The 54,828-nt window shown below is 71.6% G+C and carries 52 protein-coding genes (2 of these 52 cut by a window edge); 22 read left to right on the forward strand and 30 right to left on the reverse strand.

The annotated features are described in order from the left end of the window. The 7 genes from J5Y09_RS24775 to J5Y09_RS13435 all read left to right on the forward strand — a co-directional run. A protein-coding gene (locus J5Y09_RS24775; RefSeq protein WP_209352308.1) for an L-lactate permease crosses the window boundary here: on the forward strand, nt 1–621 show its 3' portion. 780 nt of this gene lie to the left of the window's left edge; only the last 621 of its 1,401 coding nucleotides appear in the window; its start codon lies beyond the left edge, outside the window; its stop codon occupies nt 619–621. 67 nt (nt 622–688) lie between these two features. Continuing rightward, nucleotides 689–1,666 (forward strand): Bug family tripartite tricarboxylate transporter substrate binding protein, encoded by a 978-nt coding sequence (locus J5Y09_RS13410; RefSeq protein ID WP_209352309.1) that lies wholly within the window; start codon nt 689–691, stop codon nt 1,664–1,666. A gap of 110 nt (nt 1,667–1,776) precedes the next feature. Then, nucleotides 1,777–2,418 (forward strand): YjbE family putative metal transport protein, encoded by a 642-nt coding sequence (locus tag J5Y09_RS13415; RefSeq protein WP_209352310.1) that lies wholly within the window; start codon nt 1,777–1,779, stop codon nt 2,416–2,418. A gap of 167 nt (nt 2,419–2,585) precedes the next feature. Then, nucleotides 2,586–3,560 (forward strand): DctP family TRAP transporter solute-binding subunit, encoded by a 975-nt coding sequence (locus tag J5Y09_RS13420; RefSeq protein WP_209352311.1) that lies wholly within the window; start codon nt 2,586–2,588, stop codon nt 3,558–3,560. A gap of 64 nt (nt 3,561–3,624) precedes the next feature. Next, entirely contained in the window at nt 3,625–4,221 is a 597-nt protein-coding gene (locus tag J5Y09_RS13425; RefSeq protein WP_245217105.1) for a TRAP transporter small permease, read from the forward strand. Next, nucleotides 4,218–5,495, forward strand: coding sequence for a TRAP transporter large permease (locus J5Y09_RS13430; protein ID WP_209352312.1), 1,278 nt, complete (start codon nt 4,218–4,220; stop codon nt 5,493–5,495). The genes J5Y09_RS13425 and J5Y09_RS13430 overlap by 4 nt, the downstream gene beginning before the upstream one ends. Continuing rightward, a complete protein-coding gene (locus J5Y09_RS13435; RefSeq protein ID WP_408904057.1) occupies nt 5,492–6,139 on the forward strand; it encodes a DNA-3-methyladenine glycosylase family protein in 648 nt (215 codons plus the stop codon). Before J5Y09_RS13430 ends, J5Y09_RS13435 begins: the two co-directional genes overlap by 4 nt. Before the next feature lie 39 nt (nt 6,140–6,178). Here J5Y09_RS13435 and J5Y09_RS13440 read toward each other — a convergent pair whose 3' ends face one another. Continuing rightward, nucleotides 6,179–7,357 (reverse strand): FAD-binding domain-containing protein, encoded by a 1,179-nt coding sequence (locus J5Y09_RS13440; RefSeq protein WP_209352313.1) that lies wholly within the window; start codon nt 7,355–7,357, stop codon nt 6,179–6,181. Nucleotides 7,358–7,436: 79 nt separating this feature from the next. On the opposite strand from J5Y09_RS13440, the gene J5Y09_RS13445 reads away from it, so the two are divergent. Then, a complete protein-coding gene (locus J5Y09_RS13445; protein ID WP_209352314.1) occupies nt 7,437–8,318 on the forward strand; it encodes a metallophosphoesterase in 882 nt (293 codons plus the stop codon). On the opposite strand, the gene J5Y09_RS13450 is transcribed toward J5Y09_RS13445, so the two are convergent. From J5Y09_RS13450 to J5Y09_RS13475, 6 genes are all read right to left on the reverse strand, one after another. Continuing rightward, on the reverse strand, nt 8,315–9,079 hold the full coding sequence (locus J5Y09_RS13450) for an alpha/beta fold hydrolase (protein ID WP_209352315.1): 765 nt from the start codon (nt 9,077–9,079) through the stop codon (nt 8,315–8,317). The genes J5Y09_RS13445 and J5Y09_RS13450 overlap by 4 nt on opposite strands. Continuing rightward, a complete protein-coding gene (locus J5Y09_RS13455; RefSeq protein ID WP_209352316.1) occupies nt 9,076–9,933 on the reverse strand; it encodes a DMT family transporter in 858 nt (285 codons plus the stop codon). Before J5Y09_RS13455 ends, J5Y09_RS13450 begins: the two co-directional genes overlap by 4 nt. A 95-nt stretch (nt 9,934–10,028) precedes the next feature. After that, on the reverse strand, nt 10,029–11,369 hold the full coding sequence (locus J5Y09_RS13460) for an NAD(P)H-dependent oxidoreductase (protein WP_209352317.1): 1,341 nt from the start codon (nt 11,367–11,369) through the stop codon (nt 10,029–10,031). A 10-nt stretch (nt 11,370–11,379) separates the two neighbouring features. Further along, nucleotides 11,380–11,565 (reverse strand): hypothetical protein, encoded by a 186-nt coding sequence (locus J5Y09_RS13465; protein WP_209352318.1) that lies wholly within the window; start codon nt 11,563–11,565, stop codon nt 11,380–11,382. Between the two features lie 4 nt (nt 11,566–11,569). Next, nucleotides 11,570–12,310: an SDR family NAD(P)-dependent oxidoreductase gene (locus tag J5Y09_RS13470; protein WP_209352319.1), complete on the reverse strand. Its 741-nt coding sequence runs from the start codon at nt 12,308–12,310 to the stop codon at nt 11,570–11,572. 23 nt (nt 12,311–12,333) lie between these two features. Then, nucleotides 12,334–13,341, reverse strand: a complete 1,008-nt coding sequence (locus J5Y09_RS13475) for an NAD(P)H-quinone oxidoreductase (protein WP_209352320.1) — start codon at nt 13,339–13,341, stop codon at nt 12,334–12,336. Between the two features lie 123 nt (nt 13,342–13,464). Here J5Y09_RS13475 and J5Y09_RS13480 point away from each other — a divergent pair, with 123 nt between their 5' ends. The 4 genes from J5Y09_RS13480 (at nt 13,465) to J5Y09_RS13495 (ending at nt 18,499) form a co-directional block, all read left to right on the forward strand. Further along, on the forward strand, nt 13,465–14,694 hold the full coding sequence (locus tag J5Y09_RS13480) for an ABC transporter substrate-binding protein (protein ID WP_209352321.1): 1,230 nt from the start codon (nt 13,465–13,467) through the stop codon (nt 14,692–14,694). 109 nt (nt 14,695–14,803) lie between these two features. Beyond that, the gene (locus tag J5Y09_RS13485) at nt 14,804–15,562 is read left to right on the forward strand and encodes an SDR family NAD(P)-dependent oxidoreductase (protein ID WP_245217118.1); all 759 of its coding nucleotides are present in this window, start codon (nt 14,804–14,806) and stop codon (nt 15,560–15,562) included. A 1-nt stretch (nt 15,563) separates the two neighbouring features. Continuing rightward, a complete protein-coding gene (locus J5Y09_RS13490) occupies nt 15,564–17,696 on the forward strand; it encodes an alpha-ketoacid dehydrogenase subunit alpha/beta (RefSeq protein WP_209352323.1) in 2,133 nt (710 codons plus the stop codon). Next, entirely contained in the window at nt 17,696–18,499 is an 804-nt protein-coding gene (locus tag J5Y09_RS13495; RefSeq protein ID WP_209352324.1) for a shikimate dehydrogenase family protein, read from the forward strand. Before J5Y09_RS13490 ends, J5Y09_RS13495 begins: the two co-directional genes overlap by 1 nt. Nucleotides 18,500–18,505: 6 nt before the next feature. Here the strand turns inward: J5Y09_RS13495 and J5Y09_RS13500 are convergent, their stop codons facing one another. The 6 genes from J5Y09_RS13500 to J5Y09_RS13525 form a co-directional block, all read right to left on the reverse strand. Beyond that, on the reverse strand, nt 18,506–19,480 hold the full coding sequence (locus J5Y09_RS13500; protein WP_209352325.1) for a tripartite tricarboxylate transporter substrate binding protein: 975 nt from the start codon (nt 19,478–19,480) through the stop codon (nt 18,506–18,508). A gap of 72 nt (nt 19,481–19,552) precedes the next feature. Further along, complete coding sequence (locus tag J5Y09_RS13505; protein WP_209352326.1) at nt 19,553–20,620, reverse strand: ABC transporter ATP-binding protein; 1,068 nt, start codon at nt 20,618–20,620, stop codon at nt 19,553–19,555. 4 nt (nt 20,621–20,624) lie between these two features. Next, nucleotides 20,625–21,512 (reverse strand): sn-glycerol-3-phosphate ABC transporter permease UgpE, encoded by an 888-nt coding sequence (ugpE, locus tag J5Y09_RS13510; RefSeq protein ID WP_209352327.1) that lies wholly within the window; start codon nt 21,510–21,512, stop codon nt 20,625–20,627. Continuing rightward, nucleotides 21,512–22,393, reverse strand: coding sequence for a sn-glycerol-3-phosphate ABC transporter permease UgpA (ugpA, locus tag J5Y09_RS13515; RefSeq protein WP_209352328.1), 882 nt, complete (start codon nt 22,391–22,393; stop codon nt 21,512–21,514). The genes ugpE and ugpA overlap by 1 nt, the downstream gene beginning before the upstream one ends. Nucleotides 22,394–22,450: 57 nt before the next feature. Next, the gene (ugpB, locus tag J5Y09_RS13520) at nt 22,451–23,788 is read right to left on the reverse strand and encodes a sn-glycerol-3-phosphate ABC transporter substrate-binding protein UgpB (protein WP_209352329.1); all 1,338 of its coding nucleotides are present in this window, start codon (nt 23,786–23,788) and stop codon (nt 22,451–22,453) included. 74 nt (nt 23,789–23,862) lie between these two features. Next, complete coding sequence (locus J5Y09_RS13525) at nt 23,863–25,044, reverse strand: diaminopropionate ammonia-lyase (protein ID WP_245217106.1); 1,182 nt, start codon at nt 25,042–25,044, stop codon at nt 23,863–23,865. A 65-nt stretch (nt 25,045–25,109) separates the two neighbouring features. Here J5Y09_RS13525 and denD point away from each other — a divergent pair, with 65 nt between their 5' ends. After that, nucleotides 25,110–26,093 (forward strand): D-erythronate dehydrogenase, encoded by a 984-nt coding sequence (gene denD / locus J5Y09_RS13530; protein WP_209352330.1) that lies wholly within the window; start codon nt 25,110–25,112, stop codon nt 26,091–26,093. A 2-nt stretch (nt 26,094–26,095) separates the two neighbouring features. Beyond that, nucleotides 26,096–26,485, forward strand: a complete 390-nt coding sequence (locus tag J5Y09_RS13535) for a RidA family protein (RefSeq protein WP_209352331.1) — start codon at nt 26,096–26,098, stop codon at nt 26,483–26,485. On the opposite strand, the gene J5Y09_RS13540 is transcribed toward J5Y09_RS13535, so the two are convergent. After that, nucleotides 26,482–26,934 (reverse strand): acyl-CoA thioesterase, encoded by a 453-nt coding sequence (locus tag J5Y09_RS13540; RefSeq protein ID WP_209352332.1) that lies wholly within the window; start codon nt 26,932–26,934, stop codon nt 26,482–26,484. The two genes, J5Y09_RS13535 and J5Y09_RS13540, sit on opposite strands and share 4 nt — an antisense overlap. A 123-nt stretch (nt 26,935–27,057) precedes the next feature. On the opposite strand from J5Y09_RS13540, the gene J5Y09_RS13545 reads away from it, so the two are divergent. After that, nucleotides 27,058–28,026, forward strand: a complete 969-nt coding sequence (locus J5Y09_RS13545; RefSeq protein WP_209352333.1) for a tripartite tricarboxylate transporter substrate binding protein — start codon at nt 27,058–27,060, stop codon at nt 28,024–28,026. Between the two features lie 66 nt (nt 28,027–28,092). Further along, nucleotides 28,093–29,061 (forward strand): Bug family tripartite tricarboxylate transporter substrate binding protein, encoded by a 969-nt coding sequence (locus J5Y09_RS13550; protein ID WP_209352334.1) that lies wholly within the window; start codon nt 28,093–28,095, stop codon nt 29,059–29,061. A 101-nt stretch (nt 29,062–29,162) separates the two neighbouring features. Here J5Y09_RS13550 and J5Y09_RS13555 read toward each other — a convergent pair whose 3' ends face one another. From J5Y09_RS13555 to rutA, 7 genes are all read right to left on the reverse strand, one after another. Then, complete coding sequence (locus J5Y09_RS13555; RefSeq protein WP_209352335.1) at nt 29,163–30,341, reverse strand: M20 family metallopeptidase; 1,179 nt, start codon at nt 30,339–30,341, stop codon at nt 29,163–29,165. 61 nt (nt 30,342–30,402) lie between these two features. After that, nucleotides 30,403–31,374, reverse strand: coding sequence for a tripartite tricarboxylate transporter substrate binding protein (locus J5Y09_RS13560; protein ID WP_209352336.1), 972 nt, complete (start codon nt 31,372–31,374; stop codon nt 30,403–30,405). 75 nt (nt 31,375–31,449) lie between these two features. Then, nucleotides 31,450–31,872 (reverse strand): hypothetical protein, encoded by a 423-nt coding sequence (locus J5Y09_RS13565; RefSeq protein WP_209352337.1) that lies wholly within the window; start codon nt 31,870–31,872, stop codon nt 31,450–31,452. Further along, complete coding sequence (locus J5Y09_RS13570; protein ID WP_209352338.1) at nt 31,873–32,748, reverse strand: fumarylacetoacetate hydrolase family protein; 876 nt, start codon at nt 32,746–32,748, stop codon at nt 31,873–31,875. It abuts the gene before it with no gap. Nucleotides 32,749–32,761: 13 nt separating this feature from the next. Further along, a complete protein-coding gene (locus tag J5Y09_RS13575; RefSeq protein WP_209352339.1) occupies nt 32,762–33,070 on the reverse strand; it encodes an alkylphosphonate utilization protein in 309 nt (102 codons plus the stop codon). A gap of 11 nt (nt 33,071–33,081) precedes the next feature. After that, nucleotides 33,082–34,491 (reverse strand): amidase, encoded by a 1,410-nt coding sequence (locus tag J5Y09_RS13580; RefSeq protein WP_209352340.1) that lies wholly within the window; start codon nt 34,489–34,491, stop codon nt 33,082–33,084. A gap of 74 nt (nt 34,492–34,565) precedes the next feature. Continuing rightward, on the reverse strand, nt 34,566–35,651 hold the full coding sequence (gene rutA, locus J5Y09_RS13585; protein ID WP_209352341.1) for a pyrimidine utilization protein A: 1,086 nt from the start codon (nt 35,649–35,651) through the stop codon (nt 34,566–34,568). 74 nt (nt 35,652–35,725) lie between these two features. Between rutA and J5Y09_RS13590 the strand changes: the two genes are divergently transcribed. Then, nucleotides 35,726–36,637: a polysaccharide deacetylase family protein gene (locus tag J5Y09_RS13590; protein ID WP_209352342.1), complete on the forward strand. Its 912-nt coding sequence runs from the start codon at nt 35,726–35,728 to the stop codon at nt 36,635–36,637. 425 nt (nt 36,638–37,062) lie between these two features. On the opposite strand, the gene J5Y09_RS13595 is transcribed toward J5Y09_RS13590, so the two are convergent. The 4 genes from J5Y09_RS13595 to J5Y09_RS13610 form a co-directional block, all read right to left on the reverse strand. Beyond that, nucleotides 37,063–38,055 (reverse strand): Bug family tripartite tricarboxylate transporter substrate binding protein, encoded by a 993-nt coding sequence (locus J5Y09_RS13595; protein WP_209352343.1) that lies wholly within the window; start codon nt 38,053–38,055, stop codon nt 37,063–37,065. Between the two features lie 309 nt (nt 38,056–38,364). Then, nucleotides 38,365–38,781 (reverse strand): PilZ domain-containing protein, encoded by a 417-nt coding sequence (locus J5Y09_RS13600; RefSeq protein WP_209352344.1) that lies wholly within the window; start codon nt 38,779–38,781, stop codon nt 38,365–38,367. 117 nt (nt 38,782–38,898) lie between these two features. Then, nucleotides 38,899–41,361 carry a methyl-accepting chemotaxis protein gene (locus J5Y09_RS13605; protein ID WP_209352345.1) on the reverse strand — a complete coding sequence of 821 codons (2,463 nt, stop codon included), beginning with the start codon at nt 41,359–41,361 and terminating at the stop codon, nt 38,899–38,901. A gap of 100 nt (nt 41,362–41,461) precedes the next feature. Beyond that, a complete protein-coding gene (locus tag J5Y09_RS13610) occupies nt 41,462–43,033 on the reverse strand; it encodes a gamma-glutamyltransferase (RefSeq protein WP_209352346.1) in 1,572 nt (523 codons plus the stop codon). A gap of 158 nt (nt 43,034–43,191) precedes the next feature. Between J5Y09_RS13610 and J5Y09_RS13615 the strand changes: the two genes are divergently transcribed. Then, nucleotides 43,192–45,336: a malate synthase G gene (locus J5Y09_RS13615; RefSeq protein WP_209352347.1), complete on the forward strand. Its 2,145-nt coding sequence runs from the start codon at nt 43,192–43,194 to the stop codon at nt 45,334–45,336. A gap of 89 nt (nt 45,337–45,425) precedes the next feature. Further along, complete coding sequence (locus J5Y09_RS13620) at nt 45,426–45,671, forward strand: DUF3297 family protein (RefSeq protein ID WP_209352348.1); 246 nt, start codon at nt 45,426–45,428, stop codon at nt 45,669–45,671. 64 nt (nt 45,672–45,735) lie between these two features. Here the strand turns inward: J5Y09_RS13620 and J5Y09_RS13625 are convergent, their stop codons facing one another. Further along, the gene (locus tag J5Y09_RS13625; RefSeq protein WP_209352349.1) at nt 45,736–46,920 is read right to left on the reverse strand and encodes an aminotransferase; all 1,185 of its coding nucleotides are present in this window, start codon (nt 46,918–46,920) and stop codon (nt 45,736–45,738) included. A gap of 313 nt (nt 46,921–47,233) precedes the next feature. Between J5Y09_RS13625 and J5Y09_RS13630 the strand changes: the two genes are divergently transcribed. Together J5Y09_RS13630 and glnA are read left to right on the forward strand one after the other, a co-directional pair. Further along, complete coding sequence (locus J5Y09_RS13630) at nt 47,234–47,572, forward strand: P-II family nitrogen regulator (protein ID WP_209352350.1); 339 nt, start codon at nt 47,234–47,236, stop codon at nt 47,570–47,572. Nucleotides 47,573–47,777: 205 nt separating this feature from the next. Then, a complete protein-coding gene (gene glnA / locus J5Y09_RS13635) occupies nt 47,778–49,217 on the forward strand; it encodes a type I glutamate--ammonia ligase (RefSeq protein WP_209352351.1) in 1,440 nt (479 codons plus the stop codon). A gap of 59 nt (nt 49,218–49,276) precedes the next feature. On the opposite strand, the gene J5Y09_RS13640 is transcribed toward glnA, so the two are convergent. Next, on the reverse strand, nt 49,277–50,434 hold the full coding sequence (locus J5Y09_RS13640; RefSeq protein ID WP_209352352.1) for an aminotransferase class V-fold PLP-dependent enzyme: 1,158 nt from the start codon (nt 50,432–50,434) through the stop codon (nt 49,277–49,279). A 245-nt stretch (nt 50,435–50,679) separates the two neighbouring features. Here J5Y09_RS13640 and J5Y09_RS13645 point away from each other — a divergent pair, with 245 nt between their 5' ends. Continuing rightward, nucleotides 50,680–51,060, forward strand: a complete 381-nt coding sequence (locus J5Y09_RS13645; RefSeq protein ID WP_209352353.1) for a helix-turn-helix domain-containing protein — start codon at nt 50,680–50,682, stop codon at nt 51,058–51,060. A gap of 389 nt (nt 51,061–51,449) precedes the next feature. Here the strand turns inward: J5Y09_RS13645 and parE are convergent, their stop codons facing one another. From parE to J5Y09_RS13660, 3 genes are all read right to left on the reverse strand, one after another. Then, entirely contained in the window at nt 51,450–53,429 is a 1,980-nt protein-coding gene (gene parE, locus J5Y09_RS13650; RefSeq protein WP_209352354.1) for a DNA topoisomerase IV subunit B, read from the reverse strand. A 78-nt stretch (nt 53,430–53,507) separates the two neighbouring features. Continuing rightward, on the reverse strand, nt 53,508–54,368 hold the full coding sequence (locus J5Y09_RS13655) for an SH3 domain-containing protein (protein ID WP_209352355.1): 861 nt from the start codon (nt 54,366–54,368) through the stop codon (nt 53,508–53,510). A 67-nt stretch (nt 54,369–54,435) separates the two neighbouring features. Beyond that, nucleotides 54,436–54,828: the final stretch of an MFS transporter gene (locus J5Y09_RS13660; RefSeq protein WP_209352356.1), read on the reverse strand. It continues 1,194 nt past the right edge of the window; only the last 393 of its 1,587 coding nucleotides appear in the window; its start codon lies off the right edge, out of view — the gene reads right to left on this strand; the stop codon is at nt 54,436–54,438.

The raw sequence follows: 54,828 nt of genomic DNA on the forward strand, positions 1-54,828 counted from the left end.
CTGCTGTGGCCCTATGTGCTGCTGACGGTCGCGCTGCTGGCCGCGCGCGCGGTGCCGGACCCGCCGGCGCTGCGCCCCTATGCGACGCTGCCGGCCTTTCCCGTCACGCATGTGGCCATCGTGCTGCTGGTCGTCTCCGCCGCGCTGCTCGCGCTGCGGGCGGATGGCGGGGCGCGCGCGGCGGGCGCGCTGAAGCGCGCGGCGCGGCCGGCCGCGGTGCTGCTGCTGTACGTGCTGCTGGCGCGGATGATGGCGGGCAGCGGGGCGACGACCGCGCTCGCGGCCGCGGCGGCGGAGGCGCTCGGCGCCGCCGCGCCCTACGCCGTGCCGCCGCTCGGGCTCATCGCGGGGATGGTGACGGGCAGCAATGTCGGATCGAACGCGGCGCTGATGCCGGTGCAGAAGGCGCTGGGGCTGGCGGCGGGGATGCCGCCGCTGCTCGCCCCGGCGGTGCACAATTTCGCCGGCGCGGCGGGGGCGGGCATGTCCTTCGGCGTCACCGCGCTGGTCTGCGGGCTGCTCGCCGACGGCACGCGGCCGCGCCAGGTCTGGCGCCTGCTGCTGCCCTCCATGGCCGCGGTGCTCGTGGTTGGCTGGGCGGCGGTCGCGCTGCTGCGCTGAGGCCGGGCTTGCGCCCGCCTGCGGCAGGCGACAGGCTTCCGGGCAACAAGACCACCGGAGGAACGCCATGACCCGCTTGACCCGCCGCACGGCGCTGGCCGCGACCGCCGCGCTGCTCGCCGCACCCGCCGTGCGCGCGCAGGGCGCCTTCCCGAACAAGCCGCTGCGCATCATCGTCCCCTATCCGCCGGGTGGGGTGACGGACATCATGGGCCGCCTGGCGGCGGAAGCGATGTCCCGCCATCTCGGCCAGCCCGTGGTGGTCGAGAACCGCGCCGGCGCCGGCGGCAACATCGGCGCCAAGGCCGCCGCGCAGGCGGAACCGGACGGCACCACCATGCTGCTCGGCACCATGGCGACGCAGGGCGTCAACCCGGTGCTCTACCCCGACCCGTCCTTCGACCCGCGGCGGGACCTGGTGGGCGTGGGCATGATGGCCGACATGCCGAACATCATGGTGTGCAACCCGCGCCGCTGGAATCCGGCGAACGCGCAGGAAGCGATCGCGCGCATGAAGGCCGAGCCGGGCAAGATCCTGTTCGGATCTGTCGGCAACGGCTCCTCCTCCCATCTCAGCCAGGTGATGCTGACGCGCATGGCGGGGCTGGACGTGGTGCACGTGCCCTATCGCGGATCCTCCCCCGCCGTCGCGGCGATGATCGCGGGCGACCTCGACTTGCTGTTCGATGCCTCCGCCACCTCCGGCCCGCATATCCGGGGCGGGACGCTGAAGCCGCTCGCCATCACCATGAACCGCCGGCTGGGCTCCCTGCCCGACATCCCGACGCTCGAGGAAGCGGGCGTGCGCGGCTACCACCTCAGCGTCTGGAACGGCGTGCTGACCCAGGCGCGCGTGCCGGCGCCGATCCTCGCCCGGCTGCAGGACGCCTTCCAGAAGGCGATGGACGCGGCGATGCTCGACCGGTTGCGGGCGAACTTCACCGAGCCGCTGGTGATCCCGTCCGCCCAGCTGCAGCCCTGGCTGAACGAGGATGCGGAACGCTGGGTGCGGATCGCGCGGGAGAGCAACATCCGCCCGGACTGACCGGGCGATCGTGGACGGCGCATTGCGCGCTTGAAACTTGCCGCCGGGTCGCCGGGCACTAGCCTTGGCGGGACCGGGACCGCGTCTGCGCGGCCCGGCGGGAGACGCTTATGGACTGGTTCGTATCCTCGGCGCCGCGGTTCCTCGAGATCCTGTGGCTCAACATCGTTCTTTCCGGCGACAACGCCGTCGTCATCGGCATGGCCGCGGCGGGCCTCTCGCCCAAGCTGCGCAGCCGCGCGGTGCTGTTCGGCATCGTCACCGCGGCGGTGCTGCGGATCGTCTTCTCGATCTTCGCCACCTACTTGCTGAACCTCTGGTGGGTGGCGCTGGTGGGCGGGCTCGCGCTGCTCTACATCGCCTGGACCTTCTTCAAGGAGCTCCGCCACCACGGCGAGGAGGCCGAGGAAGGCGAAGGCACGGCGCGGGAGAAGACGCTCGCCCAGGCGCTGTGGCAGATCGTCCTGGCCGACGTGTCGATGAGCCTCGACAACGTCCTCGCCGTGGCGGCCGTCGCGCGCAACGACGTGGTGATGCTGGTGATCGGCCTTGCCGCCTCGATCATCCTGATGGGCCTGCTCGGCGGCCTGCTCGCCCGGCTGCTCGACCGCTACAAGGTCATCGCCTATGTCGGCGTCGCGCTGATCGCCTGGATCGGCCTCGAGCTGACCTGGGAAGGCACGGCGGCGGCGAATGAGGCGCTGAACCTGGGCCTGCCCATCGCCGCGCCGCAGCACCCCGCGCAGCATTGATGCCCGTTCGGGCGCCCGCCTGACAGGAGCCGCGGCCGGCGACGGACCCAGCCGCCGCGGCCCCGAAGATGTGTGCATAAGCGGCGGCGGCCCGCGGGCGGCATTGCCAGCGGCCGTCCCGCGCGGCTAACTCCCCAGGACTTCGATCCGATGGGAGGACGACACGAATGAAGATGACCCGACGGCTGGCCCTCGCGGCCATGCTTGCCGCCCCGCTGGCCGCCGCGCCGGCCATGGCGCAGACCCAGATCACCGTTCAGCACGCCCTGCCGGCCAACAGCCATACCGGCGTCGGCGCCAGCACCTTCGCCGAGGCATTCCAGCGCCTGACCAACGGCCGCTACCGCGTCGTCGCCCAGCGCAACGACAATGAGCGCGAGATGATCGAGAGCGTGCAGATCGGCACGATCGACTGCACCTTCACCTCCACCGGCCCGGTCGGGAACTTCGTGCCGGAGGTCCGCGTCTTCGACGTGCCCTTCCTGTTCCGCGACGCCGCCCACGCCCGCGGCGTGCTGGATTCCGAGATCGGGCAGCAGGTGCTGAGCCGCTTCCAGGCGCGCGGCCTTGTCGGCGTGATCTGGATCGAGAACGGCTTCCGCAACCTGACCAACTCCCGGCGCGAGGTGAACACGCCCGCCGATGTGCGCGGTCTCAAGATCCGCACCATGGAGAACCAGGTGCACATGCGCGCCTTCACGCAGCTTGGCGCGCTGCCCACGCCGATGGCGTTCAGCGAGCTGGTCCCCGCCCTCCAGCAGGGCACTGTGGATGGGCAGGAGAACCCGATCTCGGTGATCGTGGCGAACAACCTGAACCAGGTGCAGCGCTTCATGACGCTGACGCGGCACGTCTATTCGCCGCAGGTGATGATCTGCAACCCGCAGACCGTGGGGCGGCTGAACGCGGCCGACCGCGCGCTGTTCCAGCAGGCGGCGGTCGAGGCGCAGCGCGCCAACCGCGCCCGCGTCACGGCCGACGACGAGGCGGGCGTGGCCGAACTGCGCCGCCGCGGCATGACCGTCGTCACCGAGGTGGACACGGCGGCCTTCCAGGCGGCGCTGGCCCCGGCCTTCGCCGAGTGGGAGCGGACGCTGGACGCCGCGACGCTGCGCCGCATCCGCGAATGGCGCGCGAACTGAACAGCGACACGGGCGCGGGCCACGAGGCCCGTGCCCCCCTTCTCGAGCGGCCCCGGGAGGCCCGATGAATCCAATCAACCTGCTGCCCTTGCAGGTGACCGGGGCCGCGACGCTCCTCACCGTGGCCCTTGCGCTCTGGGCGGGGTCGGGCGAAGGCGCCCGCGCCGGGGTGCGGCGCGCGATCCTCGCGCTCGACCGCGTCTCGACCGGCATCGCCGCGCTGCTCGCGAGCCTCGCGCTGGCCGTCGCCGTGGCGGCGGGCCTGTGGCAGGTGGTGGCGCGCTTCGCGACGGAAACGCCCTCCGTCTGGTCGGAGGCGCTGGTGCGCACCGCGCTGATCTGGATGGCCTTCATCGGCGTGGCGGTCGCGCTGCGCGCCGGCGCGCTGGTGTCGATCGACGTGGCGCACCGCTATTCCTCGGGCGCGCTGCGCCGGGCGCTGGAAGCGGCGACGCTCGCCTGCTGCCTGTCGATGCTGGGCGTCATGTTCTGGTTCGGCTGGATGATGGCCGAGCGGGTGCAGTTCCAGGAGATGGCCGGGCTCGAGGTCTCGATGTCCTGGGGCTACGCCGCCATCCCGATCGGCGCGGTCTTCGCGATGGTGGGCGTGGTCGCGCATTTCCTCGACCGACGCGCCGAGGATCTGGAGAACGCGGTATGAGCGGCATGATGCTCACCGTGATGCTGGTGCTGTTCGCCGCCAGCATCCCGGTCGCGGTCGCCATCGGGCTTGCCGCCGTGGTCGGCATCGCGGGCTACACCTCCTTCCCGCTCATCGTCGCGGCGCAGCAGCTTTTCGTGGCGCTCGACAAGTTTCCGCTGGCCGCGATCCCCTTCTTCATCCTGGCGGGCAACCTGATGGATGTCGGCGGCATCTCCCGCCGCCTGGTGGAATTCGCGCGGTCGATCGTCGGCGGCGTGCAGGGCGGGCTGCCGGCCACCTGCGTCGTCACCTGCATGATCTTCGCGGCGATCAGCGGGTCCTCCGTCGCGACCACCTTCGCGATCGGCGCCATCATGATCCCGGCGCTGGTCCGCGCCGGCTATCCGGTCGGCTTCGCGGCGGCGCTGCAGGCGACGGCGGCGGAACTCGGCGTGATCATCCCGCCGTCGATCCCGATGATCCTCTATGGCGTGACGACCCAGACCTCGATCCCGGAGCTGTTCATCGCGGGCTTCGGGCCGGGCTTCCTGATCGGCGGCGCGCTGATCGTGACCGTGCTGGTCTGGTGCCGCATCATGGGCTGGGGCAAGCGGGACGGCGAGAACCGCCTGCCCGTCCTGACCGCGACGCGGCAGGCCGCCTTCGCGCTGGTCATGCCCGTGGTGGTGCTGGGCGGCATCTATGGCGGCATCACCACGCCGACCGAGGCGTCCGTCGTCGCCGTGGTCTACGCGCTGATCGTGGGGATGTTCCTGCACCGGGAAATCGGGCTGCGCGACCTGCTGCCGATCTTCCGCAAGTCGGTGATCAGCAGCGCGGTGATCATGTTCATCATCGCCTGCGCCGCACTTTTCTCCTGGCTGCTGAACCGCCAGGGCGTGCCGGACGCGGCGGCCGAGTGGCTGGCCACGGCCTTCGACAGCGCGGGGCTCTACCTGCTGGTGGTGAACGTGTTCCTCTTCGTCGTCGGCATGTTCGTCGAGACCTCGGCCTCGATCATCGTGCTCGCGCCGATCCTTTCTGAGGCGGCGGAGAAGCTGGGCATCGACGGGGTGCATTTCGGCACGATCATGGTGGTGAACCTCGCTCTCGGCATGATCACGCCCCCCTTCGGCGTGAACCTCTTCGCCGCGGCGCAGGTGGCCGGGTGCAGCATCGACAGGATGATGAAGTACCTCGTCGTCTTCATCGGCGTGGTCTTCGCCTGCCTGATGGTCATCACCTACGTTCCGGCCATCACCCTGACCCTGCCGCAGCTGGTGTTCCGGTGAGCATCGGCACGCCGGAGGCGCTGCGGCACCTCCGGCGGGACCCCGCGCTCAAGCGCGTCATCCGACAGGTCGGCCCCTGCACGCTGACGCCGGCGCGGCGCCAGCCCTATGAGGCGCTGGTGCGCGCCATCGCCCACCAGCAGGTGCATGGGCGGGCGGCGGAGGCGATCCTCGGCCGCTTCCTGGCCCTGTGCGACCAGAAGGGCTTCCCGACGCCCGAGACGGTGCTCGCGCTGACGCCCGAGCAGATGCGCGCCTGCGGGCTTTCGGCCAACAAGGTGCTCGCCATCCGCGACATCGCGGAGAAGGCGGCGCTCGGCATCGTGCCGACGCGCGCGGCCGCGCGGCGCCTGTCCGACGACGCGCTGGTCGAGCGGCTGGTCCCCCTGCGCGGCGTCGGGCGCTGGACGGTGGAGATGCTGCTGATCTTCACCCTCGGCCGGCCGGACATTCTGCCGGTGGACGATTTCGGCGTGCGGGAGGGCTATCGCCTCGCCGCCGGGCTCGACGAACAGCCCAAGCCGCGCGCGCTGGCCGAGATCGGGGAGGCCTGGGCGCCGTACCGCACCACCGCCGCCTGGTATTTCTGGCGGGCCGCGGACCTCGCCAAGGAAGGGCGCTTCAGGCCGCCGCAGGCGATCTGATGCCCGGCCGGCACGGATGCGCCCCGTGCCGGACGCGGATCAGCGCGCGGCCGCCCCGCGCATGACCAGCGCCTCGGTCAGCGCCGGAATGTGCTCCCGGAACGCGAAGAAGCCCTTGGTCGCGCGCGGCCAGCACAGGCTGTCCCAGTCCCGCCGCAGGCGCAGCGGCTTCAGGGGCGCCAGCGCATCCGCCGTCCAGCCGACCGGCGCCCAGGGTGTCACGATGCGCGCCGCGCCATGCGCCGCGGCGAAGGCCGCGATGTCTTCCAGCGCCACGCGCCGCGCCGGCACGCCGAAATGCGCGGCGGCGCGCGCCAGTGCATCCTCCATCGCGCCTTCCGCGAAGGCGCGCGCACCAGGCGCCACGCCAACCGGCGAGCGCCGGTCCGCCGTCGCCACGCCCGCCACCGCCACGATGCGCGCCGCGCCGAGGTCGAGGCTTTCCGGATGCAGGTCGTCCTCATGCAGCAGCAGCAGGGCCGACCCCTCCGGCACGCGGTCCGGCGGCGGCAGCGCGGCGGCGGGCGGCGCCGGGCCGTCATCGAGCGGCGCGGGGTCCTCCTCCAGCTGCCCGCGCGGATCGAAGCGCCCGCCGGTGAAGCGCGCGATGTTCTCCGCCCGCGCGACATAGTGCTTGCCCCGCGTCTGCATCCCCGCGACCCAGCGCCAGGACAGGGTGTTGGACGCCGCATCGGCATCGAGGAGGTGGCGCAGGAAGACATCCGCACCCAGCGCCCAGGGCAGGCGCAGCGTGAAGATCCAGATGCTGGCGAACCACATGCGGGCGTGGTTGTGCAGCCAGCCGGTCTCAATCAGTTCGCGCGCCCAGGCGTCGAAGCAGGCGATACCAGTCTCCCCGCGCAGCGCGGCCTCATGGCCCGGCGGCGGGGCGGCCAGCGCGGCGTCGCGCGCGGCGCGAAAGCGGTCCCAGACGACGGGCCGCATCTCCAGCCAGCCCTTCCAGTAGGACCGCCAGAAGACCTCCTGGATGAATTTTTCCGCCGCGCGGGGGCCGTGCTGCGAGATCGCGGCCGCGACTAGGTCGCGCTCCGTCACCAGCCGGTGGCGCACATGGGGCGAGAGCATCGAGACATCCCGCCGCGCGCCCGGCCCCGGGTCGTGGTTGCGCCCCGCTTCATAGGCGCGGCCCATGCGCGGGGCGAAGGCGTCGAGGCGCGCGAGGGCGGCGGCGCGGCTGGGCGGGGCGATCTCCGTCATGGGCGCGCATGTGGCCGGGCGGGCCGCGCCCGCAAGCCCGCCGCGCTGCCGCCATCATCGCGCGCATGATGCGTCGCCGATGGCGAAGATGATCGGACGGCGCGGCGTGCTCGCGGGCCTGGGCGGCCTCGCGGCGGCGGGGGTGCTCGGCGCGGGCTACGGGCTAGGCGTGGAGCCCTTCCTGCGGCTGGCGGTGCAGCGGCATCGCGTGGCGCCGGCGGGATGGCCGCCGGGGCTGTCGCTGCGCGTCGTGCTGCTGGCGGACCTGCATGCCGGCGCGCCGCTGATGGACGAGGCGCGGATCGAGCGCATCGTCGCCGCGGCCAATGCGCTCGACCCCGACCTGACGCTGCTGCTGGGCGACTACGGGCCGTCCATCCGCCTCGTCTCCCGCGTGCTGGCGCATGCGGATGTGGCGCGGCGCCTGGCCGCGCTGCGCGCCCGGCACGGCGTCTTCGCCATCAACGGCAACCACGATTGGTGGGAGGACAGGGAGGCGATGCGCATCGGGCGCGGCGCCGTGCCCTCCATCGCCCGCGCGCTGGACGGCGCGGGCATTCCCGTGCTGCGCAACGCGGTGCTGCGCGCGGGGCCGGTGCTGGTGGGCGGGCTCGATTCCTCCTGGGCCTTCGGCCTGCGCCGCGGCGCGGACGACTTGCCGCGGCTGATGGACCAGGTCGCGGGCGACGCGCCGCTGCTGCTGATGGCGCATGAGCCCGACATGTTCGAGTCCGTGCCCGCGCGCGTCGCCGCGACCTTTTCCGGCCACACCCATGGCGGCCAGGTGCGGCTGATGGGCTGGTCGCCAGTGGTCCCGTCCCGCCACGGCAACCGCTACGCCTGGGGCCATGTGCGGGAGGGCGGGCGGGACCTTGTGGTCTCGGGCGGGCTTGGCGTGTCCACCCTGCCCGTGCGCTTCGGCGTGCCGCCGGAGGTCACGCTGGTGGAGTTGTCGGCCTAGGGACCGAGGAAGGGCTCCAGCGCGGCGAGGAAGCCGCCCGGGTTCTCCGCATGCAGCCAATGCCCGGCATCGGCCACGGTGGCGAAGTCCGCGCGCGGGAACAGCGCGCGGAAGGCCTCGTGATGCTCGGCGCGGATGTAGGGCGACCGCGCGCCGGCCATGACCAGCGTCGGCCCGCCAAAGGTCGCGCCGGGGGCGGCGGTGAAATCCTCGATGGCGGGCATGGCGGCGGCGATTTCCGCCAGGCCCAGGCGCCACGACGGCGGGTCGGCCTCGAAGCGCAGGCTCTGCAGCAGGAAGGCGCGGATGCCCGCTTCCGGGATGGTCGCCGCCAGGGCTTCGTCCGCCGCCTTGCGCGTGAGCCCCGGCGCGAGCGGCAGCGCCTGCATCGCCGCGACATAGGCGCGCAGCGTCGGGCGGTAGCGCACCGGCGCGATGTCGGCGACCACCAGCCGCTCGACGCGGTCCGGCCGCGCCAGGGCCAGCGTCATCGCCACCTTGCCGCCCATCGAATGGCCCAGCACCGCGGCACGGGGGATGCCGGCGGCGTCCATCGTCTCCGCCACGTCGGCCGCCATGGCGGCGTAGGACATGTCGGCGTGGTGCGGCGATGCGCCGTGGTTGCGCAGGTCGGGCGCCAGCACGCGGAAGCGCGGCGCCAATGCCTTGCGGATCGCGCCCCAGTTCTGCCCCGCGCCGAACAGCCCGTGCAGGAGGATGAGCGGCGGGCCCTCCCCCGCTTCCGTGCAGGCGAGGATCATGTCCGGGACGCCAGCACGACCGAGGCGACGATCAGCCCGCCGCCGGCCACGATGTCCCAGCCCACCGGCTCGCCCAGCCAGACGGTGCTGACCAGCACGCCGAAGGCGGGCACCAGCAGGAAGGCGACGGAGGCGACCGCGCCGGGCAGGCGGCGCCCGACCTCGATCACGCACCAGGTGCCGATCGGCGCGACGATCAGCCCGATATACAGCATGTACGGCCAGGCCGGCCCGAAGATGCCGCCCTGCGGTTCCAGCACCATGGCGAAGGGCAGGATCACCACCGTCGCCAGCGCGAAGCACCAGGGCAGCAATTCGAACACCGGCGTCGGCGGCGGCCATTTGCGCGTGGAGATGATGGCGAGCGTCCACAGCAGCGCCGCGCCCACCAGCATCCCGTGGCCGAGCCGCGCATCGAGGTCCATCCAGTCGACCGCCCAGGGCCCGGACAGCACCGCCACGCCCGCCAGCCCCAGCCCCGCCGCCACCCAGCGATGCGGCGGCACCTTTTCCCCCAGCACCAGCACCGAGAGGGGAATGAGCCAATAGGTCACGACGGCGGAGATGATCGCGGTGCGCCCGGCCTCGACGATCGCGACCGCGGCATGGGCGAGGATGAAGAAGCCGCCGAGCTGGAAGACGCCGAGGCCGATGATGGAAGGGATGTCGCCGCGCTTCGGCAGCCGCAGCCGCCCGAGCATGGCGAGCACCAGCGCCGAGACGCCGGCGGCGAGCACGACGCGCCCGACGGCGAACCACATCGGCGTCGCGTTCGCGAGCGCCGCCTTGGTCACCGGCCAGGCGCCGCCGAACAGCACGATGGCCACGAGCAGGATGTGGAAGGCCGAACGCATGGCCGCCGTGCGAAGCTCCCGTCCCAAAAGCTGGAGCCGCGGAGCGTGCCGGACTCGGCTGGATTTTGATCCCGCTTCGGCGTTTTAGGAAGTGCTTAACCCGAGAAGATCCGACACATCTCGGATCGGATGCGCACGGGATCAGATGCCGGGTCGGGTGGCGCGTCCGCCGCGGTGACGATCGCGCCTTCGGCCACGTCGCGCACCAGCCGGATGCCGTGGGCGAGGCCGATCGGCAGCGCATCCAGCGCGCGCGACCGTGCGGCCGGGATGCACTTGCCCCAGACGCAGGCGCCGCCTTCCCCGTCCAGCACCTCGCCCACCTTGAGCGCGCGCTTGGCGACGGCCACGACATCGCCGCGCCATTCGGTGCCGCAACCCGTCGGCTCGCCGCGCAGCGCGGCGGAGGCGACGGAGACGCCGAGTTCCAGCCCGATGAAGTGGTAGGGCCGCCACAGCGCGGCGTAGCGGCCAGACGGATCGGTCGCGACGCCGTATTCGGTGAAGCAGCGGCGGGCATACTCCGTCTCGCCCTCGAACACCGCGTAGACGCCCCAGCGGAGGTTGTCGGGGATGGTCTCGCCGTCGCGGCGGACGGAGGAGACGACCTCCACCATCCCCTTGCGCGGCAGGATGCCGCCTTCGTTGTGGGGGCGGAGGATCGTCGGCAATTCGGAGGTGCCGGCGGGCGGGAAGGCCAGCCCGTCCTCGGGTGGCGCGAGGCCCGTGGCGTTGGCGATCGCCGCCATCTCGATCCCCGACTTGGTGCCGTCGAGGAAGGAGTTGAACATCTGCGGGTTCATCCCGCCCGCCCGCGCCTGTTCCTCGCTCAGCCCGTAGAAGCCCCAGACGGTGGCCGGCGTGCTGGCGTGGAATTCCGGCAGGTACTTCGTCCCCTTGCCCGCGGCGATCACGGTGAAGCCGCCGGCGCGCAGCGTGTCCACCATCTCGCACACCAAGGCGGGCTGGTCGCCATAGGCCATGGAATAGACGACGCCCGCGGCGGCCGCTTCGCGCGCCAGCAGCGGGCCGGCGAGGACATCGGCCTCCACATTCACCATCACGACATGCTTGCCGTGCGCGATGGCGGCGCGGGCGTGGCGCAGACCGGCGGCGGGGTCGCCGGTGCATTCCAACACCACCTCGATGCGCGGATCGGCGATCAGCGCCATCGCATCCTCGGTCAGGTGCGTCCCGCCGGTCGCGATGGCGGCGTCGAGGCCGGGCGCGTCATACGCCCCCTCCGGCCAGTGGATGCGCGCGAGCGCGGCGCGGGCGCGCGGGACGGACAGGTCGGCGATGCCCGCGACATGCAGTCCCGCCGTGCGCCGCGCCTGATGAAGGAACATCGAGCCGAACTTGCCCGCGCCGATCTGCGCGACGCGGACAGGGCGACCCTCGGCGGCGCGGGCGAGCAGCTTGCGATGCAGGTTCACGCGACGGGCCTCAGGAAGGGTTGTGCCAGCGGCGCGGGCCGTGGCCGGGCAGGTGCCCCGCGCGCAGCTTCACCAGCGCCGCGCCGGCCAGCGCCAGCACCGCGCCGCCAGCGGCGAAGGCCCGCCCGCCGCCGCGCGGCAGGCGCGCGACCAGGATGGCGAGCAGCAGGGCGGCAAGGATCAGCGCGACGAACATGGCCTCAGTCCATGTAGATCCCGCCATTGATGTGGATCGTCTCCCCCGTGACGAAGGCGGCGGCGTCCGAGGCGAGGAAGGCGATGACGCTCGCCACTTCCTCCGGCGTGCCGAAGCGCTTCATGGGCGTCGCCGCGATCAGCGCCGCGTCGTTCTTCGCCATGATCGATTCCGTCATCGGCGTGGCGATGATGCCGGGGGAGACGCAGTTGGCGCGCACCCCGCGCGGCGACAGCTCATGCACCAGCGAGCGGGTGAAGCCGAGCACGGCGGATTTGCACGCCGCGTAATGCGCGTGGCGGACGGAGCCGCGATGGCCGGCCATCGAGGCGATGTTCACGATCGACCCGCCATGGCGCAGCAGCGGCATGGCCGCGCGGCAGGCGAAGAAGACGCCGTCGAGGTTGATGCCGAGGGTCCGGCGCCAATCCTCGTCGGACATGGCGGTGACTTCCTGCTCGACATACAGCCCGGCCCCGGTGACGAGGATGTCGATGCCGCCGAATTCGCGGCCCGCCATGGCGAGCGCCTCCTCCATCTCCTCCGGCTTCGTCACGTCCACGCGCGCGGTCAGGATGCGCTGCTCGCCGGCCGGCAGGGACTTGGCGAAGTCGTCGAGCGCGGCCGGGTCGAGGTCCGTCAGCACGAGATGCGCGCCGAGGCGGCGGAACAGCGCGGCGGTCGCGCGCGGGATGCCGCCATTGGCCCCGGTCAGGAAGGCCACCTTGCCGGTCAGGTCGATCATCGCCGCATACCTCCCCTCGCCGATCAGTCGGCCACCTTCAGCATGATCTTGCCGACATGCGCGCTGCTTTCCATCAGCCGATGCGCCTCGGCGGCCTCGGCCAGCGGGAAGGTCGCGAAGATCTCCGGCCCGCAGCGCCCGGCGGCGAGCAGCGGCCAGACCTTCTCCTCGAGCGCCGCGGCGAGCGCGCCCTTCTGCGCGGTGGTGCGCGGGCGCATGGTCGAGCCCGTCACGGTCAGCCGCTTGAGCATGACGGGGCGCAGGTCGACCGCATCCGCCTGGTGCCCGCCGAGGAAGGCGATGATGACGAGCCGCCCGTCCCAGCCGAGGCAGCGCAGGTTGCGCTGGAAATAGGCCGCGCCGACCATGTCGAGCACCACGTCCACGCCCTTGCCGCCGGTCAGGCGCTTCACCTCCTCGGCGAAGTCCTGGGCGCGGTAGTCGATCGCGGCATCGGCGCCGAAGCCGAGGCAGGAGGCGACCTTCGCCGCACTTCCGGCGGTGGCGTAGACCGTCGCGCCGAAGGCCTTCGCCAGCTTGATCGCGGTGACGCCGATGCCCGAGGTGCCGCCATGCACCAGCACCGTCTCCCCCGCCGCGAGCCGTCCATGGCCGAACAGGTTCGCCCAGACGGTGAAGTAGGTCTCGGGCAGCGCGGCGGCGCGGACCGCGTCGTAGCCGGCGGGCCAGGGCAGGGTCTGCGCCTCGGGCGCCGCGCAGTATTCGGCATAGGCGCCGCCATTGGTCAGCGCGCAGACGCGGTCGCCGGGCTTGTAGCGCGTGACCGCGGCGCCGGTCGCCACGACCTCCCCCGCGCATTCCAGGCCGATGATCGGCGACGCGCCGGGCGGCGGCGGGTAGGACCCGCTGCGCTGCTGCACGTCCGGCCGGTTCACGCCGGTGACCATGACGCGGATCAGAACCTCGTCCGGGCCCGGCGCGGGCAGCGGGCCGCGGGCGGGGACCAGCACCTCCGCCCCGCCGCCGGCGCCATGCGCGATGAATGTCATCTCCTGCGGCAGCGCGGCCATGTCTCGTTCTCCCGGAATGCCGGGCAGCAATCGCGCCGGCTCCTCCGCCCGTCAAGGCGGGCTGGACAGGGCATGGAATGGCGATGAACATCCGCGGAACTTTCGAATACCCGGAGGAAGGTCATGCCCGCCATCCGTCGCCGCCCGCTGCTGGCGGGCCTGTGCGCGACGGCCGCCGCACCGCGCATCGCCCTGGCGCAGGGCGGCGAGATCCGGTTCGGCGCGCTCTACCCCTTCTCCGGCGCCCAGGCGCTGTTCGGCGACGAAAGCTTCCGCGGGCTCGAGATCGCGGCCGAGGAACGCAACGCGGCCGGCGGCGTGCTGGGCCGCCAGGTCCGCCTGCTGAAGGGCGACGCCGTCGACCAGGCCCAGGCGATTTCCGAGGTGCGCCGGCTGATGACCGCCGAGCGCGTGACGGCCGTGTTCGGCACCTATGCGAGCCCGCTCTCCTTCGCAGCGACGCAGGCAACCGAGTTGCAGGGCGTGCCGTATTTCGAACTCGGCGCGATCAGCGACCCGATCACCGAGCGCGGCTTCCGCTTCGTCTTCCGCACCTGTCCGCGCGCCTCCGACTTCGGCGCGACGACGGTGGGCGCGGCGCAGGACGTGCTGGCGCCGATCCACGGCGTGGATGCCGCCAGCCTGCGCATCGCCATCCTGCACGAGGACGGGCTCTACGGTCAGACCGTCAGCGGCTTCCAGGAACAGCAGGTGCGCGCGCGCGGCCTCAACATGGTCGAGCGGCTCGCCTATTCGGCGCGCAGCGTCGACCTGTCCTCGATCGTCCAGCGCCTGCGCGGCGTGAACGCCGATGTCGTGCTGCACACGGGCTACCAGAGCGACATCGTGCTGTTCTTCCGCGGCATGCAGGAAGCGGGCTGGCGGCCGCGCATGGTGATCGGGTCCGGCGCCGGCTATTCGCTGACCGACACGGCGCGCGCCGTGGGCCCCGGCTTCGAGGGCGTGATGAACGTGGACTTCACCCAGTTCGCGGTGAACGAGCAGTTCGCCCCCGGGGCCGCCGCCTTCGCCGAGATGTACAAGCGCCGCTACGGGTCGGACCCGCGCTCGGGCCATTCGCTGGCGAACTACTTCGGCGCGCGCGTCTGCCTCGATGCGGTGCAGCGGGCGAATGCGACGGACCGGGATCGCATCCGCGCCGCCATCCTCGCGACCGATGTCGCGGAAGGCACGACGCCGACCGGCTGGGGCGTGCGCTTCGACGAGAAGGGCCAGAACACGCGGGCGCGCCCCGTCGTGATGCAATGGCAGGGCGGGCGGCAGGTCACGATCTCCCCGACCCAGGCCGCGGTGGCGGAAGCGCGCCGCCAGATGGGCGGCGCCGGCGGGTGAGGCGCAGCGGGATGCCCGGACGCGCCATGGATCTCCGCCCCATCTCCTTCGCCCGCGACGCGGCGACGCCGCGGCGGGACGACCTCCGCCGCCCGAAGGGCGCGTGGCGATGACCGCGCCCGGCGCGCCGATGCCGCCCGCCGACCCGCCGCCGGGCACGCGCCTGCTGGTCACCGGCGGCGCGCAGGGCATCGGCCGCGCGGTGGCGGATGCCTTCCACGCGCGCGGCGGGCGCGTCTGCGTGCTCGACCGCGCGCCGGTGCCTCAGGCGCCAGACGGTTGGCTCTGCGTGCAGGGCGACGTGACCGAGGCCGAGCGCGCCTTCGCGGCGATGGACGAAGCCTGGGGCGGCGTCGATGTCGCGCTCGCCAATGCGGGCTTCGCGGTGAACACGCCGACGCTCGAACTGACCGAGGCCGCCTGGCGCGGCGCGATCGACGTCAACCTGACCGGCGCCTTCCTCACCGCCCAGGCGGCGGGGCGGCGCATGGTGCGAGACGGGGCGGGGCTGATCCTGTTCACCTCCTCGCTGTATGGCACCATCGGCGGGGCGGAACGCGCGGCCTATTGCGCGACCAAGGCGGCGGTCGCGAACCTCGCCCGCGCGCTGGCCTGCGAATGGGGGCCGCATGGCGTGCGGGTGAACGCGCTGGCGCCGGGCTATACGGAAACCGCGCTGGTGACGGACCTTGTCGCGGCGGGGCGGCTCGATCCCGTCCGGCTCGCCGCGCGCGCGCCGCTGCGCCGGCTGGTGCGGCCGGAGGAAGTCGCGGCCTTCGCCTGCTTCCTCGCCTCCCCCGCCGCGTCGGCGATCACCGGCGCGGTGCTGCCGGTCGATGCCGGCTGGACCGCCAACGGAGCGCCGTGACATGCCGCGGACGACGCCGCTCGCCCCCGCCGCGCCCTGCCTGCGGCTCGCCACCACCGAGGAGGACTGGGCGGCGCTGACGCCCGCGGAGCTCCGCGCCATGTGGTGGTCGATGCAGGCGATCCGGTCCTTCGAGGAAGCGGTGCTGCGGCTCGCCTCCGAGGCGCTGGTGCACGGCCCGGCGCATTCCTCGATCGGGCAGGAAGGCGGTGCCACGGGGGCGATCCTCGCACTGAAGCCCGGCGACCAGATCAACGGCAGCCATCGCGGGCACCACCAGTTCCTCGCCAAGGCGCTGCGGCATGTGGGTGCCGCGGATGCGGTGACGCCGGAGGCGCGCGGCGTGCTGCGCGGGGCGCTCGCCGAGATCATGGGCCTCGCGCCGGGCTATTCCGGCGGGCGCGGCGGGTCGATGCACCTGCGCTGGGCGGAAGCGGGCGCGCTCGGCACCAATGCCATCGTCGGCGGCGGCGTGCCGCTCGCGGCGGGCGCGGCGGCGGCGATGAAGTTCGCGGGGACGGACAATGTCGCCGTCACCTTCCTCGGCGACGGTGCGACGAACATCGGCGCGGCGCCGGAGACGATGAACCTCGCCGCCGCCTGGAACCTGCCCATCGTCTTCTTCATCGAGAACAACCTCTACGCGGTCTCCACCACGGTCGCCGAAAGCACGCGGGAGACGCGGCTCGCCGCGCGCGGCATGGGCTTCGCCATCCCCTCCTGGCAGGTGGACGGGATGGACCCGCTGGCCGTGAAGCTGGCGATGGAACAGGCGGTGGCGCTCTGCCGCGCGGGACAGGGACCGGCGATCGTCGAGGCCGAGTGCTACCGCTTCTTCCACCAGAACGGCCCCCTGCCCGGCTCCGCCTTCGGCTACCGCACGAAGGAGGAGGAGGCCGCCTGGCGCGCGCGGGACCCGATCGCGCTGCTGGAGAAGCGCATCCCGCGCGAGGAGGCGGCGGCGATGCGCGCGGAGATCGAGGCCGCCATGGCCGCGATCGTGGAGGAATTCACCGAGCCCGCCGGCAATGCGCGGCGCATCCGGCCCGCGCTCTGGCCTAATCCGGCGAGCAAGGACCAGCACATCCGCGGCGACCTCTCGGAGCTCGCCGGCGCGCGCACCGAATTCCGCGGCCGCATCGTGCAGCGCAAGTTCATCGAGGTGGTGGCGGACGTCATGCATCGCCGCATGGCGACGGACCCGCGGATCGTCGTGATGGGGGAGGATATCCACCGCCTGCGCGGCGGCACCAACGGCGCGACGCGCGGCCTGGCCGAGGCCTTCCCCGGCCGCATCCTGGGCACGCCGATCAGCGAGGCCGCCTTCATGGGGCTGGCCGGCGGCATGGCGATGGATGGCCGCTTCCGCCCGGTGGTGGAGTTCATGTACCCGGACTTCCTCTGGGTCGCCGCCGACCAGGTGTTCAACCAGGCGGCCAAGGCGCGGCACATGTTCGCGGGCACGGCGAAGGCGCCGCTCGTGCTGCGCACCAAGGTCGCGATCGGCACGGGCTACGGCAGCCAGCATTCGATGGACCCGGCGGGCATCTTCGCCACCGCGCCGGGCTGGCGGATCGTCGCGCCCGCCACGCCCTACGACTATGTGGGGCTGATGAACGCCGCGCTGGCCTGCGACGACCCGGTGCTCGTGCTGGAGCATGTCGCCCTGTACCAGAGCGAGGGCGAGGCGCCGGAGGATGACCTCGACTACGTCATCCCGATCGGCCGCGCGCGGATCGCGCGGCGCGGCGCGGCGGTGACGGTCGCGACCTACCTCAACATGGTGGCGCAATCCGTCGCGGCGGCGGAGGCCGCGGGGGTGGATGCGGAGGTGATCGATTTGCGCACGCTCGATCGCGCCTCGCTCGACTGGACGACGGTGGAAGCCAGCGTGCGGCGCACCGGCGCGCTGATCGTGGTGGAGGAAGGTGCTGCGGGCCCGTCCTGGGGCGGCTGGTTCGCCGATGCGGCGCAGCGGCGCTTGTTTGACTGGCTGGATGCGCCCGTCGCGCGGGTGACGGGCGGCGAGGCGAGCCCGACCATCTCCAAGGTGCTGGAACACGCCGCGCGCGCGACGCAGGCGGATGTGGAAGCCGCGCTGCTCGCCATGGAGCGCGAGCGGGGGCGGCGCTGATGCAGCCGCGCGCGAGCATCTCCGGCCATACCGCGATCACGGTGATCCTGGCGCATCCGGTCGCGCATGTGCGCACGCCGCAGGCGATGAACGCGCATTTCGATTCACTCGGGGCCGATGCCGTGCTGGTGCCGCTGCATGTGCTGCCGGAGGACCTCGCGAGCGTCGTCGAGGGGCTGCGCCGGATGCGCAACCTGCGCGGCATCGTCGTGACCGTGCCGCACAAGGAAGCGATCGCGCGGCTCTGCGACGACCTGACCGAGGAAGCGCGGCAGGTCGGCGCGGTGAACGTCATCCGACACGAAACCGATGGGCGGCTGACCGGCGGGCAGTTTGACGGGGAAGGCTTCGTCGCGGGGCTGCGCGGCGCGGGGCACGACGTCGCCGGGCGCGCGGTGTTCATGGCGGGCGCGGGCGGGGCCGCGGCGGGGCTTGCCTTCGCCTTCGCGCGGCATGGCGCGGCGCGGCTGACCATCCACAACCGGACGGCGTCGAAGGCCGAGGACCTCGCCGCGCGGGTCCGCGCCGCCTATCCGGGCTGCGAGACGCGCGCGGGCGGGGCCGATCCCGCCGGGCACGACGTGGTGGTGAACGCGACCTCGCTCGGGATGCATGCGGGCGACGCGCTGCCGCTCGATGTCGCGCGCCTCGCGCCGCCGATGCTGGCGGCGGAGGTGATCATGGCGCCGGAAGTCACGCCCTTCCTGGCTGAAGCCGCGCGGCGCGGCTGCGCGACCCATGGCGGCAAGCCGATGCTCGCCGCCCAGATCGCGCTGCTCGCCCGCTTCATGGGCGCTGTGTAGCGACGCTTACGAAGGACGGATGCCGGCGGCGCGGATCACCGGCGTCCACTTGGCCATCTCGCTCGCCAGGAAGCGCGCGGCGCTGTCGGGCGTGCTGTTGGTGGTGACGTTCATCGTCATCTGGCCGAGGCGCTCCTGCACCGCGGGGATCGCCAGCGCGCGGTTGAAGGCGGCGTTGATGGCGTTGACCGTCGGCATCGGCGTGCCCGCCGGCGCCATCACCATGTGCCAAGTGTAGCATTCGAAGTCGGCGACGCCGCCCTCGATGAAGGTGGGGACGTCGGGCGCATAGGGCATGCGCGTGCGCGTGCTGATCGCGAGCGGGCGCAGCTCGCCGCGCTGGATGTAGGGCAGCGCCGCCGCGGCCACGTCGAAGATCATCGGGATGCGGCCGGCCAGCACCTCCGGCACCGCGGCGGAGGACCCGCGGAAGGAGATGTGGTTCACCTTCAGCCCGCCCGCCATGTGCAGGAACAGCTCGGTGCCGAGATGCACCGCGCCGCCATTGCCGGAGGACGCGTAGTCGTACTTGCCGGGGTTGTTGCGCAGCAGCGTGATGAGTTCCGGCAGGGTGCGCGCCGGGAAGTCGCGGTTCACCAGCAGGATCTGCGGGATCTGGCCGATGAAGGCGGCCGGCGTGAAGTCCGCCACCGGGTCGAAGGGCAGGCGCTCGAACAGGCCGGGCAGGTAGGCGTGGCCGACCGTGGTGTAGAGGATGGTCTGCCCGTCCTTCGGCGCCTTGGCGACCATGTCGGTGCCGACCACCACGCCGGAACCGGTGCGGTTTTCCACCACCATCCGGTGCGGCAGGAACTTCGACATCTCGTCCGCCAGCAGGCGCGCGGGGATGTCGGTCGGGCCGCCGGCGGCGAAGGGAACGACGATGCGGCCGGGGGAGGTCGGCCAGGCGGCCTGGGCGCGGGCGGCGGCGGGCGCGAGCGCGGCGGCGGCCCCAAGGCCAAGGATATGGCGGCGGTTCATTCTCTCTCTCCCGGACGGAGGCTGTTTCCTGCCGCCTATCTGGCCGCGCGCCGGGCGTGGGTCAATGCCGCCTCAGGCCGGGTCGATCCGGCGGCCGCTCTCGGCCTCGAAGACATGCAACGCGCCGGGATCGGGGGTGAGGGAGAGGCGTTCCGCCGCCGCCGCGCCGGGCACGCGGGCGGTCAGCGCCGTGCCGTCCGCCAGCCGCCCGTGCAGGACGGTTTCCGAACCCAGCGGCTCGGCCAGTTCGACCGCCATCGCGATGCCGTCCGCGCCGTCGACGGTCAGGTGTTCCGGCCGGATGCCGATGGTCACCTTCGTGCCGTCCGCGCCAGGACGCGCGCCGTCCGCAAGCCGCCAGAGCGCGCCGCCGGCAAGGCGCACCGCGGTGCCGCCCTGTTCGAGCGTGCCGGGCAGCAGGTTCATCGCCGGGCTGCCGATGAAGGTCGCGACATAGGTGTCGGCGGGGCGCGACCAGACCTCCATGGGCGTGCCCACCTGCGCGGCGCGGCCTTCATGCATGACGACCAGCCGGTCGCCGAGCGTCATCGCCTCCACCTGGTCATGCGTGACGAACAGGGAGGTGACGGACAGCCGCTTCTGCAGGCGCCGGATCTCCGCGCGCATCTGCACGCGCAGCTTGGCGTCGAGGTTGGACAGCGGCTCGTCGAAGAGGAACAGCTTGGGGTGGCGGACGATGGCGCGGCCCATGGCGACGCGCTGGCGCTGGCCGCCCGAGAGCTGGCGCGGCTTGCGGTCGAGCAGCTGGGCGATGGAGAGCATCTCCGCCGCCTCCTTCACCCGCGCGGCGATCTCGGCCTTCGGCACGCCGCGGATCTTCAGCCCATAGGCCATGTTGTCGAAGACCGTCATGTGCGGATAGAGCGCGTAGGTCTGGAAGACCATGGCGATGTCGCGGTCCGCTGGCTCGAGCGGTGTCACGTCCTGCCCCTCGATCAGGACCTTGCCGTCGGTGGCGGTCTCGAGCCCCGCGACGATGCGCAGCAGCGTCGATTTCCCGCAGCCGGACGCGCCGACGATCACCACCATCTCCCCGTCCCGCACGGCGAGGTCGATGCCGTGCAGCACCTTCGTCGCGCCGAAGGATTTGCGGACGCCCTGGATGTCGAGGCTCGCCACCGCGCTACTTCTCCGTCTCGGTCAGGCCCTTGATGAACCAGCGCTGCATCAGCACCACCACGAGCACGGGGGGCAGCAGCGCCATCATCGCGGTCGCCATGATGGTGTTCCACTCGTTCTGGGAATCGCCGGTGCCGATCATCTTCGTCAGGCCGACGACGATGGTCTCGAGCGTCCGGTCGTTCACCATCAGCAGCGGCCAGAGGTACTGGTTCCAGCCATAGATGAACAGGATGACGAACAGGGCCGCGATGTTGGTGACCGACAGCGGCAGCGCGACGTCGCGGAAGAAGCGGAGCGGGCCGGCGCCGTCCATCTTCGCGGCTTCCACGTATTCGTCCGGGATGGTCAGGAAGAACTGGCGGAACAGCAGCGTCGCGGTGGCGCTCGCCATCAGCGGGATGGTCAGCCCCGCCATGGAGTTGGTGAGGTTCATGTTCACCATGACCTCGAAGGTCGGGATGATGCGGACCTCGACCGGCAGCATCAGGGTGATGAAGATCAGCCAGAAGGCGATCATGCGCCCCGGGAAGGCGAAGAACACGACGGCGTAGGCCGACAGCAGCGAGATCGCGATCTTGCCCACCGCGATCAGCACAGCCATCAGCGCGCTGTTGAACAGCATGGCCGAGGCCGGCACGGTGAAGGTGTTGCGCGTGCCCGCCCCGCCCGTCGTCCAGGCTGAGGTGTAGTTGTCGGCGCCATGCGGGCCGAACCACAGCGGCACGTCGCCGCGGCCGAGGCTGCCGACATCGTGGGTGGAGCCCACCAGCGTCATCCAGATCGGGAAGGCGAAGACCAGCACGCCGAGCGCGAGCGCGGCGTAGGCGAGCACGCGCCCGCGCGTCTGGCGCCGGCGGGATGCGGCGGCGAGCGCTGCGGCATCGGCCATCAGTAGTGCACCTTGCGCTCGATGAAGCGGAACTGGATCGCCGTCATGGCCATGACCAGCACCATCAGGATCACCGACTGCGCCGCGCTGCTGCCGAAGTTCAGGTTCTGCACCCCGTCCACGTAGACCTTGTAGATCAGCGTGGTGGTGGACAGCCCGGGCCCGCCCTGCGTCAGTGCGTGGATCGTGCCGAAGGTGTCGAAGAAGGCGTAGACCAGGTTCACCACGAGCAGGAAGAAGGTGGTGGGCGAGATCAGCGGGAAGATGATGGTCCAGAAGCGGCGCAGCGGCCGCGCGCCGTCGATCGCCGCGGCCTCCAGCACGTTCTTGGGGATGGATTGCAGCCCGGCGAGGAAGAAGATGAAGTTGTAGGAGACCTGCTTCCAGGCCGCGGCGATGATGACCAGCGTCATCGCCTGCCCGCCATTGATCTTGTAGTCCCACATGATGCCGGCGTTGTTCAGCATCCGCCCGAAGATGCCGATCTGCGGATGGAACAGGAACAGCCACAGCACGGCGGCGACGGCCGGCGCCACGGCATAGGGCCAGATCAGCAGCGTCTTGAAGGCGGTCGCGGCACGGATCGCCTTGTCCGCCTGCACGGCGAGGAACAGCGCGACGGCCATGGCGAGCACGGCGACGGAAGCCGAGAACACCGCCGTATTCCAGACCACCGTCAGGTAGTTCGGGTCGGTCAGCACGTCGACGAAGTTCTCGAGGCCGACGAATTCGCGCGACAGGCCGAAGGCGTCCTCCCGCAGGAAGGAGGACCAGACCGCCTGCCCCGCCGGCCAGAAGAAGAAGATGCCGGTGATGAGTAATTGCGGCAGCAGCAGTGCGACGGGCAGCGCTACGCCGCGGAAGATCACCTTCTTCTGCATGATGCCCCGCTGCCCGCGTGAGGGACGGGGAAGGGGCGCGCCCTTCCCCGGCCTGCCTTACTGGCGGTTCTGCCGCTCGAAGTTGCGCAGCACGACGTTGCCGCGCGTGACCGCGTTGTTCAGCGCGGCCTCGGCGTTCTGCTGGCCCTGGAAGGCGCGCTCCATCTCCTCCTGGATGATGGTGCGGATCTCGACGAAGCCGCCCAGGCGGATGCCCATCGAGTTCTCCGTCATCTGCCCGCCGCCGCGCAGCAGCTGCGCGATCGGGATGTCGGCGCCGGGGTTCTGGCGGTAGAAGCCCTCGCCTTCCAGCGCGCGGAAGACCGACTGCCGCACCGGCAGGAAGCCGGTCTCGACGTGCCACTTGCGCACCACATCGGGGCGGGCGAGCCAGGCGAAGAACTGCGCGATGCCCTGGTTCTCGGCCGCGCTGCGCGTCGCGTTCGGGCCGCGGTTCATCGCCCAGAAGGATGCGCCGCCGATGATGCCGTTGATCGGCGCGCCCTGCACGCCTTCGTAGTAGGGCAGCATGGCCACGCCCCACTGGAACTGCGCTTCGCGCTGCACGCGGGCGCGCAGGCCGGAGGAGCCGAAGATGATCGCGCAGGTGCCGTTCGGGAACAGCGCGTCGCCCTGCCCGTCGCGGCCGCCGTAGCGGAACAGGCCCTCGCGCTGCCAGTCCACCAGGTTCTGCAGGTGGCGGACCATCAGCGGGTTGTTGATGCGCAGCTCGGCGTTCAGCCCGCCGAAGCCGTTGCCCTGCGTGGCCAGCGGGATGTTGTGGATGGCGCTGAACTGCTCGATCTGCGTCCAGGTCGGCCAGGCCATGGTCATCGGGCATTCAATGCCAGCGGCCTTCAGCCGGCGCGCCGCCTGCTCAAGCCCCTGCCAGGTCTGCGGGAACTCGTCCGGGTTCAGCCCGGCGCGGGTGAAGGCGTCGCGGTTGTAGAAGGCGACCGCCGTCGAGGAGTTGAACGGCATCGACATCATCCGCCCGTCGCGCAGGCTGTAGTAGCCGCGCACCGCGGGGAGGTAGTCGTCGAAGGGAATCTGCACGCCGGTCTCGGCCAGCAGCTCGTGCAGCGGCTTCACCGCGCGGCCGGCGGCCATCATGGTGCCGGTGCCGACCTCGAACATCTGGACGATGTGCGGCGCCTGGCCGGCGCGGAAGGCGGCGATCGCGGCGACCATCGTCTCGGGGTAGGAGCCGCGGAAGGACGCGACGACGCGGACCTGGTTCTGGCTCGCGTTGAAGTCGGCGGCGATCTGCTCGAGCATCCCGCCCAGCGGCTGGGTCAGCCCGTGCCAGAACTGGATCTCGACGGGCTGCTGGGCCGCCGCGGGGGCGGCGAGGCCGAGGGCAAGCGCCCCGGCAGCAAAGGTCCGGCGCAACATGATGACGTGGTTCTCCCTGGTTTGGGTCGCGGGGCAGTAGCCGCCGACCTTTACCGAGAGATTACAGAAATAAGTCAGACAGATGAAGCCGCCGGCGCGTGGCCCACCAGTTTTTCATAGACATCCGGGTCGGTTGCCCCCTCGGTCCCGAAGATCAGCACCCTGCTGCTCTCATCGAGGCCCAGGGCCGTCCGCGCGAAGGGCTCCCGCGCCGCCAGCAGCAGGGCGGCGAGGCCCGCGACGGCGCTTTCCCCGGCCACCACCGGCGGCGTGCGCGCGGCCAGCGCCTTCATGCAGGCCACGGCCGATTCGTCGGGGACGGAGAGGAAGGCGAAGGCGCCGCGCTCCAGCTCCTGCCAGGCGAGCAGCGAGGGCTCCCCGCAGGCGAGGCCGGCCATGAGCGTATCCAGCTCCCCCGGCACGGTGGTGGGCGCGCCGGCCTCGGCACTGGCCAGCAGGCAGGCCGCCTTGTCGGGCTCGGCGACGATGACCTTCGTCGCCGCCCCGAATCGGGCGCGCATCTGCACCGAGACGGCGGCGGCGACGCCGCCCACCCCGCCGGGGACGAAGACATGCGTCGGCGCCTGGCCGATCTGGTCGGCCGCTTCCTCGGCCATCAGCCGGTAGCCCTGCATCACGTCGCGCGGCACTTCCGTGTAGCCGGGATAGGAGGTGTCGGAGACGACGAACCAGCCATTCGCCTCGGCCTGCTTCTGCGCTTCGCGCACCGCGTCGTCATAGGTGCCGGGCACGACGCGGATCTCCGCACCCCATTTCGCGATGGCGTCGCGGCGGCCCTGGCTGACCGTCTCATGCACGAAGATGACGCAGGCCGCGCCGAAGCGCTGCGCGCCCCAGGCGACCGACCGGCCATGGTTGCCGTCCGTCGCGCAACAGATGGTGATGGCGCGCGTCGCCGCCTTGTGGCGGCCATCCATCAGTTCCTCGGCGGTCGCGGCATTGGCCACGCCGCGCCGGGCGAGTTCGGCCTGCAGCAGCCGCATCACCGCATAGGCGCCGCCCAGCGCCTTGAAGGACCCCAGGCCGAAGCGCCCGCCCTCGTCCTTGTAGCGCACGCTCGCCACCCGCGCGGCCTCGGCGGCGTCGGGCAGGTCGCGCAGCGGCGTCGGCGCGTAGCCGGGCCAGGAGGCGATTTCCTCCTTGGCGCGGCGGAAGCCGCCCTCGGGCAGCACGACGACGCCCGGCGTGCCCTGCCGGCGGTTGATCAGGAAGCGGAACGGGAAGGTCGGGATCATGGTGGCCCATATTGCGCCGGCGCCCGCCCCGCGCCAAACCGGACGCATCATCTGAGGGGGACGGCATGAAGGTCAGCATCCTGGGCGGCGGCGGGTTCCTCGGGCGGAAGCTGGCCGCGCGGCTGGCGAAGGACGGGGCGCTGGGCGGGCGCGCCATCACCGCCCTCACGCTGTTCGACCTGAAGGCGCCGGCGCCGGTCGAGGCCCCCTTCCCCGTCATCTGCATGGGCGGCGACGTCGCCTCGGTCGAAGCGGTCAAGGCCGCCATCCCGCCGGGGACGGAGGTGGTGTTCCACCTCGCCGCCGTGGTCAGCGCGGCGGCGGAGGCCGACTACGACCTCGGCGTGCGGGTGAACATCGCCGGCACCCAGGCGGTGGTCGCCGCCTGCCGGGCGCTGGGGACCAGGCCGCGGGTGATCTTCACCTCCTCCGTCGCCTCCTTCGGCGGCGGGCAGGATGCGGTGGTGCCGGACGATGGGCGGCAGATGCCGACCAATTCCTACGGCGCGCAGAAGGCGATCGGCGAGTTGCTGCTGCAGGACGCGACGCGCAAGGGCTTCCTCGACGCCGTCAGCATCCGCCTGCCCACGGTGATGGTCCGCCCCGGGCGGCCGAACAAGGCGGCGTCGTCCTTCGTCTCGGCCATCGTGCGCGAACCGCTGCTGGGGCTGTCCACCGACTGCCCCGTCCCGCCGGAATTCGCCGTCTGGATCTGTTCGCCGCGCAGCGCGATGGAATGGTTCCTCCATGCCGCGACGATCGACGCGGCCGCGCTCGGCGCCGATCGCGGCATCAACCCGCCGGGGCGGAGCGCGACGGTGGCGAAGATGCTGGAAGCGCTCGCCGCCGTGGCTGGCCCCGCGGCGCGGGAGAAGGTGGGCTTCGTCTTCGATCGGGAGGTCTACGACATCGTCGTCGGCTGGCCCGCCGCCTTCGGGGCGGAGCGTGCCCGGCGCCTCGGCTTCGCCGAGCAGGAATCGCTGGAGGACCTGGTGCGCGCCTTCGTCGAGGACGACCTTGAGGCGACGCGCGCCGAGCGGGGCCTCTGACCGTGCTCGAGATCGTCCGCCACCTGCTGCCGGAAGCGCCCGACCGCGTCGCCCCCTTCAGCCACGCCGTGCGCGCGGGCGACTTCCTGTTCGTCACCGGCCAGATGCCGACGCTGCCCGGCGGCGGCAAGGTTCTCGTGGAAGGCGGGGTCGAGCCGCAGACGCGGCAGGTGCTGGAGAACCTTCGCACCGTCGTCGAAGGCTGCGGCGGCGACATCGCGCGCAGCGTCTTCGCCCGCGTCTACCTGACCGAGTTCGATCGCGACTACGCCGCGATGAACGCGGTGTGGGAAGCCTTCTTCGCCGGCGGGCTGCCGGCGCGCACCTGCGTCGGCGTCACCGGGCTCGCCGTCGGCGCGCTGGTGGAAGTGGATTTGGTGGTCGCGCTCTAGACTTCCGCGACCGCGCCGTCGCGCTCGGCCATCAGGCGGCGCATCGGCTCGCCGATCTCCGCCTTGCGGCCCGTGGCGTTGTCGATCACCACGCACAGCGCGCGCGCCGAGCACAGCAGCCCGCCATCCGCGCGCCACATGCCGTACTGGTGGACGAAGGAGGTGCGGCGGAAGGACGCCGTGCGCACCGCGAGCAGCACCTGGTCCCGGAAATGCCCCGGCAGGTGGTACTTCACCTCGAGCGATCCCACGACCGGCCCGGGCGCCTCCGGCGAGAAGGTCCCTCCGGCGCCGAGCCACCATTCGATGCGCATGTCCTCGAAAAGCGTCAGGTAGGCCGCGTGGTTGATATGCGCGTAGATGTCGCATTCCGCCCAGCGGACCGTGTGTTCCCGCCACAGGCCCCATTGGCCCTCGACGCCGTAGCGGTCGCGCAGCGCGGCTTCCATCTGCCGGTTCCTTCCCCCATGTCGCGGCGCAGCATGGCGCGGCGCGGCGCGTTCCGGAAGGCCGCGCTTGATCGCCATGCGCCGGGGCGCGAGGCTGGCCGCAACGAAGGCCGAGGAACCGCCATGATCGCACGCCGCCACCTGCCGCTCGCCGGGCTGGGCCTTGCCCTGCCCTTCGTGAAGCCGGCCCGCGCCGCCTGGCCGGCCGACCGGCCGATCGAGGTGATCGTGCCATTCCCGCCCGGCGGAGGCGTGGACGCGGTCGGGCGCTTCGCCACCCACCAGATCACTTCCCGCGTGCCGGGCGTGCGCTTCGTCATCGTCAACCGCGCCGGCGCCTCGGGGCAGCTCGGCATGGAGGCGATCTTCAACGCGGCACCCGACGGCTACACGATCGGCGCCATCGGCAGCCTCAACGTCTCGACCCTGCCGCTGGAACGGCCGGTGCGCTGGAAGGCGGAGGAGTTCACCTATTTCGCCAACATCGTGGACGATGCCTGCGGGCTGTGGGTGCTGCCGAACTCGCCGATCCGCTCGCTCGCCGACCTCGTCGCGGCGCTGAAGCGCCAGCCGGAAAGCGTTTCCGTCGGCAGCGCGGCGGGCGTGGGCTCGGACGACCACCTCGTGCTGCTGGGGCTCGAGGAGAAGGCCGATGTGCGCGCCCTGCACGCGCCCTTCAACGGCACGGCGCAGGTGCAGCGGGACATGCTCTCGGGCGCGGTCGACGTCGCGTCCTTCAACATGAGCGAGGGCATCGTGCTGATGCGCGAAGGGCGCATCCGCTGCATCGGCCAGGCATCCCCCGCGCGCTGGTCCGCGGCCCCCGACGTGCCGACCTTCCGCGAGCAGGGCTTCGATGTCGTGATCGGCTCGGCGCGCGGCATCGTCGGCCCGCCGGGATTCCCGCCCGAGGCCGCGCGCGCGCTGGAAGCGGCCTTCGCCGCCGCCTTCGCCGACCCGAACTACGTGCGCGACGCGGAGCGCGTCTCCCTCCCGCTCCGCCCGCTGGTCGGGCGCGAGTACCGGGAGATGGTGCTGGCCGAAGGGGAGACGGTGCGCGCGATGTACGCGCGCCGGCCCTGGCGGCGGTAATCCCTTGCGGCGGCGTTCCGGCGCCGCCTAGCCTTCCCCCAACGAAGCATTCGGGAGGAAAGCACCATGACCACGCGTCGCGCCCTGCTGGCCGGGGCCGGCAGCCTCGCCCTGCCCGCCACGCTCAGCGCCCAGCCCGCCTGGCCGGCCGACAAGCCTGTGGAGGTCATCGTCCCCTTCCCCGCCGGCGGCGGCGTGGACGTGATGACGCGGCTGGTGATGCCGCTGGTCGCGGCGCAGATCCCGGGCATGCGCCCGGTCATCGTCAACCGCACGGGTGCCGCCGGGCAGATCGGGCTGGAGGCGACCTTCAACGCCGCGCCCGACGGCTACACCATCGGCGCCACCACCATCCCTGCGCACAGCGCCATCCCGCTGGAGCGCAACGTGCGCTACCGCGCGATGGACTTCACCTTCATCTGCAACATCGTCGAGGACGCGAACTGCTTCTACGTCCGCGCCGAGAGCCCCTTCCGCACGGTGGCGGACGTGGTCGCCGCGGCGCGCGCGCGGCCGGGGGAGATCACCTACGGCACCACCGGCATCGGCAGCGACGACCACCTGTTCATGCTGGCCTTCGAGGCCGCGGCCGGCCTCGCGCCCATGGTGCAGGTGCCCTTCGCCGGTGCCGCGCCGCTCATTCCGCAATTGCTCGGCGGCAACATGGACCTCGCCGTGCTGAACGTGAACGACGCGCTGCAACTGAAGCGCGAGGGGCGGGTGCGCATCCTCGCACAGGGGGCGGCGCGACGGCAGCCGGAAGCGGCCGACGTGCCGACCTTCCGCGACCAGGGCTTCGACATCGTGGGCGGCGCGTCGCGCGGCATCGTCGGGCCGCCCAACATGCCCGCGCCGGTCGTCGCAAGGCTGGAAGCCGCTTTCCGCAACGCGCTGAACGACGAAGGCTTCCGCCGCGACGCGGAACGCCAGTTCATGCCGCTGCGGCCGCTGTTCGGGGCGGAATACAAGGCCTTCGCGCAGGGGGTGGATGAGGGGCTGAAGCGGCTTTGGCAGGTCAGGCCCTGGCGGGGGTGAAGGTCGGGGTAGGAGAACCTCCCCCGAGCCCCCTCCCTTCTTTGGTCACAAAGAAGGTTGAGGGGGGTTCCGGGGGGAGAAGTTCCCTTCTCCCCCCGCTCCTACAAGCCCGCCTGCTCCAGCCGCAGGATCGCCCGCGCCATCGCCTGGGCGCGGGGGACCACCGTCTCGACCTCGAGGTATTCCTCCGGGCTGTGCGCCTTGCCGCCCACCGGGCCCACGCCGCACAGCGTCGGCGCGCCCAGCGCCGCGGTGAAGCCGGAATCGGCGCAGCCGCCGGTGAACTCGGCCTCCACCTTCAGCCCGCTGTCGGCGGCCGAGGCCTGGTAGATCGAGAACAGCCGCGTGCTTTCCGGCGTCGGGTTCAGCGGCAGGAATTCGCCCTTGATGGCGAGCCGCGCCTTGGTGCCCGGCACGTAGGACCGCGCGACGATCTCGTGGATCGCGCCCATCACCTCGTCGCGGTCGGCGGGCTCGATGTAGCGCAGGTCGATCTGGAACTGGCAGGCGGGGGCGGTGGTGTTCACGCTCTGCCCGCCCTGGATCAGCCCGACATTCAGCGTGATGCCGCGGGCGAGGTCGGTCAGCGCGTGGATGGCGACGATCTTGTTCGCGGCCTCGCCGATCGCGCTGATGCCCGCTTCGAAGTTGCCGCCCGAATGCGCGGCCTTGCCCTCGATGTCCACCACGCTGAACACGCCGCCCTTGCGCGCCTTGACCACGTTGCCGGAGACGCGGCCGGGCTCGCTGTTCAGCACGACGCGGGCGTTGCGCGCCTCGGCCTCGATCACCGGGCGGCCCTCGGGGCTGCCGATCTCCTCGTCGCCGGTGAACAGGCCGACGAGCGGGCCCGGCGCGCCGCCGAACTTCGCGAAGGCGGCGAGGACGAACATGTTCATCACGATGCCCGCCTTCATGTCGGCCACGCCGGGGCCGTAGGCGAGGCCGCCCTCGATGCGGAAGGGCCGGCGCTCGGGCTCGCCCTGCGGGAAGACGGTGTCGCGATGGCCCATCAGCACGATGTTGCTGCGCTGGTTGCCGGTGCCGATGGCGTGGCCGCCTTCCACGAAGCCGCGGATGCAGTCGCCATGCTTCGTGCCCGGCACGATCTCCGTGCGGATGCCGTGGGATTCGAGGAAGCGGCGCACCTGCGCGCCGGTGCGGTCCACGCCCGGCTTGTCGTAGGACCCGCCATCGGTGTTCACCATCTCCTCGAGCTCGGCGAGCATCGCGGCCTTCTGCGAGGCGAGCCAGGCGGTGATCTGCGCTTCGGTGGTCATGCGGGCGGTCTCCTTCGCGGCAAGGCTGGCACCGCCCGCGCCCGCCGCAAAGGGGGCGGCGCTACTCGATCCGCCCCAGCGCCCGCACCGTGCGCACCAGCCGCGCCGCGTCCTCGTTGTAGAAGCGCAGGAAGGCCTCGCCGTCGCGGTGGTCGAGCGTGTTGCCCGACGCCGCCATGACGCGGATGAACTCCGGGTCGCGCGCCACCTGGGCGGAGGCGGCGCGGATGCGCTCGATGACCGGCGCCGGCGTGGCCGCGGGCGCGAACAGCCCGACCCAGATGTAGAACTCGCAGTCCGGGAAGCCTTTCTCGATCAGCGTCGGCACCTCCTCGAACCCCGCCAGCCGCGTGCGGCCCCAGGTGGCGAGCGGGCGCAGCGCGCCGCTGCGGATATGCGGCGCGACCGGGCCGGGGCCGGAAGCCAGGCACTGCACCTGCCCGCCCAGGATCGCCGTCAGCGCCGGCCCGCCGCCCTGGAAGGGCACGTGCAGCATGTCGAGCCCCGCCGCCTGCGACAGCTGCGCCATCGGCACGTGCAGCGCGGAGTAGTTGCCGGCCGAGGAGTAGGAGACCTGCCCCGGCCGCGCCTTCGCATCGGCGATGAACTGCTCGATCGTGCGGATCGGCGATGCGGCGGGCACCACCAGCACCGTCGGGTCGGCGGCGAACAGCGCGATGGGGGTGAGCATCTCCGGCGTGTAGGACGGCTCCCGCCCATTCACGCGCGCGGCCTCGGGCAGCAGCGCCATCGAGGACAGCGCCATCAGCAGCGTGTAGCCATCCGGGGCGGCGCGCGCGACGAAGGCGTTGCCGATCGCGCCCGCCGCGCCGCCGCGGTTCACGATCGGCACGGCGACGCGCCAGATGCGTTCCAGCGTCGCGGCGACCGGCCGGCCCACCACATCGGCCTGCCCGCCGGGCGGGAAGGCGACCACCATGCTGACGGGGCGCGATGGGAAGCTTTCCTGCGCTATCGCCGTTGGCGTGCCGCCTGCGAATGCGATCGTTGCCAGTACCGTCCTGCGCCGCATTTCTTTCGTTCCTCCCAGTGTGACAACGTCAATGAGCCAGAATAGCGAAGGGCGGTCGTCAAAAAATGCGCATCCTCAAGCCCCAGGCGCGCGCCTTACGCGACCTGCTTCGCGCAGTTGGACGACCACAAAGGTCAACGCGAGAACGCCCAGGGACAGCATGAACAGTGTCCCAGCCCAGAGGAACACCTCCGAAAGCCCCATTCGCGGTGACGGGTCAGCGATGGCCTGCATCAGTAGGCCGATATGCAGCGCGCCAACGGCCGTTGTCAGGAGCAGCAGCAAAGCGATGAAGAGCACGCGTTGCGCGCGCTTGCGCAGAAGCAGGCCGGGCAGAAGCAGGAGCGCGAACTCGCCGCCTCCGCCGCTAGCCAACCCATCCTCGAACGCCCTGTCCAAGGCATCTGGCGCGCGCTGCCGAAGGCGTTGGCTTCGCGCCGCGAGCAGTGCCGTTGCCACCAACGTCGCGACGGACAGGGCGAGCAGCAGCCAAGCCATTCACGCCACCGGATTCTCCAGCACGCCGATCCCCGGCACCTCGATCCGCACGCGGTCGCCGGCCTTGAGGAACTTCGGCGGGCTGAACCCGATGCCCACGCCGGCCGGCGTGCCGGTGGCGATGATGTCGCCCGGTTCCAGCGTGATGGCGGCGGAGATCGTCGCGATCAGCGTCGGGATGCCGAAGATCAGGTCCTCGACCGGCGCGCGCTGGCGCAGTTCGCCGTTCACCCAGGTGGAGATGGAAAGCTTCGGCGGCACGCCGGCGGCATCCGCCGTGACGATGGCCGGGCCCATCGGGCAGTAGCCGTCGATGCCCTTGCCCAGGATCCACTGGCGATGCTTGTGCTGCAGCGTGCGCGCGGTGACGTCGTTGACGATGGTGTAGCCGAACACATGCGCGTAGGCGTCGGCCTCGCTGATGCCGCGGCCACCCTTGCCGATCACGACGGCGATCTCGCCCTCGTAGTCGGTGCTGTTGGAGGAATCGAGGAAGGAAGGGATGGGCTCGCCCGGCCCGATCACGCTGGTGGGCGGCTTGCTGAACACCACGGGGGCTTCCGGCACCACTTCCTTGGCCGTCGCGTCGAAGCCGCTGTTGGCGAATTCCTTCGCGTGCTCGTGGTAGTTCTTGCCGACGCAGAAGATGTTCTTGGCCGGGCGCGGGATGGGGGCGAGCAGCGTCGCGCCCTCGGCCACCGGGGCCCTGGCGGCGGCCGCGCGCGCGGCGTCCAGCGCCGCGGTGCCGCCGGCGATCAGCGCCAGCATCCCCTGCGGCAGCGTCCCATCCGCCGCGGCAAGGTCGAGCACCTTGCCCGCATCGTCGAGCGCGCCGATGCGCGTGCCCTTCCCGTCCCTGAACGTCACCAGCCGCATCGAATCCTCCCGGTCACCGCTTGCGCACGAATTCGGTGCGCAGCACGAGCCCCTTGATGGCGTCGTGGCGGCAATCGATCAACTCCGGGTCGTCGGTCAGGCGGATCGACCGGATGACCGTCCCCTGCTTCAGGGTCTGGCCCGCGCCCTTCACCTTCAGGTCCTTGATGACGGTGACCGAATCGCCATCCGCCAGCTCATGGCCCGCGGCGTCGCGCACGACGACGCGGGCGGCGGCGGCGGTCGCGGCCGCCACCTCCGACGCCGGGCGCCATTCGCCGGTCGCCTCGTCATAGACGTAGTCGTCATCGCCGTCGGGCATCGCGGCCTCCGTCACGCCGGCTTCGTCGCGGCCGGGTCGGCCAGCGGCAGGCTCGCGGCGCGTTCCAGCGCGCGGGCGGCGCGGAAGGCCAGGTCGTCGCGATAGAGGGGGGCGACCACCTGCACCGCGCGCGGCATCCCTTCGCCGTCGATCGCGACGGGCACGCTGATCGCCGGCTGGCGGGTCAGGTTGAAGGCGAAGGTCCAGGGCGCCCAGTCCCGCCACAGCGAGAGTTCCGGCTGCGCCGTCGGCTGGTCGGCGGCGAAGGCGGCGGTCGGCGTGCAGGCGGTCAGCACCAGGTCGTGGCGCTGGTGGAAGCGCGCCATGGCGTGCGCGGCTTCCAGGCGCATCGCCTCGGCCGCCAGGTAGTCCACCGCCGGCATGTCGCCATGCTTGCGCGCCACGTCGAGGATGCCGGCGTCGAGCAATTCGCGCTTGTCCTCAGGGATCGTCGCGACGACGCGGGCCAGCGCCACGCCCCAGACGCGGCCGAAGATGGCGCGCGTGTCGGGCAGGCCGGGGTCGGCTTCCTCGACGATCGCGCCCTGTTCGGCCAGCATCCGTGCCGCCCCGGCTAGCACCGCCTCGCCATCCTCATCGAGCGGCGGCTCGAAGCCCATGCGGCGGACGATGGCCACGCGCATCCCGGCCACGCCCTCCTCGATCCCGCCCCGCCAGTCGCGCGGGTCGTCCGGCAGGCAGTACGGGTCGCGCAGGTCGTGCCGCGCCATGGCCGAGAACATCAACGCCGCGTCGCGCACCGTGCGCGTCATCGGCCCCGCGACGGCCACATGGCCGAAGGCGCCGAGCGGCCATTGCGGGATGCGCCCGAAGGACGGCTTCACGCCCACCAGCCCGCAATAGGCCGCCGGGATGCGGATCGACCCGCCCGCATCCGTGCCGATGTGCAGCGGGCCGAAGCAGGCCGCCCCCGCCGCGCCGGCGCCGCTGGAAGAACCGCCCGGCGTGCGCTGCGGGTTCCACGGGTTGCGCGTGATGCCGTGCAGCGGGCAGTCGCCCGGGGATTTCCAGCCGAATTCCGTCGTCGTGGTCTTGCCCAGGATGACGGCGCCCGATTCCTTCAGCCCCATCACCGCGGGCGCGTCCTCGGTCGCCGGCGTGGTGTCGGAGGTGCGGCTGCCGCGCCGCGTCGGGAAGCCCGAAAGGTGCAGCAGGTCCTTCACCGTGGCGGGCACGCCATCGAGCGGCCCGATCGGCCGGCCGGCCATCCAGCGCGCCTCGCTTTCCCCCGCGGCCTGGAGCGCGCGGGGGTTCATGGCGGCGAAGGCGTTGACCCAGGGGTTGAAGCGCGCGACGCGCTCCAGCACCGCCTTGAGGGCTTCCACCGGCGACAGGGCGCGGCGGGCATAGAGGCCGAGCAGCGTCTCGGCGGACATCAGCGCGGGGTCGGTGTCGCTCATGCTGAGCGCGGGGTCAGGTTCGGCATGGGGCCACCCTGCCCCCCGACCCCGCGTCGTTCAAGCGGCGAAGGCGCCTATTCGGCGGCGATCGCGAGCCGGTCCTTGCGGCAGGCCATCAGCGGCTGGATGCGCGTGCCGAAATCATCCATCCCCTTCAGGAAGTCGTCGAAGGTCAGCATGATGCCCTTCACGCCGGGCATGGCGGCGACCTCGTCCAGCATCGCCGCGACCTTCGCGTAGGAGCCGACCAGCGTGCCCATGTTGAAGTTTACGGGATTGGCGGCGCGGGTCATGGCCGCGGCGGTGGAATCAGCGCTCGCGGTCTTGTCCTCGGCCGCCTTGCCGAAGAGGTGGGCCAGCGCCTCCTGGTCCGCGCCCGCCACGTAGGAATCCCACTTGGCGAAGGCGGCTTCGTCGGTTTCGTCGGCGATCACCATGTAGAGCATGTAGGCGCCGACATCGCGGCCGGTCTTCTCGGCGGCCTTGAGCACGCGGGCGGGCACGCCGGCCGCCTTGGTGGGCTCGTTCAGCCCTTCGCCGAGGCAGAAATTGTACTCGCACCACTCCGCGGCGAACTCCATGCCGCGGTCCGACTGGCCGGCGGAGACGACGGGGATGCGGCCTGGCGGGCGGGGGCTGAGGACGCACTTGTCCATCTGGAAGTAGTCGCCCTTGTGGTCGGAGACGCCGTCCTCCCAAAGCTCGCGCAGGATGCGCACATATTCCGTGCTGTAGTCGTAGCGCTTGGCGAAATGCTCGTCGCCGGGCCAGAGGCCCATCTGCGTGTACTCGATCTTGTGCCAGCCCGAGACGATGTTGACGCCGAAGCGCCCGCCCGAGACGTCGTCGATCGTCGCCGCCATCCGCGCGACCATCGCCGGCGGCAGGGTGAGGACGGCGGTCGAGGCGAAGAGCCTGATGCGCTTGGTGACCGAGGCGAGCGCCGCCATGAGCGTGAAGCTCTCCAGCCCATGGTCCCAGAACTCGGTCTTGCCGCCGAATCCGTGCAGCTTGATCATGGAGAGGGCGAAGTCGAGGCCGTAGCCCTCCGCCTTCTGCACCACCGCCTTGTTGAGCTCGAAGCTCGGCATGTATTGCGGCGAGGTGGCGGAGATGATCCAGCCATTGTTGTTGATCGGAATGAAGACGCCGATGTCCATCTGAGGCTCCCGGTGCCTGTTGACCGCGGCGTTCTCGCAACTACCGTGCCATCTCCACGCGACGGAGACCGGCCATGAGCGACGCCCCGAAGAAGCCCTGGGAGTGGAGCGAGCCGGAATGGCGCCACATCGTCGGGCGCGCCCGGGCGGGGCGATCCCTCGCGCCGAAGTCGTGGCCGGGGGGGGCGCGCTGCGCCGTCTCGCTGTCCTTCGACGCGGACCACGAGACGATCCCGCTGCGCGATTCGGATGAGAGCCCGATGCGCATCAGCCAGGGGCAGTATGGCGCGCGGCAGGGCGTCCCGCGCATCCGCGCGCTGCTCGCGCGGCACGGGGTGAAGGCTTCCTTCTTCTACCCCGCCGTCTCCGCGCTGCTGCACCCCGACGAAGTGCGCGCCGTCGTCGACGAGGGCCACGAGATCGGGATCCATTCCTGGATCCACGAGGCGAACACGCAATTGCCGCCGGGGGTGGAGCGCGAGCTGACCTTCCGCGCGGCCGATACGCTCGAGAAGATCGGCGGCCGGCGTCCGGTCGGCATCCGCACCGCCTCCTGGGATTTCTCGGTCGACACCATGTCGATCATCCAGGAGCTGGGGCTGCTGTACGATTCATCGCTGATGTCGGACGACGACGCCTATGAGCTGGAGGTGCAGGGCAAGCCCACCGGCATCGTGGAATTGCCGCCCGAATGGATCCGCGACGACGCGGTCTACTTCAACATGCTGCGCTTCTCGGGCCTGCGGCCATACACGCCGCCTTCGGCCGTGGAGGAGATCTTCCGCGCCGAGTTCGACGGTGCCTATGCCGAAGGCGGGCTGTTCCTGCTGACGATGCACCCGCATGTCATCGGCCATCGCAGCCGCATCGCGCTGCTCGACCGGCTGGTCGCCTACATGAAGGGCCAGCCCGGCGTGTGGTTCGGCACGCATGAGGAGGTGGCGCGCTGGTGCGCCGGCCAGGCGGGGATGACGCCGAAGGTCTGACGCGCCCGCGCGCCATGCGGATCGAGGCGCCGCCTCGATCCGGGAGCGCGAATGCGCGACCGCGCCCAGACCGACTGCCGCCGCCAACGCGCCGGTGCACGGCGCGAAAGCCAAGCCGCCGCATGGCGGCGCCGGCGACTGAGGTCAAAGAAACGGCCCGAGGCAAAGCCTCGGGCCGGGAGCGCGAAGCGCGACCGCGCCCAGACCAACCGCCGCCGCCGTCGCGCCAGTGCACGGCGCGAAAGCCAAGCCGCCGCATGGCGGCGCCGGCGCCTGAGGCCAAAAAAACGGCCCGAGGCAAAGCCTCGGGCCGGGAGCGCAAGGCGCGACCGCGCCCAACCTGTCAGCGGCCGCCAGCGCAGCAGCGCATGGCGCGAAGGCAAGGCGGCCGGATGGCCGCCGCCCGCCGTCCGAGGGTCACCGCATCACGTCACGACGATGTTGTACTGCCGGGCCACCGCGGTCCATTCGGTGATCTGCTCCTGCATCACGCGCACGAAATCCGCGCCGAGCAGCGAGGGCGTGCGCGGCAGGGTCTGCAGTTCCTCGAAGCGCGTCATCAGTTCCGGCCGCGCCAGCAGCGTCGGGATCAGCGCGGTCAGCCGCTCGGCGATCGGCGCCGGCAGGTTCTTCGGCGCGGACAGGCCGAGCCACTGCGCCGAGGTCAGCTTCGGATAGCCGAGCTCCGCGAAGGTCGGGATGTTCGGGAAGGCCGGCAGGCGCTGCGGGGTCGAGACCGCGAGCGCGCGCAGCACGCCGTCCTTCAGCAGCTGCACGTTGGTGGTGATCGGGTCGATCAGCGACTCGATCTGGTTCGCCATCAGGTCCTGCATGGCGGGCGCGCTGCCGCGATAGGGCACGTGGTCGAGGTTCGGCGCATTCGCCGCCCCGGTCAGCATGGCGCCCAGCAGGTGCGGCGCCGAGCCGATGCCCGAGGAGCCGTAGCGCACCGGCCGCGTCCGCGCCGCCGTCAGGTACTGGTCGAGCGTGCGATAGGGCGATTCCGCCTTCACCAGCAGCACGTTCGACGCCTCGACGAGCATGCCCATGTGGGTGAAGTCGTTGATGGGGTGGAAGGGCAGCGTCGGCATGGTCGCGGTCGAGAAGACATGCACCGAGGCATGGCTGACGAGCAGCGTGTAGCCGTCCGCCGGCTGCTTCGCGACGAAGTCGGTGCCGATGACGCCGCCCGCGCCGGCGCGGTTCTCGACCACCACCGTCTGGCTGAGCGCCTGGGACAGGGCCGGCGCCATCAGGCGGCTGACCGTGTCCACAAGCCCGCCCGGCGGGAACTGGGCGATCAGGCGGATCGAGCCGCGGGTCGGCCAGGCGCCCGACTGGGCCGAGGCGACGCGCGGCATGGCGAGAGGTGCCAGCGCACCGGCCGCCGTGAGGCGAAGAATGGAACGACGGTTCATCGATGTGCTCCCTGTTCAGGCATGGGCGCCACCGATTGACCGGAAAGAATGCAGGAATGCCGCGATCCGGCCCGGCTGCCCCAGGCATGGGCAGGGTCTAGGCAACTGCCGTGCCGCGGGCGTCGCGATCAGCCCGCCGCGCCATCCGCCAGGGGAACAACACCCTGGGCGCCACGGGCGCGCGAACCCTCATGCTGCGGGAGGAACAACCCGCGCGCCGCGGAAACCGCCACACGGGCACCACAGGGGTCTCATCCGCTCGCCGCGGGCCCGAACCAAGGGGCCCCGCGGCGCGCGGGGCGGCCGCCGTCAGGCGCGGCCGCGCGGCCTGTCGGGGCTGGCCAGGGGCGCGATCTCGTCGCGCCAGCCCTCGGCATCCTCGTCCGGATAGCGCAGGGACAGGTGCGCTCCGAGCAGGCTCACCGCCCGGACGGTCATGGCGAAGCGCCGCACGCCGAGCCGCGGCATGGTCAGGTCCACCGGATCCCCGGCCGTCAGCCCGGGCACGCCGCGCAGCATGGCCCCGCCTTCGGAGACGTCGCGCAACTCGGCATGGTGGATCTGCGTGCCGACGACGGCCGTGCAGGGTTCGTCCACCGGCACGCGCGCCGAACTGCGGCGGTCGCCGAGCCCGGCGGAAATCTTCGCCGCGACGCTGGGATCGATGTCGAGATCCTCTGGCCCGGGCGCGCGCCTGCCTTCGGCCGGCATCATGAATTGGGGCATGGAGCCCTCCGCGAGTTGCCTTTCGAATCAACTACCACAAGTTGCGTCTCACGTTCCAGTGACACGCAATGGATACGTAATCCCTGATCAAATCGCCCCGGCATGGGCAGTCCCGCCTCAGGCCGCCGCGCGCCGCCGCGACGCGCTCATCGTCGCCAGCGCGGCCCGCCAGGCCTCGCCGGACGCGTCCTCCGGCGCGAGCGAGAGATGCACGCCCGCGGGGCTCAAGCCGCGCACCACGGCCGCCACCCGCAGCCCCCCATGGCGCGGCAGGACCAGCGTCACGCTCTCCTCCTCCCGCAGCCCGGCGATGCCGGAGACGAGCGCGCCGTGGCTCGAGACGTTCACGAGCCGCCCGTCCCGCTCGCCCATCCCGCCGATCACCGCGCAGGGTTCGCTCACCGAGATCCGCTCGGACATGCGCCGGTCGGCCTCCTCGATCGAGGTGCGCACCACCGCGACCAACGTGCCGCGCAGCGCCGCGACGTCGCCATCGACCGCCGCGGTCGCGGCGCTGACGCCCGCCGCGTGCTGCCCGGCCTCCTCCGCGGCGGCGGACACGCTGTCCGCCGCGTCGCTCATGCGCCGGACCGCGAGGCCCGATTGCGCGACGTTGCGGGCGATCTCCTGCGTCACCGCCGCCTGCTGCTCCATCGCCGAGGCGATCGCCTGCGCGGCCTCGGAAATCTCGGCGATCATGCCGCCGATGCCGGCCACCGCCTCGACCGCGGCGCTCGTGCCTTCCTCGATCTCGGCGATCTGGCGCGCGATGTCCTCGGTGCTGCGGGCGGTCTGCCCGGCGAGGCCCTTCACCTCCCCCGCCACCACCGCGAATCCCTTGCCGGCGTCGCCCGCGCGGGCGGCCTCGATCGTGGCGTTCAGCGCGAGCAGGTTGGTCTGGCCGGCGATCGAGCGGATCAGGCCGAGCACCTCGCCGATCCGGCTGACGGTCGCGTTCAGCCGGCCGATCGCGGCCTCGGCCGAGGCGCCGCCATCGACCGCGCGGCGCGTGATCTCCCCTGTGCGCTGGGCCTGGCTCGCGATCTCGCGGATGGAGGCGGCGAGCTCCTCGGCCGCCGCGGCGACGGCCTCGACCGCGTCGCGGGCCTCCCCGGAGGTCGCCGACATGGCAGAGGCGCGGGCGGACAGGTCCGTCGCGATCCCGGCCATCGCCTGGGTCTGGCCGGCGATGCTGCCGGTGCGCGTGGCGACGTTCTCGACCGCGAGCCGCGCCTCGGTCTCCACGCGCTCGGCCAGGGCGCCGATGATGCGACGCCGTTCCTCGCCCGCCTGGCGCTCGCGCTCGCCGCGCTCGGCCTCGGCGAAGGCGAGCCGCGCGCGCAGCATGCGCAGCTGGGTCGTCACCTCGCGGAACTCGCGGGCCGCCGGCGTGCCGATGCGCCGGTCGAAGGCATTGGCGGCGATGGCGACGAAGTGGTTCTCCAGATCCCGGATCGGCCGGCGCAGGGCGCGGATCGCGAGCCAGGCGCAGAGCCCGCCGAGCAGCACCGCGAACAGCCCGATCACCAGCGCGCCCTGCGCGTGGTCGGAGAAATCCTCCTGCGCCTCGGCATAGGCGGCCTCGGCGGCCTGGGTCTGGTGCGCGATGACGCGGCGCAGCGCGCCCATCACCGGCGTGAAGAGCGGCGCGGCGCGGTCGCGCAGGTGGCGGTCGAGCGCCTCGGCCTGCCCGGCTTCCGCCAGCGCGAGGGCGGGGCGCAGCCCGTCGCGCAGATAGGCCTCCCGCGCCGCGAGGAAGGCGGCGGCGGCGGCGGTTTCGTCGCCGACCCGCGGAATGGCGGCATAGGCGTTCCAGGCCGCTTCCGCGCGGCCGACATAGTCGCGCACCTTGGCGATGCGCTCGGCCGTGTCGTGCCCGCCGCGGATGTCGATCGGCAGCAGCGCGAGCTGCGTCGCGTTGTCGCGCATCCGGTCCAGCGCCTCGGTCAGCCGCGCGAGGGGGACGGTCCGTTCCTGGTAGACCCGCCGCAGGGAATCGTTGCTGTCGGCCATCCCGCCGAGCGTCATGGCGCCGACGCCGACCACGGCGAGGGTGACGAGCACGAGTGCCGCGGCGATGCGCACCGCGACGCTGTCCCGCCAGGTGGCCAGCCGGGCGCGCCAGCCGCGGCGGACGATCTGCCCGTCATCGAGGCCGATGTCGCGCGCGCGGCCCTCGCGGATGGCGCGGTAGGCCTCCTCGGCCTGGGCCTTCTCGGCCTCCTCCGGCCGGCTGCGGATCGAGATGTAGCCCGTGACCGTATCCCCGTCCCGCACCGGCGTGACATTGGCGCGGACCCAGTAGAAGGCGCCGGCGCGGGTGCGGTTCTTCACCAGCCCTTCCCAGGGGCGCCCGGCCTTGATCGTCGCCCACAGGTCGGCGAAGGCTTCCTTCGGCATGTCCGGGTGGCGGACGACGTTGTGCGGCGCGCCCTGCAGTTCCTCGGCGGAGAAGCCGCTGACGCGCGCGAAGGCCGCGTTGCTGAAGACGATGCGGCCGCCCGTGTCGGTGCGGGAGACGAGGACTTCCTCCGCGTCGAAGGTGACTTCCTCGGTCGTGACCGGCCCATTGACCCGCATCGGCAACATCCTTTCGCACGACGCACATGGCGTCGCGCGAAGGATAGAGGCCGACTAATTAAGACGAGGCTTATGGCAAGGGTGGCTTCGCCCGGGGCGGCTACTGGGCCAGCGCGGCGCTCCAGGGGCTCATCGCATCGGTGATGCCCTGCCGCGTGCCGTCCGGGGCGATGCGGATCAGGTTCGGGCAGGCGAAGTTCACCGGCATCACCGCGTGCTCCACCTCGGTCACCGCCGCGTCCTTCGCCAGGGCGGCGATGGTCTCTGCGCCCAGGCGACGGTCCGCCGTGACGCCGTCCGGCGCCGAGACGTCGAGCCGCGGGTGATGCGCCGCGGCTTCCGGCGCCATCCCGAAATCCGCCACGTAGGACAGCATCTGGAACACCGCCGCCATGATGCGCCGCCCGCCCGAGGCGCCGGCGGCGATGTTGGGCACCCCCGCCTCGGCCGCGATCACCGGGCACATGTTGGTCAGCGGGCGCTTGCCGGGCGCGAGCGCGTTCTTCGCCTCCGGCCGCGGGTCGAACCACATGATGCCGTTGTTCATCAGCACGCCCGAGCGCGGCAGCACGACGCGGCTGCCCATGGAGGACAGCAGCGTCGTCGTCATCGCCACCATCATCCCGTCCTTGTCGCAGACGGTCAGGTGGGTGGTGCAGGATTCGGCGGCCTTGGGCTCGGCGTCGCCCAGGCCGGCGAGGCGTTCGGCATAGGCCGCGCGCATCACGCGGGCGAGCTGCGCGTACCAGGCGGCCGAAGGCGCGGGCCCCGAGAAATCCGCATCCCGCATGCCTTCGAGCACGCGCAGCAGCGTCGGCGCCGCCGTCAGCCCATTGGCGAGGAACAGCCGCTTGCCGCGCCATTCGGCCTCCAGCGCCGGCCGGGCCAGGGCCTTGCAGCCCATCAGGTCGGCGGCGTTGATCGGCGAGCCCATCTCCCGGAAGTCGGCGAGCAGTTCCCCCGCCACCTCCCCTTCATAGAAGTCGGCCAGGCCCGCATGGGCGAGCCGCTCGATCGTCTCGGCGAGCCTGCCCTGTCGGAAGAAGCCCGGCGCGCCCTGGTAGGGCGGCACGGGCGGCAGGCCGTTGGGGAGGTAGATGCGCGCGCTTTCGGCGTACATGCGCAGCACGGAGGCGCTGTTGGCGACCTTCAGCGTGGTGAACCAGTCCTGCGGCAGGCCGCGCTTGGCCAACGCCACCGCCGGGGCCAGCACGACCGACAGGGGCAGCTTCCCGTGCCGGCGGTGCAGCTCGGCATAGCCCGCGACGGCCGAGGGAATGGCGAAGGACAGCGGGCCGTGGACGTTGCGGTCCTCGAACACCTCGGGCCAGGTGAACAGGTCGTCCTTCATCTTCCCCGTCATCGGGAAGGCGGAAGGGTCGAGCGCGTGGGGGGAGACGGGGCCGAAATCGAGCGTGGTCGGCGCGACGCCGCCGCCCGCTATCTGGGCGAAGCCGATGCCGCCCAGGCCGGAATTCCAGGGTTCGACCACGGCGAGCGCGAAGGCGGTCGCGACCGCCGCGTCGGCCGCGCTGCCGCCTTCCTCGAGGATCGCGATCCCCGCTTCCGCCGCGTCCCGGGCCTGGGAGGCGACCATGCCGCGCCGACCCGTCGCGCCGGGCTTCGTCACCTGCCAGTGCTGCGTCACATGCGGGGGCGGCGTCCAGGCCATGAGGGCGTTCCTTCCTTAGCGTCTTGCGGGAGGGTCGCGCCGGGGGGCGCGGGGGGCAAGCCCCGCCGCCCCGCGTTTGCCCCGGGGCGGCTTTGCGCCTAGGAAGCGGCCCCGATTTGCGCCCCGGGGAGGGCGCCAGCGTTCAGGAGACGAGAATCATGGCCGGAACGAAGGGGCTCGCCGTCGCGCCCGTGCTCAAGGCCTTCATCGAGGCCGAGGCCCTGCCCGGCACCGGCGTGGAGCCGGCCCGCTTCTGGGACGCGATGGAGCGCATCCTGCGCGAACTCGCGCCCGCCAATGCGGCGCTGCTGGCCAAGCGCGACGACCTCCAGGCGAAGATCGACGCCTGGCACCGCGCCCACCCGGCCAAGCCCGTGGACCTCGCCGCCTATACCGCCTTCCTGGCGGAGATCGGCTACCTGCTGCCCGAGCCGGCCGAGGTGAAGGTCGGCACGACGGATGTGGATGCCGAGATCGCGTCCATGGCCGGCCCGCAGCTGGTCGTGCCCGTCTCCAACGCCCGCTACGCGCTGAATGCCGCGAATGCGCGCTGGGGCAGCCTGTACGACGCGCTGTACGGCACCGACGCCATCCCGCAGGACGGCCCGAAGGCGCGGGGCTACGACCCGGCCCGCGGCGCGCAGGTGATCGCGCGCGCGCGCGCCGTGCTCGACCGCGCCATCCCGCTCGCCCGCGGCAGCCACGCGGATGCGGCCGGCTACCGGCTGGAGGCCGGCGCGCTGGAAGTGACGCTGAAGGACGGGTCCAAGGTCGGCCTCGCCCGGCCCGGCCAGTGCGTGGGCTTCCTCGGCGAGCCGCACGCGCCGACCTCCCTGCTGTTCGTGAACAACGGCCTGCATCTTGAGGTGAAGTTCGACCGCGCCCATCCGATCGGCAAGACGGACGCGGCGGGCATCTGCGACGTGGTGCTGGAAGCGGCCCTGACCACCATCCAGGATTGCGAGGATTCCGTCGCGGCCGTGGATGCCGAGGACAAGGTCGAGGTCTATCGCAACTGGCTCGGCCTGATGAAGGGCGACCTGACGGCCGAGTTCGAGAAGGACGGCAAGGTGCTGGTCCGCCGCCTGGCCGCGGACCGCATCTTCCAGAAGCCCTCGGGCGGCGCGGTGACGCTGCACGGGCGCTCGGTGATGCTGGTGCGCAACGTCGGCCACCACATGATGACCGATGCGGTGACGCTGGACGGCGCCGAGGTGCCGGAGACGATCCTGGATGCGCTCTGCACCTCGGCCATCGCGCTGCACGACATCCGCGGCAAGCGCATGAATTCGCGCGCCGGCAGCGTCTACATCGTCAAGCCGAAGATGCACGGGCCGGAGGAAGTGGCCTGGGCGGACACGCTGTTCTCCCGCGTGGAGGACGCGCTCGGGCTCAAGCGCGCGACGCTCAAGATGGGCATCATGGACGAGGAGAAGCGGACCACCGTCAACCTCAAGGCCTGCATCGCGGCCGCGAAGGACCGGGTGGTCTTCATCAACACCGGCTTCCTCGACCGCACCGGCGACGAGATCCACACCTGCATGGAAGCCGGCGCCGTGGTGCGCAAGAACGCCATGCGCGCGGAAGCGTGGATCAAGGCCTATGAGGACTGGAACGTCGATGTCGGCCTGATGTGCGGCCTGCGCGGCCGCGCGCAGATCGGCAAGGGCATGTGGGCGATGCCGGACATGATGGCCGCGATGCTCGAGCAGAAGGTGGGGCACCCCAAGGCGGGTGCCAACACCGCCTGGGTGCCGTCCCCCACCGCGGCGACGCTGCACGCGCTGCACTACCACGAGGTCGATGTCGCGGCGCGGCAGGACGAGCTGCAGAAGGGCGGGCGCCGGGCGAGCCTCGGCGACATCCTGACCGTGCCGCTGGCGCGCGAGACCAACTGGTCGCCCGCCGACGTGCAGGCGGAACTCGACAACAACGCGCAGGGCATCCTCGGCTACGTGGTGCGCTGGGTGGACCAGGGCGTCGGCTGCTCCAAGGTGCCGGACATCAACGATGTCGGGCTGATGGAGGACCGCGCGACGCTGCGCATCTCCAGCCAGCACATCGCCAACTGGCTGCGCCACGGCATCGTGACGCGCGACCAGGTGATGGAGACGATGAAGCGCATGGCGGCGGTGGTGGACCGGCAGAACGCCGGCGACGGTGCCTATCGCGCCATGGCGCCGGGCTTCGACGGGCCGGCCTTCAAGGCGGCCTGCGACCTGGTGTTCGAAGGTGCTGCGCAGCCGAACGGGTATACGGAATTCGTGCTGACGCGGCGGCGGCGGGAAGCCAAGGCGGCGTGAGCCGCGCCCGGAGGGGCGCCGCCCCTCCGGACCTCCCCGCCGAGGGCCGAAAGGCCCTCGGAACCCATCACTTCAGGGAGCATTGAACGATGACGGATGCGCTGCCCGACCGGCTCTCGATCGATCCCGCCAGCCCGTATTTCAACGAGGAACTGCTCGCGCGCGGGATCGGCATCCGCTTCAAGGGGCAGGAGAAGACGAACGTCGAGGAATACTGCGTCTCGGAAGGCTGGATCCGCGTGACCGTCGGCAAGACGCTCGACCGCCGCGGCCGCCCCCTGACGATGAAGCTGACCGGCCCCGTCGAACCCTACCTCCGCGACGCGGCGGAGTAATGGTGTCCAGAGGCCCTTAGGCCTCTGGCGGGGTGGTTCGGAGGGGCAGCGCCCCTCCGGTCCCCTAAGCCGCGCTCCGCCCCCCGCGCGCGGCGAGCCACCGTTCCATCCGCGCCAGCGCCTCGTCCAGCAGGGCGTCGCCCTTGCAGAAGGCGAAGCGGGCGTAGTGGTTCGGCGCGCCTTCGCTGGCGTAGAAGGCCGTCACCGGAATCGCGGTGACCTTCGCCTCCTCGGTCAGCGTGCGGCAGAAGGACACGTCGTCCCCGTTCCAGCCGAGCGGCCGGACGTCGGTGGTGATGAAGTAGGTCCCCTTCGTCTCCAGCACCCCGAAGCCGAGCCGCGCGAGCCCCGCGCCGAGCCGGTCGCGCTTCTGCTGCAGATGCGCCGACAGTCCCGCGAAATACGAATCGTCCTTCACAAGCCCGACGGCGACGCCGCGCTGCAGGTTGGGCGGCGTGGTGAAGGTCAGGTTCTGGTGCGCCTTGGCGACGTTGGGCGCGAGCGACCGGTCGCAGCTGATGTAGCCCACCTTCCAGCCGGTCAGGCTGAAGGTCTTGCCCGCGCTGCCGATGCGCATGCAGCGCTCGCGCATGCCCGGCAGCGTCATCAGCGGGATGTGCTTCGCACCGTCGAAGGTCAGGTGCTCGTAGACCTCGTCGCAGATGGCGTAGCAGTCGTGGCGCTGGACCAGCTCGGCGATGAAGGCGAGTTCCTCGGCCGTGAAGACCTTGCCGGTCGGGTTCATCGGCGTGTTGAACAGCACCGCCTTGGTCTTGGGCCCGAAGGCGGCGGCGAGTTCCGCGCGTGGCAGTTCCCAGTGCGGCGGCGACAGGCGCACGAGCCGCGGCACTGCGCCGATCAGCTTCACCACCGGAAGGTAGGTGTCGTACAGCGGCTCGATCAGCACGCATTCGTCGCCCGGGTTCAGCACCGCCATCAGGCAGGCGGTGATCGCCTCCGTCGCCCCGGAAGTGACGACGACCTCGGCGTTCGGGTCGATGTCGAGCCCGTAGAATCGGGCGTTGTGCGCCGCGATCGCCTGGCGGAGTTCCGGCACGCCGGTCATCGGCGGGTACTGGTTGCGCCCGTCGAGCAGCGCGTCGGCGGCGGCGCGGACCACGTCCTCGGGCCCGTCATAGTCGGGGAAGCCCTGGCCGAGGTTGATCGCCTGGTGCTGGTTCGCCAGGGCCGACATGACGGTGAAGATCGTGGTGCCGGTGGCGGAGAGAAGGGCGTTCTGCGGGCGCATCAGGCGGGCGCTTCATCCTGTGGAGGGTCGCGGGCCCCGGGTTATGGGGCTGGTCGCGGGGGGCGGCAACCGGGCGGGCAGGCCAAGCCCTGTTTTTAGGCAACTCGCCCGTGAAATCGGCACCACCCTGCGCGCGGGGGTGATTTTCCGGGGGGGCCTCGGATTGCTGCGCCGGCATGGCGCGTGCAATACCCCGGGCGCGCCCGGCCTTGCCGGGTCGCGCGCCAGGATCAGGGTCAACAACGAACCGGGCAGCAATACCGGGAGGAAGGCCAAGGCGTCGCAAGGCGTGGCGGCCGCTGGACAGGAGCCGATGAAGAAGATCGAGGCCATCATCAAGCCCTTCAAGCTCGACGAGGTGAAGGACGCGCTGCACGAGATCGGGCTGCAGGGCCTGACCGTGGTCGAGGCCAAGGGATTCGGCCGGCAGAAGGGCCATACGGAACTCTACCGCGGCGCCGAATACGTCGTGGACTTCCTGCCGAAGGTGAAGATCGAGGTGGTCTGCGGCGACGACATGCTCGACCGCGCGGTCGAGGCCATCCAGGCCGCGGCGCGCACGGGCCGGATCGGGGACGGGAAGATCTTCGTCTCCGACATCCAGGAGGTGATCCGCATCCGAACCGGCGAGCGCGGCGAGGACGCCGTCTAGCGCCGGACGATTTCGCCGCCCCATCCCCGGCGGGGGGCGGCACCAGGCCCGGACGCGGCGCAGCGCGCCTGCCGGGCCGGACCAACCGGGCTGACCGGCCGCAAGGCCGGCCAGCCGGGTAAGCCGGGCAGCGTCGCGGGGCACCGAAGCCGCGGCGCGTGAACAGGGTTCGGGATTTCGCAGTCAGGGAACAGGACCGCACATCATGGCCAAGAAGCCCGCCGCCGCTGGTGGCAGCTCCGCCGTCTCCAAGGTCATGGAGATGATCAAGGAGCACAGCGTCGAATACGTGGACTTCCGCTTCACCGACCCGCGCGGCAAGTGGCAGCACACCGCCCAGCACGTCTCGACGATCGAGCCCGACATCTTCGAGGACGGCATCATGTTCGACGGCTCGTCGATCGCCGGCTGGAAGGCGATCAACGAGTCCGACATGATCCTGATGCCGGACCCGACGACCGCGGTGATGGATCCCTTCTCGGCCAAGCCGCAGATGATCCTGTTCTGCGACATCTTCGAGCCGTCGACCGGCCAGCGCTACAACCGCGACCCGCGCGGCACGGCGAAGAAGGCCGAGGAATACCTGAAGTCCACGGGCCTGGGCGACATCGCCTATTTCGGCCCGGAAGCCGAGTTCTTCATCTTCGACAGCGTGAAGTTCGGCACGGGCGGCACCTACGGCATCTACGAGCTCGACAGCATCGAGGGCCCGAAGGCCAGCCTGAAGGACTACCCCGAGGGCAACATGGGCCACCGCCCGGTGGTCAAGGGCGGCTACTTCCCCGTCCCGCCCGTGGACAGCGAGCAGGACCTGCGCGCCGAGATGCTCTCGACGATGGGCGAGATGGGCCTGCCGATCGAGAAGCACCACCATGAGGTGGCGCAGTCGCAGCACGAGCTCGGCACCAAGTTCGGCCCGCTCGTGCAGCAGGCCGACTTCATGCAGATCTACAAGTACTGCGTGCACAACGTCGCCCACAGCTACGGCAAGACCGCGACCTTCATGCCGAAGCCGGTCTACGGCGACAACGGCTCGGGCATGCATGTGCACCAGTCGATCTGGAAGGGCGGCAAGCCCATGTTCGCGGGCAACGGCTACGCGGACCTGAGCGAGATGGCGCTGTACTACATCGGCGGCATCATCAAGCACGCCAAGGCGCTGAACGCCTTCACCAACCCCTCGACCAACTCCTACAAGCGCCTGATCCCGGGCTTCGAGGCGCCGGTGCTGCTCGCCTACTCGGCGCGCAACCGCTCGGCGTCCTGCCGCATCCCCTACGCGACGAGCCCGAAGGCCAAGCGCGTCGAGGTGCGCTTCCCGGATCCGACCGCGAACCCCTACCTCGCCTTCGCGGCGATGCTCATGGCAGGCCTCGATGGCATCAAGAACAAGATCCATCCCGGCGACGCCATGGACAAGGACCTGTACGACCTGCCGCCGGAGGAGCTGAAGGGCATCCCGACGGTGTGCGGTTCGCTGCGCGAGGCGCTCGAGGCGCTGGCCGCCGACCACGAGTTCCTGCTCGCGGGCGACGTGTTCAGCAAGGACCAGATCGAGAGCTACATCGAGCTGAAGTGGACGGAAGTGTTCAAGTTCGAGCACACCCCGCACCCGATCGAGTTCGAGATGTACTACTCGGTCTGATCCACGCCGGATCTGACGGAACGGGGGGCTCCGCGCGTCGCGCGGGGCCCCTTTCCGTTTCAGGCCGCCCGGCGCGCGACGCGGCGGAAGGCGTCGACGAAGCGGTCCACATCCTCCTCGTCGTTGTAGACATGCGGGCTGATGCGCAGCCGCCCCAGCCGCGGCGCCGCGAAGGCATTGAGCGCCGCGAGCCGTTCCGGCAGGTCCGCCGGCATCCCGCCCGGGAAGGCGGCGCAGAGGATGTGCGGCGCGCGCAGCGCCCGCCTGGGCAGGATGGCGCCGGCGGCGGCGAGCCCCGCCTCCAGCCGATCGTTCAGCATGGCGCAGCGCGCCGCGATCGCCGCCTGGCCCCAGCCGGCCATCATCTCCATCCCCACCGCCGCCATCTCGAGCCCCACGAAATGGTCGCGCTCGCCCATGTCGAAGCGCCTGGCCGTCGGCGCATAGGCGAGGTCGGCGAGATAGGGGGAGCGTTCGGAGGACACGGCGCGGCGGCCGAAGGGCGTCTGTTCCAGCGGCACGCCGTCCTGCCGCCGCTTCGCGATGTAGATGAAGGCGCGCCCATAGGGGCCGAGCACCCATTTGTAGGTCGGGAAGATCAGGAAGTCGGGGTCGATGACGGCCACGTCGATCGGCATGACGCCGGCCGCATGGGTGGCATCCACCAGCAGCGCCGCCCCCGCCGCGCGCAGCATGGGCGCGACGCGGCCGAGGTCGATGACCCCGCCATCGGACCAATGGACCGAGGAGATGGAGGCGAGCGAGACCGGCGGCGCGCCGGGCCGGGCGATGGCGGCCTCGACCGCCGCCGTCCAGTCACCGTCCGATGGCCGCGCGACGGTCTCGACGACGAAGCCCTGCGCCGGGGCGCGCGCCATCCATTCCAGCACCGGGGAGGCGTGGTCGTCCTCGAGGACGAGCACGCGGCTGCCGGGCGGGGGCACGAAGATTTTACCCGCGGTCGCGACGCCGTAGGACACGGATGGGATGAGGGCGACATCCTCGCCTGACGCCCCGATCAGCGCGGCGGCGGCCCGGCGGGCGCGTTCGTGCTGGGCGGCGGACAGGCCCGGATCGACCTCCCAGGGGCGGCCCTTGCGGGCGACGCCGGCATGGCCCGCGGCCTGCACGGCCAGCGGCAAAGGGCTCCAGGCCGCGGCATTCAGCCAGGCGACGTCGCGCGGAATGTCGAACAGGGCGCGTTGGCAGGGGAGCATCGGACGGCGTCCTCCAGGGGTCGGGAGGGACAGGCTAAGCCGGTCAAGAGCCGCGTGGGAATCGCCCCTGAGGCGTAAGACAGGTCTGACAGCAAGCGACAAGAATGATTGACACGAAGTTGTGAATTTTAACCTCTCGTTATCCGACTCGGGCGCATCAATTCGGGGCCCGAATTTTCCGGACAAGAGCTGACTTGAGGAAGGCAAGGTCTTGAGATGTCGGGCTACGTGCACACAAGGAAGACATGATGTCCAACACCACCACCACCCCCGCCACCGAGCGGGCCCAGGCCGCCGCGGCGGCACTGGAATTCGATGGCCAGGTCGGCGCCGCCCTGCACAGGCAGCGGCGCAGCCTGGGACTGACGGCCTCGGAAGTGGCCCGCCGCATCGGCATCACCCAGCGCCAGATGTCCCGCGTGGAACTGGGGCTCGAGCCGGTCAGCCTGCGCACCGCCATCGCGCTCGGCGCCGCCCTGGGGATGGCGCCGGCCTGGTTCCTCGGCGTCGAAGCGGCACAGGTCCCCGAAACCCTCGGGATCGCGCTGAATGAAGCGCATGAGGCCTGGGCCCAGAACCTGATGCTTCACATCGCGCGTGCCGCCGGCACGGCGATGGAGCACTGATACCCTCCGCACAAAGGTTCCACCTCTGTGCGGAAGGCATCGCGCGCGGGGCCTCCCGGGCACCCTCGCGCCAGACGGAAGACTGAAGCCCGGACGAGCGCACGACCGGACCTCGCGCGCATGGCGTGACGCGCCACGCGACGCGAAGACCACGCCGCAACCAGGGGCGGGACAAAAAGGGCCTTCGCGACGGAGGCCCCCGCACCGCTCCAACCGGGCCGAATGTCGCCGTTCGGCCCGGCGCCTCCCCGGACCGCGATCCACCCCGGTGGATCAGGGGCCCGGCCCCGGCCACGCGAACGGTCCGCCGCTTCGGCCATCGCGCCCTTGCAGACCGGGCGCCCGCTTCGGCTCCGCGCGCGGGACCGGCCATCCGATGGCCGCCGCGCTCAGGCGTCCAGCGCCTCCGCCTCCAGGCTCGCCGCATTGTCCTGGATGAAGCGGAAGCGCAGTTCCGGCTTGCGGCCCATCAGCGCCTCCACCAGGTCGGATGTCCGCGCCCGGTCCTCGGCCGGCAGCACGACGCGCAGCAGCGTCCGCCGGCGCGGATCCATGGTGGTCTCCTTGAGCGAGGAGGGCGGCATCTCGCCCAGGCCCTTGAAGCGGCTGACCTCGACCTTCTGGTTCGCCTTGAAGCGCGTCTTGAGCACCTTCTCCCGGTCCGCGTCGTCCATCGCATAGACCGACACGCCGCCCGCCTGCAGGCGATAGAGCGGCGGCTGGGCGAGGAAGACGCGTTCCTGCCGCACGAGTTCCGGCAGTTCCTTGTAGAAGAAGGTCATCAGCAGCGCGGCGATATGCGCCCCGTCCACATCGGCGTCGGTCATGATGACGACGCGCCCGTAGCGCAGGCGCGCGAGGTCGAAGCGGTCGCCGACGCCGCAGCCCAGCGCCTCGATCAGGTCCTTCAGCTCCTGGTTCTGGCGCAGCTTCTCGGTGCTGGCGGACGCGACGTTCAGGATCTTGCCCCGCAGCGGCAGCACGGCCTGGGTTTCGCGGTCGCGCGCCTGCTTGGCGGACCCGCCGGCCGAATCGCCTTCCACCAGGAACAGCTCGGTGCCCTCGGCGCTCTCGCGCGCGCAATCGGCGAGCTTGCCGGGCAGGCGCAGCTTGCGCGTGGCCGATTTGCGCGGCGTGTCCTTCTCCGCCCGGCGGCGCAGCCTCTCCTCGGCCCGCTCGATCGCGAAGGCGAGCAGGTTGTCCGCCCGCGCCGGGTCGCCGGCGAGCCAATGGTCGAAATGGTCGCGCAGCGCGCCCTCGACCAGGCGCGCCGCCTCGGGGCTGGTCAGCCGGTCCTTGGTCTGGCCCTGGAACTGCGGCTCCCGCACGAAGACCGAGAGCATGCCGGCGAGCCCGCCGAACAGGTCGTCGGCGGTGACGTTCGCCGCGCGCTTTTCCTTCTTCAGCTCGCCATAGGCGCGCAGGCCCTTGACCAGCGCGGCGCGGAAGCCCGCTTCATGCGTGCCGCCCTGCGGCGTGGGGATGGTGTTGGCATAGGTGTTGAGGAAGCCGTCCCCGCGCTCCACCCAGGTCGCCGCCCATTCGACGCGGCCCGCGCCCTCGGGGAAATCGGCCTCCCCCGCCCACGGGGCCGGCACCACCGTCGCCTGCCCCTCGATCGCCGCGGCCAGGAAGTCCTGCAGCCCGCCGGGGAAATGCAGCACCGCCTGGGCCGGCGTCTCGTCCTGGATCAGCGACGGGTCGCAGGACCAGCGGATCTCGACACCGCGGAAGAGGTACGCCTTGGAACGGCACAGGCGATACAGCCGTGCGGGCCTGAAGGCCTGCGCCCCAAAAATCTCCGGGTCGGGCTTGAAGCGGATCAGCGTGCCGCGGCGGTTCTGCACCGGGCCGGCGTTCTTCAGCTTCGTCACCGGCTTGCCGCGCTCATAGGCCTGGGTGTGCAGCACGCGGTCGCGCGCCACCTCCACCTCCAGCCGCTCGGCCAGCGCGTTCACGACCGAGGATCCGACGCCGTGCAGGCCGCCCGAGGTCTCATAGGCCTTGCCGGAGAATTTTCCGCCCGAATGCAGCGTGGTGAGGATGACCTCCAGCGCCGACAGCTTCGGGAACTTCGGGTGCGGGTCCACGGGGATGCCGCGGCCATTGTCGCGGACGGAAATCCAGTTCCCGGGCTCGAGGATCACCTCGATGTGGTCGGCATGGCCGGCCACCGCCTCGTCCATGGCGTTGTCCAGGACCTCGGCGGCGAGGTGATGCAGCGCGTTCTCATCGGTGCCGCCGATATACATCCCCGGGCGCCGGCGGACGGGCTCCAGCCCCTCCAGCACCTCGATGTCCTTGGCGGAATACTCGCCCTGCCCGGCGGCGCCCTTCCGCGCGCCGCCCCGGCCGAACAGATCGTTCATGTCTTGTTCCCCTATAGGCGGCGAGAATAGAGGCGCGCGCCCGGGGAAACAATTCGAGGGGCGAGTCGCCCCCCGATCTCAGCTCGCCAGCTCGAACCCGCTTTCGGCCGCCTGGGTGGCCAGGGTGATGCTCTCGGCGAAATTGTCGCGCCGGGCGATGTTGGTCGCGGCGAGGCGCCGCACCTCCCCATCCCCCGCCCCCGCGCCGCCGGCGCCGCCCGCCGCGGCGCGCTCGGCCGCCTGGAAGGCGCCGAGCGGCGCATAGCCGCGCGTGCCGTCCCGGCCTTCCACCAGGGCGAAGCCCGACTGCGCGGGGCGGACGGTCACAGGGTCGCCGGCCGCGACGCGGCCGATCTCGGGCGCGCCGGATTCGGGGCGCAGGCGCAGCGGCACGGTCGCGGCGGCGACGACGCGCGTCACGCGCCCGCGCTCGGCCTGGGCGCGCTGGGCGACCTGGCGCGTGCCGGGGGCCACGGCCTCGATCTCCCCTTCCCGTTCGTTGGCGCGCGCTTCCATCGCGGCCAGCACTTCCCGCGCGCGGGCCAGGTCGCGGTTCACCCGCGCCTTGAGCCGCTGGAGGCGCGCGCGGCCTTCCTCGCGCGTCACGCGGCGGGCGGCGATGTCGGCGCGGATGGTCCGCGCCTCGATCCAGCGGCAGTACAGCAGGGAGTCGAAGGCGATCTGCAGCGCCTCGATCTGCGCGTTCTCCTCATCGAGGCTCGTCTGCAGCACCGGGCGCACCGGCTGGGCGGCGGGGCGCGGCTGCATCCAGCGCGGGCGGCGCTGCGCCGGGGCGACGAAGCCGTCGCCGGAACTCATGAAGGAGGAGAGCTGCGCGCGGCAGCCTTCCTGCGGGTCGAGCGCGCCGGGGCGCGGCGCGCAGGCGGCGGCAGCGGCCAGCAGCGCGAGCAAAGCGATCGTCCCGGTTCCTGGCCTCACCAGCGATGTCCCCCCATGGATTCGCGCGCAGAGTGCCAGCGCCCGCGCCGCCGCGCCATGAAGCGCTTCAAGCCCGGACGCTGAGGTAGCGCGCCGCCTCGGGCGGCCCATCCCCGCGATGGAAGGCGGCGGCGCGGGCGAGCGCGGCGCGGTCGGCGGCATCGAGCCGCCCGGCCTCGCGCATGTGCTCGGCCCAGGATTCGACGGCCCAGAGCTCGATCCAGCGTTCCGGATGGGCCACGTCCTCGAGCAGCCGCCAGGCGACGGCGCCGCTGCGCAGCCGGACGCGGCGGGCTTCCTCCATCGCCGCGAGGAAGGCGCTTCGATCGGCCGGGTCGACCGTGTAGCGCACGACTTCCAGCACGCGGCCCGACCGTTCGGTCAGCAGCGGGCCGAGCTCGGCCGCCGGCGCGTCGGGCTTGGGCATGGGCACGCTGGGCGCATCGGCCGCCGGCGCGCC

Origin of the sequence: Roseomonas nitratireducens, from assembly GCF_017813355.1 — a bacterium.
GTDB lineage: Bacteria > Pseudomonadota > Alphaproteobacteria > Acetobacterales > Acetobacteraceae > Neoroseomonas > Neoroseomonas nitratireducens.

Excerpts from the sequence above, each read along its gene's own strand:
- J5Y09_RS13410 (WP_209352309.1), top strand. The coding sequence starts at position 689 with ATGACCCGCTTGACCCGCCGCACGGCGCTGGCCGCGACCGCCGCGCTG.
- J5Y09_RS13415 (WP_209352310.1), top strand. The coding sequence starts at position 1,777 with ATGGACTGGTTCGTATCCTCGGCGCCGCGGTTCCTCGAGATCCTGTGG.
- J5Y09_RS13420 (WP_209352311.1), top strand. The coding sequence starts at position 2,586 with ATGAAGATGACCCGACGGCTGGCCCTCGCGGCCATGCTTGCCGCCCCG.
- J5Y09_RS13425 (WP_245217105.1), top strand. The coding sequence starts at position 3,625 with ATGAATCCAATCAACCTGCTGCCCTTGCAGGTGACCGGGGCCGCGACG.
- J5Y09_RS13430 (WP_209352312.1), top strand. The coding sequence starts at position 4,218 with ATGAGCGGCATGATGCTCACCGTGATGCTGGTGCTGTTCGCCGCCAGC.
- J5Y09_RS13440 (WP_209352313.1), bottom strand. The coding sequence starts at position 7,357 with ATGACGGAGATCGCCCCGCCCAGCCGCGCCGCCGCCCTCGCGCGCCTC.
- J5Y09_RS13445 (WP_209352314.1), top strand. The coding sequence starts at position 7,437 with ATGGCGAAGATGATCGGACGGCGCGGCGTGCTCGCGGGCCTGGGCGGC.
- J5Y09_RS13450 (WP_209352315.1), bottom strand. The coding sequence starts at position 9,079 with ATGATCCTCGCCTGCACGGAAGCGGGGGAGGGCCCGCCGCTCATCCTC.
- J5Y09_RS13455 (WP_209352316.1), bottom strand. The coding sequence starts at position 9,933 with ATGCGTTCGGCCTTCCACATCCTGCTCGTGGCCATCGTGCTGTTCGGC.
- J5Y09_RS13465 (WP_209352318.1), bottom strand. The coding sequence starts at position 11,565 with ATGTTCGTCGCGCTGATCCTTGCCGCCCTGCTGCTCGCCATCCTGGTC.
- J5Y09_RS13470 (WP_209352319.1), bottom strand. The coding sequence starts at position 12,310 with ATGATCGACCTGACCGGCAAGGTGGCCTTCCTGACCGGGGCCAATGGC.
- J5Y09_RS13475 (WP_209352320.1), bottom strand. The coding sequence starts at position 13,341 with ATGGCCGCGCTGCCGCAGGAGATGACATTCATCGCGCATGGCGCCGGC.
- J5Y09_RS13480 (WP_209352321.1), top strand. The coding sequence starts at position 13,465 with ATGCCCGCCATCCGTCGCCGCCCGCTGCTGGCGGGCCTGTGCGCGACG.
- J5Y09_RS13485 (WP_245217118.1), top strand. The coding sequence starts at position 14,804 with ATGACCGCGCCCGGCGCGCCGATGCCGCCCGCCGACCCGCCGCCGGGC.
- J5Y09_RS13490 (WP_209352323.1), top strand. The coding sequence starts at position 15,564 with ATGCCGCGGACGACGCCGCTCGCCCCCGCCGCGCCCTGCCTGCGGCTC.
- J5Y09_RS13495 (WP_209352324.1), top strand. The coding sequence starts at position 17,696 with ATGCAGCCGCGCGCGAGCATCTCCGGCCATACCGCGATCACGGTGATC.
- J5Y09_RS13500 (WP_209352325.1), bottom strand. The coding sequence starts at position 19,480 with ATGAACCGCCGCCATATCCTTGGCCTTGGGGCCGCCGCCGCGCTCGCG.
- ugpE (WP_209352327.1), bottom strand. The coding sequence starts at position 21,512 with ATGGCCGATGCCGCAGCGCTCGCCGCCGCATCCCGCCGGCGCCAGACG.
- ugpA (WP_209352328.1), bottom strand. The coding sequence starts at position 22,393 with ATGCAGAAGAAGGTGATCTTCCGCGGCGTAGCGCTGCCCGTCGCACTG.
- ugpB (WP_209352329.1), bottom strand. The coding sequence starts at position 23,788 with ATGTTGCGCCGGACCTTTGCTGCCGGGGCGCTTGCCCTCGGCCTCGCC.
- J5Y09_RS13525 (WP_245217106.1), bottom strand. The coding sequence starts at position 25,044 with ATGATCCCGACCTTCCCGTTCCGCTTCCTGATCAACCGCCGGCAGGGC.
- denD (WP_209352330.1), top strand. The coding sequence starts at position 25,110 with ATGAAGGTCAGCATCCTGGGCGGCGGCGGGTTCCTCGGGCGGAAGCTG.
- J5Y09_RS13540 (WP_209352332.1), bottom strand. The coding sequence starts at position 26,934 with ATGGAAGCCGCGCTGCGCGACCGCTACGGCGTCGAGGGCCAATGGGGC.
- J5Y09_RS13545 (WP_209352333.1), top strand. The coding sequence starts at position 27,058 with ATGATCGCACGCCGCCACCTGCCGCTCGCCGGGCTGGGCCTTGCCCTG.
- J5Y09_RS13550 (WP_209352334.1), top strand. The coding sequence starts at position 28,093 with ATGACCACGCGTCGCGCCCTGCTGGCCGGGGCCGGCAGCCTCGCCCTG.
- J5Y09_RS13555 (WP_209352335.1), bottom strand. The coding sequence starts at position 30,341 with ATGACCACCGAAGCGCAGATCACCGCCTGGCTCGCCTCGCAGAAGGCC.
- J5Y09_RS13560 (WP_209352336.1), bottom strand. The coding sequence starts at position 31,374 with ATGCGGCGCAGGACGGTACTGGCAACGATCGCATTCGCAGGCGGCACG.
- J5Y09_RS13565 (WP_209352337.1), bottom strand. The coding sequence starts at position 31,872 with ATGGCTTGGCTGCTGCTCGCCCTGTCCGTCGCGACGTTGGTGGCAACG.
- J5Y09_RS13570 (WP_209352338.1), bottom strand. The coding sequence starts at position 32,748 with ATGCGGCTGGTGACGTTCAGGGACGGGAAGGGCACGCGCATCGGCGCG.
- J5Y09_RS13575 (WP_209352339.1), bottom strand. The coding sequence starts at position 33,070 with ATGCCCGACGGCGATGACGACTACGTCTATGACGAGGCGACCGGCGAA.
- J5Y09_RS13580 (WP_209352340.1), bottom strand. The coding sequence starts at position 34,491 with ATGAGCGACACCGACCCCGCGCTGATGTCCGCCGAGACGCTGCTCGGC.
- rutA (WP_209352341.1), bottom strand. The coding sequence starts at position 35,651 with ATGGACATCGGCGTCTTCATTCCGATCAACAACAATGGCTGGATCATC.
- J5Y09_RS13590 (WP_209352342.1), top strand. The coding sequence starts at position 35,726 with ATGAGCGACGCCCCGAAGAAGCCCTGGGAGTGGAGCGAGCCGGAATGG.
- J5Y09_RS13595 (WP_209352343.1), bottom strand. The coding sequence starts at position 38,055 with ATGAACCGTCGTTCCATTCTTCGCCTCACGGCGGCCGGTGCGCTGGCA.
- J5Y09_RS13600 (WP_209352344.1), bottom strand. The coding sequence starts at position 38,781 with ATGCCCCAATTCATGATGCCGGCCGAAGGCAGGCGCGCGCCCGGGCCA.
- J5Y09_RS13605 (WP_209352345.1), bottom strand. The coding sequence starts at position 41,361 with ATGCGGGTCAATGGGCCGGTCACGACCGAGGAAGTCACCTTCGACGCG.
- J5Y09_RS13610 (WP_209352346.1), bottom strand. The coding sequence starts at position 43,033 with ATGGCCTGGACGCCGCCCCCGCATGTGACGCAGCACTGGCAGGTGACG.
- J5Y09_RS13615 (WP_209352347.1), top strand. The coding sequence starts at position 43,192 with ATGGCCGGAACGAAGGGGCTCGCCGTCGCGCCCGTGCTCAAGGCCTTC.
- J5Y09_RS13620 (WP_209352348.1), top strand. The coding sequence starts at position 45,426 with ATGACGGATGCGCTGCCCGACCGGCTCTCGATCGATCCCGCCAGCCCG.
- J5Y09_RS13625 (WP_209352349.1), bottom strand. The coding sequence starts at position 46,920 with ATGCGCCCGCAGAACGCCCTTCTCTCCGCCACCGGCACCACGATCTTC.
- J5Y09_RS13630 (WP_209352350.1), top strand. The coding sequence starts at position 47,234 with ATGAAGAAGATCGAGGCCATCATCAAGCCCTTCAAGCTCGACGAGGTG.
- glnA (WP_209352351.1), top strand. The coding sequence starts at position 47,778 with ATGGCCAAGAAGCCCGCCGCCGCTGGTGGCAGCTCCGCCGTCTCCAAG.
- J5Y09_RS13640 (WP_209352352.1), bottom strand. The coding sequence starts at position 50,434 with ATGCTCCCCTGCCAACGCGCCCTGTTCGACATTCCGCGCGACGTCGCC.
- J5Y09_RS13645 (WP_209352353.1), top strand. The coding sequence starts at position 50,680 with ATGATGTCCAACACCACCACCACCCCCGCCACCGAGCGGGCCCAGGCC.
- parE (WP_209352354.1), bottom strand. The coding sequence starts at position 53,429 with ATGAACGATCTGTTCGGCCGGGGCGGCGCGCGGAAGGGCGCCGCCGGG.